Origin of the sequence: Oceanobacillus profundus, assembly GCF_003515705.1 — a bacterium.
Classification (GTDB): Bacteria; Bacillota; Bacilli; order Bacillales; family Amphibacillaceae; genus Oceanobacillus; species Oceanobacillus profundus.
The window spans coordinates 288,357-346,027 of the sequence record NZ_QWEH01000003.1 but is presented as its reverse complement, the minus strand read 5'-3'; the positions used below and the strand labels follow the sequence as shown (position 1 = coordinate 346,027).

Sequence of the window (57,671 nt, the reverse complement as noted above, 5' to 3'; positions counted from 1 at the left end):
TCCAGACAGACGACATAGCAAAGGCAGTCATCTATGCGTTGACGCAACCTGATTATGTAAATGTAAATGAGATCACAGTTAGACCCGTGTGATTAAAAATAAAATAGATTTTTTAAGAAAAAGTTAAGGAATATTAGCCTATTCTAAAGAAATTTGGTATTATAGCAATGTATGAGACAAGTTATGCATGGCCTTAAGCGTCGGGAAATTTAGTAATGATAAATGATTGGAAGCGCTTGTGCCGCTTGTGTTTTATGAATAATTTTAAGGAAAGTAGAAGGGTGGAAAAGATGAATGAGTAAACCAAAAATCGTTGTACTTGGAGCTGGATATGCCGGTCTCGTTGCAACAAGACGTCTATCCCAAAAACTATCCGCAGAAGAAGCGGAGATAGTATTAATTAACAAACATAATTATCATTATGAAAGTACATGGCTTCATGAAGTTGCTGCAGGTACAATTAATCCAAACCAAGCACGCTTTATGCTGACTGATGTAGTAAATCCGAAAAAAGTTCGTTTAATTTACGATACTGTACAAGAAGTAAAGAAAGACGAAAAGCGTGTTGTATTGGAAAACAGTGAAGTTTCTTACGACTACTTAATTGTTGCACTTGGATTTGTTTCAAATACGTTTGGTATTCCAGGAATGGAAGAACATGCATATGCAATTGAAGATATTGATTCAAGTCGTCTAATTGCAGAGCATATTGAATATCAATTTGCTAAATATGCAACGAATGAAAATGCTAGTGAGGATAGCCTGACAATTTTAGTTGGTGGTGGCGGATTCACTGGAATTGAATTCGTTGGTGAATTAGCTGAAAAAGTACCACAGCTATGCAAAAAATATGATATTGATCGTAGTAAAGCTCGCATCATCAATGTAGAAGCAGCTCCATCTATTCTTCCTGTCTTTGACGAAGATCTTGTTACATATGCGAAAAAGTCGCTTGAAGATCGCGGTGTAGAATTTAGAATTGGTGCTCCAATTAAAGAATGTACAGAAGAAGGATTCATCGTTGGTGATGATAAAGAATTAATTAAAGCTGGAACTGTTGTGTGGACAGGCGGTGTCACTGGAAATCCTGTACTTGCAAAATCAGGTTTCGAAGTATTTAAAGGTAAAGTAAACGTTGATGCTGATTTAAGAGTTCCGGGTGTTGAGGACATCTTTATTCTGGGTGACTGCTCATGGACAATGGATAAAGAATCAGGTAGACCATACCCACCAACAGGTCAGTTAGCTACACAAGAAGGGGCAACGGCAGCTGATAATATTATTGCTTTATTACGTAACGAGCCATTGAAGGATTTTGTATTTTCTAATAAAGGTACAGTAGCATCTCTAGGTATTAGCGATGGTATCGGAAATATTCTTGATGGCACAAAATTAAGAGGTAAAGCAGCAGCAGCAATGAAAAAAGTTGTTGATGACCGTTCACTTTACATGGTAGGTGGACCAAAAACAGTTCTGAAAAAAGGTAAATTCCGTCTATTCTAGTGTGTGTTCAAAAAAGAGGCTGAAAAGGACCGAGAAGTTCGAGGCGGCGGAGTTTTGAGTACCGAACTGCCACAGGATGTGGTGACTTCGATGTTCGACACAGGACGTGTCGGTTTTTATTTAGTCGAAGTTCCTTTATTCTCGATGTGTCATTTACACCGGACTTTTTTAACATCCTCTTCTAAGCAATTTTATCAAAATAAGCACTAAATCTGGGAGGTAGTTTCAATGAAAAAGCCATTATGCGGGTTATTGCTTGTGTTGCTATCCATTGTCGGATATCGAATTGCGAGTGATTATTTAGAAGATAATCGAGACTTTAGATAAGCGATAAAGACCATCCAAACTCTAGTTTGGATGGTCTTTCTTTATGAAATCTATACAAGATAGAAACTTCGTACTAACTCCTCAGTTTCTATCTTCTATTAACTTCAATAATCGCCGTCTGGGATCGCTACGGGCGAATTTTCCCTGACAGTAGGTCACCTTGAACTCATCTCTGGCAAATAGAAAAAGAATAAGAAGAATCAACCAAGGGAAGGCTTATCAAGCAGATTAGAAAAAATAGTGAAAAATCTACTGAGATGGAAGTCAAGTTGACAACTCCATGCTTTGGAAATTAAGTTGACAGTGCATTCCCCCTTAATGGCACATTATGACGCACTTTCTTTCAAATGTAATGATTAGCAAGTTTCTTCTCAAAAATTCAATGTCTCCCACAGGAATGAATTCATTCGTTTGATTCATACTAACGGTGGGAGGTGTTGTTTTGCGCTTGTTTTTATGTGCTTTGTTATTACTAGTAGGTACTCCGCTTTATGTCCAAGCCAGCCCTATTCAACTGAAAAACAAGGTGATTACCTTAAAAAAAGTAGAAATTGAACAGTATGGATTAGATGTAATTGATGCTTCTTTTATAGACAATAATAAATTACACAAACTTATGGATAGTCTGGAAAGTGAAGTTTACCAAGAGCCTCAGGACGCCTTTTTTAAAAAAGATGGAAGAATTATTGCTGAAAAGCTGGGAGCGGCTTTAGACAGAGATAAATTCGAGTATTTATTTAGGGAATTATATTATAGTGATAAAAATGGAAAGCTTCATGTACCTGTATATCCAGTTTATCCTAAGGTTGACTCTGGTTTACTTAAGGAAATAAGCACAAAAGCACTTGGAAGTTATTCAACCTACTATAATCAACGTAATTCTGAGCGAACCGATAATATTGCTCTCGCTGCCGAAGCAATCAATAATACGGTTATTTTTCCTAGAGAGACATTTTCGTTTAACGAAGTAGTCGGAGAAAGAACTGTTGAAAGAGGCTATAAGAAAGCTCCCGTGATTGTAAAAGGCGAGTTGGCGGAAGATATTGGTGGCGGTATTTGTCAAGTATCATCAACGCTCTTTAATGCAGTGGATCTAAAAGGGATTCAAATTGTAGAAAGATATGCACATAGCAGACGTGTTCCATATGTACCGCTGGGAAGAGATGCAACTGTTAGTTGGTGGGGGCCAGATTTTGTGTTTAAAAATTTATATAATGAACCAGTCTTAATTCGAGCTAGTTCACAAAATGGAAGAATGCTTGTTACAATTTACTCCTCAGATACCGTAGAATATTTTAACGGAAATGCAGAATAATCTGTAAGCATTTGCTTTTTAGAGGCTAGGTTGAATATAGGTTAAAGTGAAAAGCACAAGTAACTTATGCAAGTCACTTGTGCTTTATGTGATTATCCTTGTTTGTGAAGTTCAAGTTCGAAGTGGATTTTAACATCTTCGCCAACGAGTACACCACCAGTTTCAACTGCTGCGTTCCACGTTAAACCAAATTCTTTACGGTTAATTGTTGTTGTACCACTGAAACCAGCTACAGTTGCTCCGCCCATTGGATCTTTACTTTGTCCTTCAAACGTTACGTCAAGTGTAGCAGGCTTTGTAGTTCCGCGAATTGTTAATTCACCAACAACATCATATTGATTAGAAGCTGTTTTCTTAATGTCTGTTGCAACAAATGTCATGTTCGGATGGTTCTCAGCATCAAAGAAATCTGCTGAACGTAAATGATTGTCACGATCCTCATTTCGTGTGTTAATACTATTTGTATCAATTGTTACTTCAATTTTTGCGTCTGTCATATCTTCAACATCTGCTTCAATTACTGCATCAAATTTATCAAACGTTCCTTTTGCTTTCGAAATCATCATATGCTTTACTGAGAAACCAACCTCACTATGAACTTGGTCAACGGTCCAAACTGTTTTTGCCATATTAAACTACCTCCATTTATTATAATTACTTTCTGTTACTAAGTATATATTCATAATCAACTGATGTCAACTGGTTTTAATTAAAAATAAATTAATTAAAACTAAATTAACATTTCATTATGGTATATTCCCGGAAGAACTGAAGGTAAAACATGCTTCATTCATTTTTTAGTTTTAAAGCACTTGATTTTCAGTGGGGTAAAAAAATAAGTATATAAATTTTTTCCAATTCCGTGATTATCATCTGAAATTTCGTTATAATATGAAGATAGGGTAAAAGATAAATTATCAAATTAAGGGGAGATTTCATGCAGTTGACTTTAAATCCAAGATGGGACTTGGATACACTATTTCCGGGTGGAAGCGAATCAGAACAATTTCAAGCGTACGTTGATAATATAAAAGATGAAATGAAGGGGCTTTCAGTGATGGTGGAGCAATTTAATCCACAGGAGGAAGGCTATGAATCTGAATTTGTGCAGATTATACATAAATTAGAAACGACAGTCAAAAAACTTCGTGAGGCCTCTGCTTTTGTAAGCTGTCTCAGCGCACAAAACGTAAAGGATGAGAAAGCCGATATATTAGTTGGGCAGCGAAGTGTTTTATCAGCGGAGATGGGGTCTATTACAACAAAATTAGATCAAAAGTTAATTATAATTCCAGATTCGAGTTGGGAAGCCTTATTGCAACTCCCTGAATTAGTGGATATTGCATTTGTTTTAGATGAAAACAGAACAGAAGCAAAAGAAAAACTTCCTGAAGAACAAGAAGTACTAATCAATGATTTAGCGGTAGATGGCTATCATGCTTGGAATCAAATGTATGGAGCAATCGTAGGAAACATGACCGTGGAAATTGAAGAGAAAGGAGAACACAAGAGCTATTCTGTAGGTCAAGCGTCCAATAAACTAACAAGTCCTGATCGTAAGGTACGTAAACATGTTTTCGATCAGCTGAGTAATGCTTGGGAAGAACAATCTGCATTATTTAGTCAGACTTTAAATCATTTAGCCGGCTTTCGTTTGGAAACATACAAACACCGTGGATGGGAACATGTTTTAAAGGAACCGTTAGCAATAAACCGGATGAAAAAAGAAACGTTGGATGCAATGTGGACAGCTATTATAAATAATAAAAAGCATTTTGTAACGTATTTAAATAAAAAAGCAGATTTACTCGGTTTGGAGAAATTAAGTATTTACGATATCAGTGCTCCAGTCAGTACGACGGTAAAAACATCAAGCTATACAGAAGGTGCGAAATTTATTGTTGATCAATTTCAAACGTTCAGCCCGAAGATGGCAGGATTTGCAAAAATGGCATTTGAAGAAAGGTGGATTGAAGCGGAAGATCGTGCAGGTAAACGACCTGGTGGATTTTGTACGAGTTTCCCAGATAGTGAACAGACACGCATATTTATGACGTATTCAGGTACATCATCAAATATTTCTACTCTTGCCCATGAATTAGGTCACGCATACCATCAGCATGTGATGAATGATGTTAATGGTTTAAATCAGCGTTACGCAATGAATGTAGCTGAAACTGCCTCCACTTTTGCGGAAATGATTGTAGCAGATGCTTCTGTAAGAAATGCCCAAACGAAAGAAGAAAAACTCGCGTTACTGGAAGACAAAATTCAACGTAGTGTCGCCTTTTTTATGAATATTCATGCAAGGTTTTTATTTGAAACGCGATTTTATGAAGCGCGTAAGCAAGGGATGGTTTCTTCACAGCGCTTAAATGAATTAATGGTCGAAGCACAAAAGGAAGCTTATTGTAATAGTTTAGAAGAATATGATCCAAACTTTTGGTCCTCTAAACTACATTTTCATATTACAGGTGTTCCGTTTTATAATTTTCCATATACATTTGGCTATTTATTTAGCCTTGGTATTTACGCGTATGCAAAGGAGAAAGGCGGCAGCTTCGAGGATGATTATATTGCCTTACTAAGAGATACTGGTCGAATGACAGTAGAAGAGCTCGCAAAAAAGCATTTAAATGCTGATCTCACGAAACCGGAATTTTGGGAAAGTGCTATTGGATTATGTGTAGAAGATGTAAAGGAGTTTCAACGTTTATAATCGTTTTTGTAATTAATTTGTTCAATTCAAATAAATAAGGTACAATACAGGTAACAAAAAAGTAAATAGAAAAAGCCTGCAGGGGGAGTCGTTTTGACTGAGAGTGAACATTATTGTTCAGACCCTTTGAACCTGTTAGTTAATTCTAGCGTAGGGATGGTAGTCTTTTTGATGGAATAAAAAAAGTAATGTGAGCGAAGCAGACTACTTAATTGTAGTCACCATCAGAAAGCTTCCCTTGACATTACTTTTTTGCGTCTAAAATGCGATAAAGGTATATGTTCAAAAGGAGGATAAAAAGGACCGAGGTCGGCTACAGTTGCAACGCCCTGGGGCTGTGTTTACTCGCCCCACAGAAAAGCTTTGTTGCAACACCGACACTAGCACGTCCTGTGCGTTGAAGTTCGAGGCGGCGTAACTCCCCCGGACCAGGCTTCCACAGGATCTGGTGACTTCTGTGTTGCTCACAGGACGTGGGCGATTTTAGCAGAAGATCCCCTGCGATGCGTCATTTTTACCGGACTTTTTGAACTGCCTCTAAAAGGGAGAGTACTTAACATTGAATTCAAAACGTACGTTATTTTTGGTAGAGGTAGCGATTTTTACTGCTTTAGCACTTCTCTTAGACATCCTTCCAATATCATTTAAAATTTGGGCGCAAGGCGGATCTGTTTCGTTTGCGATGATCCCGGTTTTTATTGTTGCGTTCCGTTGGGGGATTAAAGGGGGATTGCTCTCGGGATTCCTTTGGGGAGTTTTGCAAGTGGCAACAGGAACGGCTTACGTTCTAGAACCATTACAAGGATTTATTGATTATGCAATTGCCTTTACGGTACTTGGCTTTGCTGGTTTGTTTGCTAAGAAAATTCAGGAGGCTGTTAAATCCGGCGAATCGAAGACGTATTTAACCTATATTACGCTTGGTGTTTTCGTTGGCTCTGCATTACGCTTCGTCGCTCATTATGTGGCGGGTATTGTGTTCTTTGGTTCGGCCGTCGAAGGGCAGCCAGCTTGGTTATATTCATTAATTTATAATGCATCTTACATGGTTCCATCTTTTATTATCAGCACTGTAATTGTATTTTTCTTGTTCCACAAGCAGCCAAGAACATTATTAAATGCTGCGTAAAATGTTATACATTCGCTCACATAAGAATAACCTCTTTTAAGAAGAGGTTATTCTTTTTAGGAAGGAGATAAAGTAATGCAAGAGTTAATCGGTATATGTGTGGAATGTTTGGAAGAAATCTATTGTGAGAATGGTTTCTTTGATGGTGTACACAAAGAGGGAAAATTATTTTGTAATGATTGTGCAGATAGGGAGGAAGGGCATGGTATCACATAATAGAAGGAAAATCTCCCAAAAGTCTTAGGGAGAATGGGCAGTTGGGAAATGCCCCATGCTCCTAAGCCTTTGGGAGGTCAGATTTTCTGTATACGTATTTACACGAGCATTTCTTCTACGAAATCATGATTGGTAACGATCAGTAGAATCTTGCCGTCATCTAAATCCTCTTCGTAATTTTCTGCTTCTACAGTAGTGACACCAATCTCCTTCAGCTTCGTACGTAATTCATCACCTTGACTATTAAACATATTCCCTACGGCACTTGAAAAATCCATCTCTTTCATCCCAATTGTATTCGCATCCACACCTTCTGCTAGACGACCAGTTCTTTCATCATCATGTGTAAGAATATAAATATCGTCTCTTGCTACACCTTTTGTTTTTAATTTCGTAATGTCAAGTTTAATTTGTGTTTCATCTACATATTCTTTTACATATGGTTTCATGTATAAATTCCTCCTTTTGAAGTTATATATTATGTACCCGTTGTTTAATTAATAAAACATCCAGTGTTCGAATCTGTCGCATAACGCGATTTTTACGCATAGGTTATAGCACATCCAAAAGGGAGGAATACGTAATGGTTTTAACATTTTCCCATGTGCTTTATGGCTTATTTACACTTATTGTTATCTTAACAATGATATTTCGTAAAGGTGTTGTATTTCCGACACTATTAGGTACCTTTATTATTGGTTGTTTTTACACTGGGAGCATTGTAGATGGACTGACGACAATCTTTCGCGCTAATTTAGTAGCTGCGCAAGAGCTATTCAATATATTTCTAATTATCACCTTTATGCTTGCGTTATTACATGCACTTCGAGATTTAGAAGCAGACAGAAGGATGGTTGAACCGTTCGAGAAAATGATGGTGAATGGTCATGTTTCCTTTTTTGTCCTAGTAGGGGTTACTTATGTTATATCGCTATTCTTCTGGCCCACTCCTGCAGTTCCATTGATTTGCGCGTTGCTCGTTCCAGCTGCGGTACGTTCTGGATTACCAGCAATGACAGCAGCCGTTGCGATTGCTTTAGCGGGGCAAGGGATGGCACTTTCCTCGGATTATATTGTTCAGGTAGCACCTGGACTATCCGCTGCATCTGCTGGTGTTGATATTGCAACAGTTGCTGATAAAGCCATGATTTTATCGCTTGTTACTGGAGGAGTAGCCATTCTGTTTGCATATGCATTGCTGCGGAAAGGAATTCGAAAAAAGGGCGATGCACGAATTGAAAAAGATTTAAAAGGATTACAGTCTTCAACAACTTCAAATCATAAAGCTCAAACAAAACACGTTACATTTTGGAGTAAAACGTTTGCTTTTGTTGTTCCGTTAACATTATTGGCTGTTGTAGGTTTCATGATTTATGAGAAGCTTCTTTCTGGTAGGATGAGTGGTTTAGAAGGAGGGGATGGTGCAGCATTTATTGGGGGAGTAGCAGCTGTTCTATTACTGATTATTACATTTGCATACGGGAGACACCACGCGCTGGATTACATTAGTAATCATATTACAGATGGATTTGTATTTGCATTTAAGGCGATGGGACCTGTGATCCCGATTGCAGGATTCTTCTTTCTGGGAAGCCCTGAATTTTCGGGGAGTATTCTAGGAGTAGAGGAGAATGCGCCAGCACTTTTATTTGATCTTGTTCAGTCAATACAAGATTATCTCCCGCAGAGTGCGTTTCTTGCAGCATTTAGTCTATTAATAATTGGAATCATAACTGGTCTTGATGGATCTGGCTTCTCTGGCTTGCCATTAACAGGGGCATTAGCAGCATCTTTACAAAACAGTGCAATAGATGCATCTACTCTTGCTGCAATCGGACAAATGGGAGCTATTTGGACTGGGGGAGGAACAATTGTAGCTTGGTCTTCCTTAATTGCAATTGCTGGATTTTGTGGGGTATCTGTGATGGACCTCGTACGGAAGAACTTTATTCCAGTAATATGCGGTTTAATTATCGCTACTGTATTTGGAATTTTTCTGCTTTAGGTGCGTTCCGATTTTATAATAGGATATTATTGGTAGAGGAGGAAGCAATCATTTGTTACACTAGAGAAAAGTCGGGAAAGTTAAGTAAAAAGAAAGGGAGTATCGTCATGCCAATCAATACAGTTGATATGATCGAGAAGTCATTGGATACCTTGTTTAATGGAACAGAATTCTTAAATGATATTCAAGACCAGAACAGGGAAAAGACTTTTCGAGCGTTAAGATCAATCTTATCCACTCCGAATCATGTAGCAAAATCCTTTCTTCGGGTTACACTTGAAAATGAAGAGGTAGTTCGAATTCCTGCTTTTCGAGTACAGCATAATAATATATTAGGCCCGTACAAAGGTGGTATTCGTTTTCATGAATCGGTTCATGAAGATGAGGTGATTAATCTTGCTACTCTAATGACGCTAAAGAATGCACTGCACGAAGTCCCTTTTGGTGGAGGCAAGGGTGGTGTTGTGATTGATCCGAGAAAATATAATACACGTGAGTTAAATTTAATATCGCGAAAATATGTACAGTATTTCAGCGATATTATAGGACCGGATAAAGACATTCCAGCACCTGATGTAGGGACGAGTGAACGGGAAATGGATTGGATGATGGGGGAATACAAAAGTATTCATCCAGGTAATAGCTATCGTGGAAGCTTTACTGGTAAAAGTGTTGTCAATGGAGGGTCACTAGGACGCAAAGAGGCGACTGGAAAAGGTGTCTATTACTCGTTTCGTTATTTATTACATGACTTCATCGAAGAGAAGAAAGCGTGGCTAACCGAACGGGAAAACACAGCTGCTAAGAATTTACTCCGTCATCAGGATAAGCGGTTGGAAGTAGCAATACAAGGTTTTGGAAATGTAGGATCAGTTGCAGCGCTAGAAGCACATCAATGCAAATTATTAAATAATAAAGTCATTTCTGTAAGCGATCACAATGTTGCGCTCTATAATAAGGATGGGCTAGATATACCAACACTTGTTAAATATACAACGAAAAACCATGGGGATTTACCGAAAACTACGCATGAATTACAAACAGCAGGCATAAATGCTAGTATACGACCACGTGAAGAATTATTAACATTAGATATAGATGTTCTATTTCTGGCAGCTCTTGAAGATCAGATTCATGAAGGAAATATGGAACAGATAAAAGCAAAAATAATCGTTGAAGCAGCAAATGCACCAATTAACAATGCTGCAGATGATTATTTAAATAAAAATGACGTTATTATAATCCCGGATATTTTAGCAAATGCAGGTGGCGCAATTGTATCCTATTTTGAATGGCTGCAGGGAAGGGAAACGCAATTTTATTCAGAGAAAGAAGTTTATACTAAGTTATATGAAAAAATGAAAGAGACCTTTCATGTTGTATATCCAAATTATTTTTCGGATCAGTTAACATTAAGACAACATTGTTATCGGCATGCCGTGCTGAAATTATCGACTATATTGTATAGGCAGGGAAAACTTTATTGAAGGTTGAAAAGAGAAGGCTATTTCGGTCTTTTCTTTTTTTGCGTAACATGAATATAACATAATCTGATTACATAGCATGTACTGGGTAAGAATAAATAAAAGAGGGGGGAAATAATTGAATGCGATCCTAGTTGCTCTTATTGGCATGGTTATTTTTGCTTTAGGTTATCGCTATTATTCAAAGTTTATTGGAGAAAAGATTTTCAAGTTGGATCCAAACTATGTAACGCCAGCTCACCGGTATAAAGATGGTGTTGACTTTGTCCCGACTAATAAGTTTATCTTATGGGGACATCATTTTACCTCTGTAGCTGGGGCTGCACCAATTGTAGGTCCAGCGATTGCCCTGTATTGGGGATGGTTGCCTGCCTTTTTATGGGTCATTTTAGGAACAGTATTTGCAGCAGGAGTACATGATTTTGGAACATTAGCATTGTCGGTTCGAAATAAAGGGCAATCAGTTGGTACGATTGCTGAAAAGTTAATTGGTAAACGTGGGAAGATTTTATTTCTATTTATTATCTTAACACTTGTTCTGATGGTTAATGCTGTGTTTGCATGGGTAATTGCAAACCTGTTTATTACTTACCCGTCAAGTGTTTTTCCAGTCTTCATTCAAATTCCACTAGCTATTTGGATTGGTTACGCTGTATATAAAAGAAACGCCAAAATGCTTGTGCCATCCTTAATTGCACTTGCTATTATGTATCTAGCCGCCATTTTATCAGCTGATATTGCATTTTTACAAATTGATTTGGTTGCGTATATGGGTGGTGAAGATGGAACAGGATTATTCGGTCTGAGCACCGTTTCAACGGCTTTCTTAATTTGGATTGTGATATTAATGATCTATGTTTATATTGCTTCAACACTCCCAGTGTGGAAATTACTGCAGCCAAGAGATTTTATTAACTCCCATCAGCTTGTTGTTGGTCTTGGTATTTTATATCTCGGTTTATTATTTACAAACCCACAGATTACCGCACCAATAACAAATCCAAATACAGATATATCATGGTTGCCATTATTGTTTATTACAATAGCATGCGGTGCGATATCCGGTTTTCATGGACTTGTATCCTCAGGAACATCATCAAAACAATTAAACAAAGAAACAGACGCCCGTTTCGTTGGGTATTTTGGAGCGGTTGGAGAAGGTATATTGGCATTAATCTCGATTCTTGCTGTTGCAACATTATTTGCTAGTACAGCAGATTTTAATGCTGCTTATGCAAGCTTTACTCAGGCAAATGCTGGGGGCTTAGGCAATTTTGTTGAAGGCGCTGCCGTCTTGGCTGGTGGGTTAGGCATATCAACTAGCATCTCAACGACTATTGTTTCTATCATCGTTGTCAGCTTTGCTGCAACTACATTAGATACAGCAGTACGTTTAATGCGCTACATTATTGCTGAAATTGGTGCAGAATATAAGGTTAATGTCTTAACAAAACCACATGTTGCTACTTCTGTTGCAGTTTTATCAAGTGCAGCATTAGTACTAATACCAGAAGGGCCAAATGGATTTGGTTCGGGTGGATATTTAATCTGGCCATTATTCGGAACAGCTAACCAACTATTAGCCGGTATTAGTTTACTATTAATTTCAATTTGGTTAAAACGACTCGGAAGAAATTACGCTTACACATTAATTCCGATGATATTCCTAATGTTTATGACGCTATATGCACTGTTCCAGCAAGTGCTGTTTGAATGGTCATGGCTTGGCAACAATTCCAATACATTGTTATTTGTATTGGGAGCGATTATTTTCGTCTTTGCAGCTTGGATTGCGCTAACGTCCTTCCAGGCTTTGTCTGGAAAATTTGAGCAATCGATAAAAGATGATTAATAGAATGGGAGCGAAAGGGATCATATTTGGATCCCTTTTCTACATAATTTAAAGTAGGTGAATAGGATGCTAGATAAAGTAAAACAACTCATTGTGTTTTATGAAGAGGTATTAAGCATGCCACATCGACAGGAGATTGCACGCGAGCTAAGAAATGAAGACGATATGTTTTTATTACTGTTATATTCTGAAATGCTTGGCATCCCAAATCCAGTTTATTATTATACGTTAGAATTGTATCCTTATATGACGGAAAATTATCATGAATGGCATTTGCGCATGGGGATGGAAAAGTCCCCGATGGCAGGGTTTCGTTGCTGTTAAAATGCGGGTTAGGAGGGGAAGCGATGTCGATATTAAAGAAAAAAATTCTATTTGTAGGTGGCAAGGGTGGTGTCGGAAAGTCAACAACATCAGCCGCGATTGCCTTGAATTCTGCAAAACAGGGGAATAAAACACTGCTTATATCTACAGATCCAGCACATAACGTCGGAGATATTTTCAGTCAGTCAATTGGCGGAAAAACAAAGCGAGTAGCGGAGAATTTATTTGCACTGGAAATCGATCCAGCAATCGAGACGGAAAAATATATTAAAAGTGTCAAAGAAAATTTGAAAGGTACTGTGCAATCTTCGATGATAGAAGAAGTTAATCGGCAATTGGATACTGCTAAAGCTTCACCAGGTACAGAGGAAGCGGCATTATTTGATAAGTTAATCGCAATTATTTTAGAAGAAAGTGCACGCTTTGATCGGATTATATTTGATACAGCCCCTACTGGTCATACGATTAGGTTGCTTACTTTACCAGAGCTTATGGGAATATGGATAGAAGGTTTATTAAAAAAACGAAAAAAAACAAATGAGCATTACACCCAGCTGTTAAATGATGGTGAACCAATAGAGGATCCAATCTATGAGGTATTAAAGAGACGTCAGGAGCGTTTTTCTAAAGCGAGAAAAATACTACTTGATACAAGGCAAACAGGCTTTATTTTTGTATTAAACCCAGAGAACCTTCCGATTTTAGAAACCAAAAAAGCAATAGAACTCCTTCAAACCTATCAACTGCCTGTAAAAACATTACTCATCAATAAAGTATTGCCGAAAGATGCAGAAGGCAGTTTTTTTAATAAAAGAAAAGAACACGAGCGTAAATATATGAAGATGATTAAAACCACATTTCATGAACAGAAACTTATTTATATACCGTTGTTTTCGGAAGATATAACGAGTAAACATCAATTAGAAGAAGTGGGTAATTATTTAGTGCAAGGGCAATGACCGTTGGTTTGAATAAAGATATAATGGGATTCGAATGAGAGAAAGATAATGATAGTCGATTTAACTATACCTAGAAAAAGCTATCATGGCTAGGGGCAAAAAATGTAGAAAATCAACCTTGATGAAGCTTTATGCAAGAAAAAGTCCCTCATATAAATATGAAGGACTTACATAAACTAGTTACGTACAGGTTCTGTTTTATTTGCGATGATCTGTGATTTCTGTTGTGTTTTGCCCGGTCGTTTAACAAAGAACGAACATAGTAATGCTAAGACTGAAATCCCAGTAATAAAGAAGAACGCATATTTTACACCGGCAGCTAACACTTCTGGTTGAGTTGCATCAGGAAAATCGATAAGATAGCTGGTTTGGCCGCTTGTAAAGACCGTAATTGCAATTGCCGTACCTGCAGCACCAGCAACTTGATTTAACGTATTCATTGCAGCTGATCCATCTGCATATAACTGACGTGGTAATTGGTTTAGGGCATTTGTTTGGGATGGCATCATGACCATTGTTAGACCAAAGAATAGAACCATAAATGCTACAATAACTTGCCAAACTGGAGTTTGACTTGAAAGAACATTTACGAAAATAATGTTACCAATTACCAAAAAAATCGATCCTGTAATAACAAATACACGTGGCCCCCATTTATCAAATAGTGCTCCGACAATTGGTGACAAAATAAAGTTAACTGCATTACCAGGAAGTAATATTAAACCGGCCACAACAGCACTAAATAATAGGGCGCCTTTTAAGTAAAGCGGCAGTAATATTGCTGTTGATAAAATAACTAAAATACCGAGGAACATCATCAATGTTCCTAATGTGAACATTGGGTATTTAAAGACGCGTAAATTAACCATCGGTTGCTCCATCGTCATTTGCCGAACACTAAATAGAAGAAGTGCAAGTATTCCTGCAAGTAGTGTTCCCCATACCTTTGGAGATGAAAATGGCTCTTCAGCCATTGTACTTAAAGCAAAAATAAGTCCTCCAAATCCTGCCGTTGAAAAAAGAATCTAAGCAAAATCGATTTTAGGCTTCGTAATTTCAGATACGTTTGAAATCTTAGCTATTGCATATAACGTTAATAGTACGTATAAAAGTGAACTGATCCAGAAAATATACGGCCAATCTAATGCGCTTATAATCACGCCTGAAAGCGTTGGCCCTAATGCTGGAGCTAATGTAATTACGAGGCCCATCAGTCCCATTACTGTACCACGCTTGTGTACTGGGAAAATGATCAAGAGAACGGTTGTCATGACTGGAAGAATAAGCCCCGTTCCGATTGCTTGGATAATTCGGCCAAGTAATAGAACCATGAAGGTCGGTGATAATGCTGCTAAAATTCCTCCGAATAACGAAATGACTAAACCACCGATAACTAATTGTCTTGTCGTATACCATCTCATTAACAGTGCTGTGATTGGTACGAGAATTGCTAGTACTAATAAGTATCCAGTTGTTAGCCACTGAGCTGTACCAGCAGTAATGGAATACTCCTCCATGATATTTGTTAATGCCATATTTAATGCTGTTTCACCAAACAAACCAAGAAAAGCACCTAACATTAAAATAAATGCCATTGTCTTCGGATTTTTAACTTGAAGTTGCTTATTCATTGTAATCTCCTTTTACCTTATCGGTCATCTTATAAAATAATGTAACGAGATGAATTATTACATGTTTTAAAATATCACTAGAGCTGTTGCTTTTTTAGTGAAAGAGCAATTTAGACTATCAGTGAATTTTACCCCTTCCCGTGGCACACCTCCATAACGCCAATCGGTCTGTTTTTTACATTATCAAAAAAAATTTCTATAAGTCAACATATTTTTACATATGAAATTAATCGATTGTCTCAATTTATACATAATGAAAGCGTTCGTCCCATCTTCTTGTCTATCTAGCCCAAAAAATAGCGTTTAGCCTACTGGTTTAACGCTTAGAAAGATTTCTACTACTGTCTTTAGCAGTTGTTCCTTCTATGAGTTTTCTTACAAATTACTTGATTTTGACCGATCATTTGTTGAGCCTTTTTCATAATAGCTTCAAAAGAAGTATGCGATGCTACTGCCAATTCCTTAAATAAAATGTTCTGGATTGTAGATAGGAGTTTTTGATCTTGATCAGATAGTCCCCTGTTGCAACGCATTGCTTCATATTTTTTCGCATTAATGTAATGACGATGCTAGAGATATGTGTATGTCATCGATTTCACATAATCCATGTACAGAATAAACGAAACGATTGAATCTCCAATTCTAAAGATAATGTAAACTCCTAACACTTATTATTGTCAACTAAGTTTACGATAATAAGTTTAATGTCAGTGGATTAATTTGTCAACTTTGTTGACAAATTACGATGGTTTTTGTATAGTTAGGTCGATGATAAGGACAGGGGTGAAATTTATGGATAGGAAATTGCAAGGCTTGGACTTCATCGACAGTGTCAGTGAACGACATCAACAACTGCGAAAATTAACCGAGCAACTATGGAATGACAGCAGTAAGATTTATTTATCAAATTCAGAATGGTTTATTATGGCAAGAATTTATAAACGTAACCCTACTATCGCTTACGTTTCTAAGAACGTGGATATTTCAAGACAAGCAACCCATAAGTTTATTAAACAACTAGAGAATAAAGGACTATTGGAAATTAGCGATGCGGAGCATAACAAGAAGGATAAATGTCTACAGTTAACATCGTTAGGTGAAGCATGCTATGAAAAGAATGAAGCATTAAAGGCTGGCTTAGAGGAGCATATAGCTCACAAAATAGGCTCGGAAAATTTAATAGTATTAAAAGATATTTTAAAAATGGACTGGGGATTGTAGTCCGGAAATAAAACTCTTTATGCTATTTCATTGTTTTCAAGGAATATAACTAGTAAACTACAATTAGAGAAAATAAGATTTATATCTGGAGGGGATGAATAGAATGAAAGCGTTTGTTCTGGAACATGGAGAACTGAAGGTTAAAGAAATGAAAGAGCCTACTGCAGGTCCACATGAGGTTGTTGTTTCATTGCGTACGGCTGGATTGAATCGTCGAGATTTATATCTCCCAAATCGAATTGGAGCCGACAAAGATGCTTTAATTCTTGGCTCGGATGGAGCTGGGATTGTTGAATCTGTGGGTGAAGCAGTAACTCGGATTCGTGTCGGTGATGAAGTAATTATAAATCCATCCCTTCGTTGGTATGAGAATAGTGATGCGCCACCAACAGAATTTGATATCTTAGGGATGCCTGACCATGGTACGTTTGCTGAAAAAATAGCCTTGTCCGAGGAACAAGTTGAGAAGAAGCCGAGTCATCTATCATGGGAAGAAGCTGGTGTATTTGCACTTGCAGCATTGACTGGTTACAGGGCATTATTCACGCAAGGAAAAGTAAAAGAAGGGGAAACCGTATTTATTCCAGGGGCAGGAAGTGGTGTTGCAACCTATTTAATTGCGTTTGCTAAAAATGTTGGTGCAAGAGTAATTGTCACTTCTCGTAGTGAAGAAAAGCGAAACAAGGCGAAAGAGCTTGGAGCAGATATTGCACTTGATACAAATAGTGATTGGAAAAAGGAATTAGAAAACGAAACGATTGACTTGGTGATTGATAGTGTAGGCGCAGCAACGTTTAATCGCTCAATAGAAGTATTGAAAAAAGGCGGTCGAATAGTAATTTTTGGTGCCACCACAGATGATCATATTGATTTTAATTTACGTTCGTTTTTCTATGGTCAATATAAATTACTAGGATCAACAATGGGGAGCAGGCAGGAGTTACAAGCTGCATTAAAGCATATGGAAAACTTTCAAATGCACCCGGTTGTGGATCAGACATTTTTACTTGATAACGCTCAAACTGCTTTCGATACGCTAGAAAAGAGCAAGCAATTTGGCAAGATTGCCTTACAGATATAGCATTTTTATTATTTAGCGAGAAAACATTTTTGCAAGAAAACTTAATAGGTAATTAAAACAAGAGCGTTTAGAAGAATCCCAAACGCTCTTGTTTTAACTAATCTAATCTACTGCAGCTTCCATCCAATGCGGTCCTTCAACCTGTCTCGTAACAAGCATACTGGATACAGCGTCACCTGTGGAATTGACCATTGTTGCAGGTGGATCCACAACTACACCAATTGCCGATATAATTGGTAAAGCTTCGATCGGTAAACCGTATAATGTTACAATCATTAATTCTCCAATAAAGCCGCCGCCAGGTATACCACTCATGACGATTCCGGAAAGCAGGGAGACACCAATTGCAGTTAAGAATGTATCGAATCCTGTGAAATCCATATTAAATACACCGAAAACAAAAGCAATCTTTAACATAGCGGAAAGGCAGGAACCATCCATATGTATGGTAGCTCCGAGCGGTATTATAGTTTCTCGAATATCCTTTGGAACTCCCATCTGCTTGGTTGCTTGAAGATTTGCTGGTATAGCTGCAACACTACTCCCAGTTCCTAGTGCGGTTGCTGCTGGAGCAAGTATATTTTTCCAGAAACGCGTAATTCCTTTTTTTCCACCAGCAATAAATGCATAACATGTAAAACCGACAGCAAAATAGATAATCGAAACAGGATAATAAATAATAATTGCTTTTGCATAATCACCAATTAATGCTGTTCCAAATTCACCGATTAATGCAGCAAAGTAAGCACCTAAACCGATTGGTGCATAGTACATGACAAGCTGAATAATTTTCATAAATACTTCTGATCCACTTGTAAGAAACTTCGCGAACGGCCTTCCTTTTTCACCGGTTAAACCAGTAGCTATTCCAATTAAAACGGAGAAAATAATAAGTGCAAGCATATTCGACCTCGAGAATAAATCAACAAAGTCAGGGACAGTGAATGTTTCAACAAGTTGATCAGCTAGACTAATTTCTTCAACTTCTTCAGGTTCTATTAATGGTATATCCACACCAGAACCGGGCTGAAAAATAACTGTAGCTGCAAGCATGAAAAAAGAAGCAATAATCCCTGTAAGGATAAATACAGTCATCATGGAGCCCATAATTTTTCCGAGTCGTTTCATACTATCCATGCTTGCGATTGCAGATGAGATTGTAAAGAAGACAAGTGGAACAACAACCATAAACAAAAGGTTTATAAAGATATCCCCTAGCGGTTTGATCAATGTAGCTTGTTCTCCAAAAATAAGACCGATAATTGATCCGGTGACTATGGAGGACAACAAAATAATAGGGAAACGATATGCTTTGATTTTCTCTTTCACAGTATTCAATCCTTTTCGTGTATATTTTGGAAGATTTCTTCTTCCATCGTACACGAAAATGACTAAAGAAAATAGAGACTATTTTAAATAGGGGGAAATTAAATCAATTGCTTGTTGTATTTTTTTACTATTTCGATCATAAAGCGATTTTGATTCAGGATTTTCAGTTGCTAGTTTAAAGAGCTCTAAATCTGCTTGGCATTTCTTCATGGTTGCAAGTAATAGCGGCTTTTCAGTGGGTGCAGGAACAGCGATTTGGTCATCGAATAAGTCAATGAAAAGCTGCCCATCGTTATCTGCTTGAGCTAAAAATACATTTTCAATAGCAATATTACGTTTATCTAGCTCGGTTTCTAGCCAATTCGGATTTAGAGATAAATTTGCTAATGATTCAAGCAGAACCTTTCCATCCATAACTACGGTTTGTGGTTCTTTTGTGGGAGATAGTGTGATACCAAGATCTTTTGCTGTAAGTGGTAAATTTTCTCTTTTTGGTAATACATTTAACGATCCAGTAGGCTCCAAAACGGCGAATTCAACATCTGAGGCAAGGAATATATTTTTGTCTCGAAGCTTTTCCAATAAATCATCTGTAGAATAACCTTCTTTTTTAAGGTTGTCCTCCATGATTTTTCCGTCTTGAATGAATACAGTGCTTTTACCTTGTGTGAAATTTCTGAAAGATTTGCTTTTTAGCGCGATTTTTTCAACACCATAAGGAACGATAAACCAGATAATCATTGCGATGGCAGCGTGTGCGAAATTCGTATTTGGATCGATTGTATGAATAGCGGCAATCCCGCCAAGTACAATGCCCGAAATGGTTTCAAATATATTTAGCTGTGATAACTGCTTTGTCCCTAACCATTTCACCATGAAAAATAACAAAGCAATTAATGTTAGAGATCTCAAAATAATAATAATCCATTCTGGCATTTGCTTTCAATCCTTTCTGCTTGACAGATATTAAGGTATAGAACATTCTTTTCTGTATCAGTTTAACTAAGGCTTTCGTCCATAAGCTTTTACTCTCTAGGAAAGCAAGGATGCTTTTTATGAGAACCCCTTTAATGAACCTTCTCTAATATTGCGGTTCCTGCTTCGAAATTTCAATAACTTGATAATGCAAATCCTGTTTTACATCTGAAATGATGTGTTCGACCTGGTTAAAAGCTTGCTTTGCTTTTTCGTCTTGAACCTTGTTAGCAAGTATTTCAAGACTCGCTTCAATACTTTTAATGGATGAATAACAGCCTTTAACCTGTGAACCAACAGTCATATGATCACCTCCGACTATCCTTTTGGTTTAAAGATGAGAGCACCAATTACTCCGAAAATAATTGCTGCTGAAATACCAGCACTTGTTACTTCAAACATTCCGGTGACAACCCCAATAATTCCATGTTGTTCAGCTTCTTGCATAGCACCATGGACGAGTGAATTACCAAAACTGGTAATCGGAACAGTTACACCGGCTCCAGCAAAGTCGATTAAGGGTTCATACCATCCGAACCCGTCCAGGATTGCTCCACTAACAACGAGAATGGTTAATGTATGGGCTGGTGATAGCTTAAAAACATCAAACATAATTTGTCCGATAACACATATTAATCCACCTATAAGAAATGCCCAGAAAAAAATCATAAAATTTCACTTCTTTCAATTGATACTGCATGTGCGATACAAGGGATTGGGTCACTTTGCTGGACACTTAAAGGAGAGTGCAAGGAGCCAGTAGCAACAACTAAAATCCGGTTTAAATCCCCTTGGATCACTTGCTTTAAAAAATGCCCATAGGTTACAACTGCAGAACAGGCAGACCCACTACCGCCAGCAAGTACTGGTTGCCCCTCTCGATAAATTGTTAATCCACAATCAACATATTTCTCATCTTCAATTGGGATATTTCGCCCGTGCATATAATCAAGTGACACTTCTCTTCCGACATGACCAAGATCACCTGTAATGATTAAATCATAGAAAGATGGATCTACATTTCGTTCTTTTAAATGAACTTCGATTGTATCGGCAGCAGCTGCAGCCATTGCACCACCCATGTTGAATGGGTCTGTCATTCCCATATCAACTACCTTTCCAATTGTGGCTGAAGTGACAATGGGTCCGACACCTTCTTTAGCAATTAAGGCACACCCTGCACCTGTAACAGTCCATTGTGCTGTTGGTGGCTTTTGTCCCCCATATTCTGTTGGGTAACGAAATTGCTTTTCGGCCGCAGCATTATGACTAGATGAGCCACTTAGTATATAATTTGCACCATTCCCGTTGATAATTGCAGCAGATAATGCCAAGCTTTCCATGGAAGTCGCACAGGCACTAAATAATCCAAAATAAGGGAGTCCCATCGTGCTTGCGGCAAAGCTTGTTGGCGTAATCTGATTGATTAAATCACCACTAATAAAGAATTCTACCTGCTCCTTATCAATTGGGCTTTTTTTAATGGCGGTCTGACAAGCTTCCTCCATCATTGTTTGTTGTGCTTTTTCAAAGGAGTCTTGCTGTAACCATATATCGTCATGCAAAATATCAAATGCCTCGGGAATGTTGCCATTTGCTTCAAAAGGCCCGCCGATCGTTCCGGTTGTAAGAATAACTGGCTTGTTTTGGAATATCCATGTTCGATGTCCCGTAAGCATTATAAACCACCCCATTGTATGAGTATCGTCTTAATTAAAGCAATGACAAATGCGGCGAATACACCGTAAACAATGACTGGCCCAGCTAATTTCAGCATATTACCACCAACACCCAAAATAAAACCTTCCGTTCGATATTCGATGGCGGCTGAGATAACCGCATTACCAAACCCTGTAACAGGTACTGCCGATCCAGCACCAGAGAATTGACCAATCCGGTCATAAAAACCGAATCCGGTCAGTAACATGGTGATGAAAATTAATGTTGCAGTTGTAGGGTTTCCAGCGGTTTTTTCTGTAAAATGGAAAAAATAGATGTAAAAGGTAGTTATAATTTGCCCAATAAAACAAATGAAACCGCCGACGAGAAAGGCTTTAATGCAATTTTTTAGAATAGGCCTTTTTACTTCTCTTTTTGATTGGAAATCCTGATACTGCTGTGATTCAGGAGGGAGATTTTTCTTTTTCTCATCTGACATTGGTTATCACTCTTTCTGCTAGGTCTGTTCTTTCGATAATTTAACAATCTGTTTCAATTTCTTTTTTAATTCTTTATTTTGAATTTCAGCATTAATTATCTGCTTTTCGAGTTTATTCAGTTCGATAATTATTTTTTTGTCTGTAGATAATTCAACATCTAAATCCTTAAACTGTTTTTTCATTTCTTTCTGATATTGCTTTTGTATTTTTGCTAACTCCAAGCGTTTCATGTGTTCAATTTCAATGGCTATCAACATTGTCTCATCTGTATTGACTGCTTTCACCGTTATAATCTCATCATGCTTACGGAGAAGATCTTTGGCTTTATTGGATGGCTGTTGACTTATTAATGTCTCATTCGATATTTTAGTTAAATCAATTTTTTCATTGTTATCAGCGGGTTCCATGGATAGGTCATTCCCACATGCTGTAAGTAAAATTACGAAACCAACGTATAGAACAAAGCTTTTTTTATACATATTCACACTCAACTTTCATTAAAGATATGTAAGAGGCTGCCAGAAGACAACCTCTTTTATATCGGGAAATACACATCATACGAGCGTTGACGACTTTATATTACTGTTTATATTGTGGTTCTTCTTGCTCGATTTGAGCCATTCTTGGTTCAACGGTTTGCAGTATGTTCATTGTTTGTTGTGCAGCATTTTGATAGACCTGTTTTGCTTGTTTATTTTCTGTTTGAAGCGCAAATTGTTCAAAACTCGCTTGAGCACTTCGTAAGCCAGCTATTGTTTGTTTTACTTGGCTTGCTACTGTCACCTGGATCCCTCCTCGAGTATACTTACACTATTTATAGTGAATTAAAATGGAGTTAATATACTTTGTATTTATTTCCATTTACAGTTAAAATAAGTAAATAATACTATTTTTGAAACATTTTAGTAGGTTGATTCGTCATATATAGTGGGAGATATTTTGGTGGAGGAGGGGAAGTCATAAAAAGGGGTATTGCTTTTTTTACTATCTTGTTAATAAGCTTTGTTGCGATGGTTATGTTGATTGATGGAGAAGGGAAAGGGTCGGTTGTAACATCAACCTCCACGATTAAAGTTGAAGATAACCTGCTTATTCATATGAGGGTGGAAGACGTAGACGATGGAATTCAGATACAATGCTCCCTTCAATATGTTGGAAAAGAGGATATTTTACTCGAACATCAAACGCCATTAGTATCCGCTCGTTTTGATGAAACGATACATAATTTTACTGGAGATAAGTTAGCGAAGACACTTCGGCGGGGGAGTATTTATCACCAGCCAACAATTTTGCTTGATTATCCAGAAATTTCAGATTTAAATCTGGAAATTAGTGCTAAGTTTTGGGTGGATGGAGAACCAATAAATTTTCAACATATCGAAAAATTGGAGTTCGATTAAAAAACGATGCATTCTACTTGAATACATCGTTTTTATATTTAGCTTTTATTTTAAATTCAATCCTTTTTGTTTTACAAAAGGGGATACATCCATTCTTGTTGGCTGACTAAATTTGCGTACCATTTGATCAGACCACGTATCTATTTTTGTATTTGAGGAACGTGTTTGATAATACTGCTTCATCTCGTGATCATATGCTTCAATATGCTTTTGCTGCTCATAAAATGGCAAGTATTTATTTTGATGATAAACAGCTTCTAAAGGTAATCTTGGTTTAATATCTGGTTGATGGTCCGGGTAGCCGACGACAAGCCCAAATAGTGGGATAACATGATTCGGCAATTCTAGAAGTTCATTTACACGATTAATATCATTTCGAAGACTGCCGATATAGCAGATACCTAGTCCCATCGATTCAGCAGCTATTGTTGCATTTTGTGCTGCAAGTGAAGCATCAATCGTTGCTACAATGAATTGTTCTGTACTCTCTAAATTATCTTCAATGGAAACCGATTCATCTGCATTCGCAAGTTGGTTGATACGGTGCAGATCCCCACAAAATATCAATAGATGAGCATTGTTTTTTACATGTGAATGACCGGAAACCTTATATAGCTCTTCTTTTAATGCGTTATCGGAAATACCAATAATGGTATATGCCATTACATTACTGGACGTCGAAGCTTGCTGTGCAGCTTTGATAATTGTGTTGACTTGTTCGTCCGTTATAGCTTCAGCTTTGAACTTTCGAATGGAACGATGGTTCAGTATTGTTTCGATTGTTTGATTCATATGTAAAAGCCTCCTTATTTAGTTAATCTGAAGTGAAACTAAAAATTGTATGAATTGTAGGGCCATCCTCGATTTCATGCCACTCTGTGAGGAGTTCGGGAGTTGGTTCAATGATATCTGGAGTAGCTATTGTAATGCTATCATTATCTAACCAATCAATAGAAAGAAATGGCCACCTATAATTTAAAATAGTATCATTACTTTTTTCATTATTCAAAGAAAGCAGCTTCCAGTTATCTAGATCAACAACTACTATCGTATCTAAGTTGCTAATACTTGCATGGAATCGACTGAAATGGAGAACAACTTTTGATTCATTTGGTGAGAGAATGGAACCACTGAATTTTGCAATATCTGCAACAAGATAAGCTAATTTTTCATTCGTTGGATGAAAGAGTAGATAAGAGCATAAATCATGAACACAGGAAAACTCAAGTAAATAAATGTCATGGGATTCAGCAGATATTCTTTCTAAATGCATTTTGTTAATGACTTGTTTCCTGTTACTTACTCCTTTTAGGTATTCGTTTAAGATAGGCACCATCTTTAGGCTGATTAGAATTTGTTCATCCTCCAGAGAAAACTCAATAAATTCCTCGCTTTCTTCCTCTTCTTGCTGTTCAATAAGAACAGGTTCTTTTTCTGTTTCGTCCGGTACGGTATCTATCTTTTCGATAATAGCTGGAGCAGAACCGGAACAACCTGTTAACAGTAATAATATGACCAAAGGAATCCATTTCATCATACAAATCGCTCCATTTGTTTATTATATTCATCAAAGTGGTGATGGAGTCTTCGGTCGGGGAGATTAGAATATTCCACTAGATGAATATATTTAATTATACAATAATCACAACGATTTTATTAGCCTGAATAATTAAAAAGACACACGAACCAATCACACTCCTTAATAATTTATATAAACTGCGAACTAACTTACTGGCTGTTTTCTTCAAGTTCGTGCAATAATCGCCATCCGGGATCGCTTCGGGCGGATGCTTTCCGTGGGCACGGCTTCAGCCTCTTCGGAAGAAAATCGCTTCCGATGAGTCTTCAGACACGTGCTGTTCCCACTGGAGTCACCGCCCTACGCTCACCCGACTGGTTAGAGCAACGTTTCTGTTTCGATATACTATACTAGTAGTCAGCGAGCCGGTACTAGCGGAGGAAACACACGTAGACTTCTGCGGGATACGTGACCAGAGTGAGACTTCGTAGAACGATAGTTCAAGAATGCTCACGGGTCACCCGCGAAAAGCGGAGTGTGTTTCCGGAGCGGGTATACGCACAACCCATAATTGCACATTACTCCGCAGTTTCTTTCAAATATAAACTTACAATCCATATACTGTTCTATTCGTAATCCATTCGTTAAGTCAAGGTTTAATGGTTAGCTATGTTGTTTGTAGTAAGGTTTGACTATACTTTAGAAAAATTTCATGGATACATACTAATTTTTGTTTTTTTTTGATACACTCTATTTAATGAATTAGAAGCAGGAAGAAGGGGAGTAAGGTGAAGACATTTAAGTTGAAGCGTTTAGAAGTTGTTGACCATGATGATGAAGAGATCGAACAAACGAATATTAAGCTGCTTGATGGTCTTATTATCAACAGAGAAGATGATAAAGGACAGTGGTTGATTGAAGCTTACACGGATACATCATATCTTAATTACTTCAATAAGCTTCATGGGGAGCAGGGGGAAATAATGGTTCAAGCAACGATTACAAAAGAAAGCAATGAACCTGCTACGTTTATCACGACTATTCTTGGAATAAATGAGATTGGAGACAAGATCAATGTGTTGTTTATCGGTACCATTATCGACCGAAGAAAACACATAATTGAAGACTTGCTAACAGACCTTATTGAGCAAGGTTATCAGGGAAGGGAATTACTTGTAAAATTTAAAGAACTGGCTTAGTGTTCTTTGATTCTATTTTTTAGCAGCTAGGAGAAAAATTATGAAAATGCATCATTCGAAGTATCGGATATTAAATCGCTTATCACCGGTACAAATGTTATTATTGTTCTACTTTATTGCCGTATTGCTATCCACATTTACACTGGCATTACCGTTTACACATCAAGATGGAGTAGAAATAGCCTTTGTTGATTTGTTATTTACATCGGTAAGTGCAATTAGTGTTACTGGATTAAGTACAATATCGATTGTCGATTCGTTAAGTACACTCGGAGTTATTGTGCTTGCAATGATTATGCAATTAGGTGCAGTCGGTATTATGTCTATCGGCACATTGATTTGGCTCGTTCTAGGAAAACGAATCGGCCTTAAAGAGAGAAGTTTAATTATGACGGATCAGAACCAGTCAAGTTTTCAGGGTATGGTACGTTTAATCAAACAAATAATTTATGTATTACTTGTCATTGAATTTATTGGTTTTCTTATTTTGGGGACGTATTTTCTACGATATTTTCCAACAGCAAGTGAAGCATATTTGCATGGCTTTTTCGGCACAATTAGTGCTATTTCCAATGCGGGTTTTGATATTACTGGTCAATCATTGATTCCGTACGACCATGACTATTTCGTGCAATTTATTTATATGTTGTTAATTATCCTTGGAGCGATTGGTTTCCCGGTCTGGATAGAAGTAAAGGAATACGTATTTTTTAAAAAGGGCAGGCGAAATTTCTTTCGGTTCAGTTTGTTTACAAAGCTAACAACGTTCACATTTTTCACCTTAATTGGAGTAGGGGCATTAGGTATTTTTTTACTGGATATAAATCATTTCTTTGTGGGGAAATCATGGCATGAATCGTTATTCTACGCTTTATTCCAATCAGTAACAACTAGGAGTGGCGGTCTATCAACTATGGATGTAAGCTTACTTTCAGAATCAAACCATTTATTTCTTTCGTTCTTGATGTTTATCGGGGCCTCACCGAGCAGTGCGGGTGGAGGAATTCGAACAACAACATTTGCTTTAGCGTTAATTTTCATCATTACTTATATTCGTGGTGGAAGGAGTGTACGAATATTCAATCGGGAAATTTATGAGGGAGATATGTCTAAAGCCGTAACAGTTACATTAGTTGCATTTATTTTTGTGTTTAGCTCGATTTTACTCATGTCAATTGTTGAACCATTTTCATTAGATCAAATTCTTTTTGAGGTAACATCTGCCTTTGGAACAGTTGGATTGTCACTAGGAATTACAGGAGAATTGAGTACGTTTAGTAAAATAATTCTTATGTTGCTTATGTTTATTGGGAGAGTTGGAATTATAACCTTTCTACTCATGTTTACAAAAAAGAAAAAGAAAGAGAAATACAGTTATCCGAAAGAAAGAGTTATTATTGGATAAATAATGACAAAAAAATGTTGTCAATGAGGTTAAGGTATTCAGCATTCAACTTCTTCCATTTAAATAAAAATAAAAGTGGCTTGTGCTATATGTTGGTTAGCACAAGCCATTTTTTTAATGATTAGCAGTAAAACGCAGCTCCTACAATAATCAATAGTATAAAAAGCACAACGATTAGTGCGAAGTTGCTTCCGTAGCCACCACCGCAGCCGTAGTTGTAGCCTCCTCCACAGTCGTATCCGCCATATCCAAAGCCCATGCTTTTTCACCTCCCGATTGTACAGTATTACTTTATGCAATTAGGGAAATTGTGTATAGACGTTTGCACTAATTTTTAGAATTATAGTTCGCCATGTTTAAGGCCAAAATCTACAAAGTCCTTTACATATAACTATTCTATTCAGCTTGTTCCTTGTAACTGAGAATTTTTAATTGATCATTTTCATATCCTATAATAAACTCATATGGTTTCGTTTCTTTTTTGGTTTTCTGCTTATTCGGCACATTCCGTTCTATAGTTATATCGACCACTGTCTTGATTCGATTGTTCTCAATAATGGTGCTATCCACTTCAGAAAAATCAAGTGATACGATGTTAATATACCTGTTTCTGAATTCCTGATAGGAGGAATCCAATTGGAGTGAACTTCCAAGCAGAGTATATGCTCCAACATAGTCGCGGATAGATATATTCTCTAAAAAGTATTCGGTTAAGTACACTGCTCCATCAAGTACTTGCTCGGAATCAGAAGAACGAATAAGGTCTGTAATACTTGAGAATTCAAGCTGTTCGTTCTGTGCTTCATTTGACCATTGTGTGATCTGGTCCAGCACCTCGACAATTGGAATGCTAAAACCAATTGTACCGTCTTGTGTTCCTACAGAATTAATACCAATAATTTCACCAGTTTCTCGTTTGATTAATGGACCACCGCTATTCCCCTGAGAAATTTGTGCTGAAATTTGGTAAACATTTGAGTAATTATATCCGTCCACATTAAAATGACGATCACTACCAGAAATAATACCAAGTGTTACTGTATTTTGAAAGCCATGCGGGCTCCCAAGCGCAATTACTTCATCGCCAATTTCAGCTATGTGTTCTGTTGCAATAGAAAGGGGAGTCCGACTGGCTAACTGTGGTACTCGAATAACAGCAACATCAATATCTTCACCGATTCCTACGACAGCAGCAGGATATATTTGGGCGTTGGCGGTACGAACGTAAATTGCATCCGCATCTTTAATAACATGTGCATTGGTAATAATGTCACCTTTTTCATTATATAGAAAACCGGAACCAGTAAAGGTACTTTGCTCATTCTGACCTTCAATTTGTATGACCGTTTTTTCGGCTTCATGAATAATCGATTTTAAATCGATTGCCGCCAGATCCTGTGTAATTTTGGTTACCATTGGATTATTTATTGGAATTTCTTGTGCTTTCCAGTTACTATGAAAATTAAAGATTACAATCGTGCCGATGATTAATATGATGACCGATGTAATAATAGGCAGGTGTCGCCTGCTTCGCATAGATGTTCACCTCGTTGATGGTACTATTATAGAGCTTGTATTTAATCCTTTTTTTTGAACTCGTTTTTTGCTTCGAATTATTCTGTATACCATGTAATTTTACTTATCTTTATTTCAAGATTGCTCGGTTTTTTATCTAAATCATAATGTGTGAATTCAAATTTACCAGTTTCATCGGGATAGAGGACATCTGGAAATGTAACAACCTCGTTCGTCAGAATTTCCGAGCCATCTTTTTCTTTGATTGTGTATTCAATAACCACCGAGTGTACCGGCACAGTGGCAACGCTCTTTACCTTGCCTTGAACAAAGATGTTGTCTTGCTTATCCTTTTTTATACTTGCAGAAACGAGCTCAATCGCATCATTTTCATTTAACTCATTTTCCTGTGCAGCACTATTCATTGCTTGCTCAATACGTTGCTGAACAGCTGTTTCAAATGCAGTTTTCTCTTTTCCAATCGTTATTTGAAGACTATCAAGCTTTTCTGATTCTGGTGCATATTTTAATCCGTCTTCTACTAACAATAGTGCATCATTAAACTGTTTTTGGTTCAGTTGTTCACTTGCTTTTGTGAAGGAATAATCAATGATCTGGTTACGTATTGTCTGTGTAAGCTCGTCCGCCCCCTCGTGATTAATAGCTTCTGTATCCCAAAGCATAATCTTTAAGTCATCGATAGTAGGATCTTGCTCTAAGTAATGTGTGAGCTCTGCGATTTTTAAATGGCTGCGGACAGTTTCTATTTGGTTAATCATTTGGTCAACTGCTAAGCCATTATAATTATTTAAAAGCGCAGATGCATCATGTATGATGGTGTTGGCTTCTTGGAAACGTTTTTCCTCTTGTAAGTGTTTTGCATCATTTAACGATTCCTCAATCTGTATGGCAATATCAGAGAACTTAAGTGATGTTTCTGCTTGTTCAAAATTATGGTGAACATCGATCGATTTTGAGAAAAGCTTTTGTGCTTCTTCATAGTTCCCTTCTGTGAATTGCTGTTCCCCTTGTGCATATAGCTCTTTAGCATCAGCAGTTTGATTTTTTAAAATTAAGTGATATACCCCTGAAAAGGAGGTAATAAGAAAAGCAACGATTATTGGAACAAGCCAGAATTTATTGAATTTCTTTTTATTAAAAATTCGGCTTTCTATATCATTTGGTAACGGTCTACCACATTTAATACAATATTGTTCCTTTTCCTTTACGTTGGTGCCGCAATAAGGGCAGTGGAACATGATAAGCCACCTCCAGCTTTAACTGCACATATACCGTGCTTCGTGTTGTCTAAGAAATGACAAGCTTGGTAACCGTTAAAAACATTGCCTGACAAGGTTTTTGTTTTATAAAATAGTACCATTGAATGTTTTGTTTTAATATAAAGCTAATTAAATTGCTTGAGATTTCCTTATATGATTTTATCATATTTTGCTTTATTTAGGGTGAGGATATTGGTATGATAGAGGAAGTTTAAGATATATTATTGTAAAGTTAGCAGTTAGGTAAAATGAAAGGGGTGCCACATCGATGGAAATTTTATTTGGTGTAGTTTGTTTTGGAATTCTCGCGCTTAACATAGGATACTGTTTGCTGGATAATGAAAAGTAATAGGAAAAGGGGCAGCGAAGAGCCGCCCCTTTAAAAAAGGATACGTATGATTTTTTATTTCGTTAATGCCCATTCACTGAATGGATATATAATTAATTCGGATCTCCCAATTATTTCCTCAGCTTGAATAAATCCGAGCCCATTTCGACTATCCTTACTAATTGCCCGATTATCACCCATAACAAAATAGCTGTTCTGTGGGATGGTAAGTGGTCCGATATTTCCGGTTTTATAAAGTGCATCATCCGTTAAAAAGGTTTGGACATATTTCTTACCGTCGATAATAAGATCGCTTCCGTTTATTTCAATGGTCTCACCAGGCAACCCAATAATTCTTTTTACATAATTTTTAGTCGGCCTTTGAATGATGACAACATCTCCGCGGTCTGGTTCACCTAAAATATAAATTATCTTATTAAAAATTACTCTTTCTCCATCTTCTAAGGTTGGATCCATACTTTCCCCCTCTACAATAGAGGTCGCAAAGATAAAGGTTCTAAGGAAAAGAGCGATTAAAATGGCTATAATGATAGCTTTCGTCCATTCGAGCCATTCGTTTTTCTTTTTGACTTCCGACATAGAAGTCACCCCTCCTGTACAAGTTTCAATATTAATAGTACCACAGACATAGGAAGTAATCGAACTTTAACTTATGTAAGGGTTTTACTGTACAAAGAAATAATCGGAGTTTTGTTCTAATTATTTGGTAATTTTGATTATAAATAGTATACTAAATTATAATAAGAACGTTTGTTTTGTTTTCGGGAGAGGAAAATTTTTTGGGTTGTTATCTTATTGCTGAAAATGATTGAAAATTAGATTTAGTTAAGAATGGAGAATGTTATTTTAAATGGAATCTACTGAAAATATTCTTAGTCGTATTGAATTTTTGCGTAAAAAAATGACTGATGTAGCTTTAAAAAAGGGATTTACGGATAATGAATCTGTCTACATCAGTCAAGAACTTGATCGGTTATTAAACCTTTATGAAAAAGTAAAACAAGAAACAACATCAACGAAAAGCTAATATCTATGTGGGTGGATATTTTATATAGCTTTTGCTATTTACAGTAACTGCTCGTGTTGTAAAAAGGATTCAATTCGGTTCAGTCCTTCTGTTAAGGTATCCAGATTATAAGCATATGATAATCGCATGTATCCTTCTCCCAATGAAGAGAAACTATCGCCGGGAACTAAAGCCACTTTCCCTTTTTGGACGAGAGCGATTCCGAGTTCAAACGAACTCATTTCTTTAATTGGGAATTTAGGGAAAAAGTAAAAGGCTCCATCGGGATTGCCTACGGTTAAACCCATTCGATTTAAACGTTCATATACATAGTCTCTTCTTTTTTTATATGCTTCCCGCATGAACTGAACACTGTTGGAATTACGTGTTAGAGCTTCTAATGCTGCGTACTGACTAATAGATGAGGCACATGAAACATTATATTGATGAACTTTTAAGATATGTTCACTTATCCAGGCAGGAGCTAAAACGTAGCCGATACGAAAACCTGTCATGGAATGTGATTTGGATAAACCATTAATAACGATTGTTTTATTTTTTACTGATGGAAAACTTGCAATCGAAATATGCTCTCTATCAAAAAGTAATTCACTGTATATCTCATCTGCAAGAATAAAGATGTCTTTATCCTTTAATGCATCGGTTAAGTCTCGTAATTCTGCTTTTGTAAAAGATGCCCCTGTAGGGTTTGAGGGATATGGCAGGACAACGCATTTAGTTTTTGGTGTAATCTTTTCGGCTAATGCTTGTTTGGTTAGTTTAAAATTAGAACCAGTTGTATCGACAAATACAGCTTTGGCTCCTGCCAGTGTAATTAATGGTTCGTAACCGGGATAGATTGGTCCAGGTAAAATGACTTCATCTCCCGGAGAAAGAATCGTGCGAAATGTAATATCAATTGCTTGTGAAGCACCGGTAGTTACAATAATCTCTGAAGCTGGATTATAACTGATTCCATAATTTGTTTCATTGAATGAAGCGATAGCCTTTCTTAATTCGATAATACCAGCATTATGTGTATACGTCGTTTTATTTTGGAATATTGCATCTGATGCTGCTGTTTTTACATAATCTGGTGTGTGGAAGTCGGGTTGACCAATTGTGAGTTGGACTACATCCTTTTCGTCGGCAACCATTTGAAAAAATCGTCGGATACCTGATATTTGGATATTTTTAACATTACTATTGATTAAAGATTGCATGGAAATTACCGCCTTTTCTTGTAAAATAATATAATATGACAAAATTTTGAAGAAGTGTGACAATTTTTTAATAAAATGTTCAAATAATTTCGATTTATAACGATTAATTTGAGGTATAATATAGTTAGAACATTATAAGGAGTGTAACAGATGAGACCTAGAGCATTAAATTTTGAACAACTAGTTAAGCAAAATAAGCAAGATCTATTAAATGACGAAGAGAGAATTACACAAATAGAGATGCGTTTAGAGAAAAGGCAAGAAGCAAATGTAAAAGCTCTCCGAAATAAGGATCTTGAAATGAATCGTTAAGGAGTTACATAGAGCAGGATGTGAAAACATTCCTGCTTTTGTGTATATATGAGGATGTTCAAAAAAGTCCGAGAAAAATGACACGGCGAGAGCAGAAGACATTCAACTAAGACCGACATGTATAAAATGTCAAAGTCACCACAATCTGTGTAAACTCGTTGTTTTGTTTTTCCATTCATCACATGTTAAAGGATGCAATGAACTTTTGTAAAAACGTCTATATCATGTAGAAGCCCGGTACTCAAAACTTCTTGAATTTTTGGTTCCTTTTATCCTCTTTTTTGAAAAGGTACTATATGATATTTTGAATAAAATTATTTCACTAACCGTTAAAGGATAGATTTGCTCTTTTGTTTATAGACTCGTTTGTTTCTCCCGTAGAGCTGGACGATCAGCACAGCTCCAATAATACAGCCCATACCTAGCATTTGTACAAATGTAAAGGTCTCTAGAAAAATAAATATACCAATTAGTGTTGCTACAACTGGTTCGATAGTTGATAAGATAGAAGCTTTTGAGGCTTCTGTATACTGTAAGCCATACGTATAGAGTATGTATGCCAATGCAGTTGGCAAAATGCCGAGCCCTATTGCATAGAATAAAGCTGTTGCATCGAGCAGCAATGAGAACTTTTCCTGATATGGAAAAAAGGGTAGAAGTGTCACTGCAGCAACAATAAATGTAAATGACGTTACTTGTAAACTGGAATACTTTTGTAAGGAATATTTGCTGAAAATACTGTATAGTGCATATCCCAAACCAGAACCAAGACCAAATAATATACTTGCGAAGTCAAGGTTATTCAAATTTCCTGGTGATAAGCCAACCACTAAACACGTTCCCAATAAAGTCATAAAAAGGGCAATAAATTTGATGCGTGTGAAAGGCTCTTTAAATAAGAAAAAGGAAATAATTGTTACAAAAGTTGGTCCAGTATATAACAGTGCTGTAGCTATCGGTATAGTAGACAATTCAATGGCAGTAAACATACAGTAATTAAAAAATATTATACTGCATACTCCAGTCCCGATGAAATATTTAACGTCGCTATAATGCTTTAACTTCAGATTGCTCGGTGAAAGGCTAAGCATGTATATAATTAATATAATAGCTGAAGACCATACTCGTAAAGTAACAACTTCCATTGGAGTGAAACCAAAAGCGTAAAGATGTTTCACAAACCAGCCAATTGTTCCCCAGAGTGCAGCACCCAAAATAATAAATAATATAGGTTTATTCAATCCATATTCCCTCCTTGTTCTCATCGTATTTATCTTAGAGTATAGCAAAAGAATGAAACGAATAAAGTATATGAAATAAAAACATTGGAAAGAATGGTTAAATAAACAGTTTCGGAGGGATGGGAGCGGATTGAAGCACATTGAACTAATGTCATTTATCCATATTGGTAATGTTGGTTTTGATGCGAATTATGTTTATTTATTTTGTGGCCTTGTAAGTATACTGATTCTATATTTTTGTGTGAAATCACTTATTATATGGGTAGTTCAAATGAAATTTGATAGACTTCTTATCTACACTATCAGTAGCTTATTTATCATAGCTATCGTTTCTGGAATAGACTTAATAGTCGGGAATGAGATGGAAGTGGCAAAAATTGCACTTCAAAGCATATCCTTATTTGGATTCCTCTTATCAATCGCGATATTGATTAAGCATTTTATTATAAATTAACATAGATAAGTTTAAATCCAACTAAATAGAAAAAGGTGAACAAAAGTGCAAGCGGTCTGATTGATGATATATCAATTTGAACGTGGCTGTTTAGTAAACGGTACGTAGAGAAACACCCTATATAATTTCCATAAAAAAAGCACATGCAGTTTAGACTGCAATGTGCTTTAACCATTTTATTCTCGTAATCGATGGATTGCTTCCAGCCACTCATATACGGGCTGGAAATATTCGTTAGGTGCTTTTAACCTTGGTGGGGCTACATTCATTACTAACTCTTTCTCTGTTTCGGAGAGCTTCTCAAACGCGTCCTTCAAGGTGTGTGTTTGATCCGCGTAGCGTTGCAATTCATAAACAAAATTTTGAAGCTCTTGCATGGTAAACTCCTCCTTTGATTGTGTGATACCCTTAAGTCAATAAGGAATAAACATACAGGAGTTGGAGTTACGAATTACGACGTGAACTAGTTGGAGGCCATTCCATTTTTCCTAGTGCGGAAGGAGTATAGTAGGATGAAGTGTAACGTTTTTGCCTATGCTGCTCTTTCTTTTCCGGTTTCCAATCAATAAATCGGTAGACAATCCGTTTCGCTTGAGATAATGACATCTTTGATTGGGGGTTCCGATAGTTTTGGTCAAGGGAACCAAGATGTTTTAGCTGTTTGAAGTCTTCCTTTGATGGAGGTACATGGAAAAAATAATCATCTACTTTCACAAGTAATGTTGAATGTTGATTACTGCGCTTTGGATGATCTGAAAAATGTAGACCTATTTTTTCAGCTCTATTTTCGTCCAATAATTTATTGATTGTTGCTTTTTTAATTTGATATAAATGCTTTGGTTCAGGTGCTGTTTTTGCATGGCGATTAATAGCGAAAAGCGCTTGAGCCAAGTCTTGCAGTGGTATGTCCTGCTTCATTATTTTTCTCCTTTCCATCGTTCAATCCTAAACCTATCGTACCCCAAAGCTTGTCCGGTGGCAAATAAATATTATTTTTTATATTTGGGTGAGATGCATTATTCACTTAGCTGCATAGCCAACAATTTCCTGTGGGAAAATTAAAAAAAGAAGAGTGGCAGGTCTACTTCCGCTCTTCAGATTTTGAAACGTAAACTATTGAACTTTCTTTAAATCATTAACAATTAAATCTATTTCATTTGATTCTGTACCGCTATAGTATTTGATTACTTCGCCTTCAGGACTTACAAGGAAAAATCGGGTTCCGTGATATACTTGATCAGATCCTTCAGGGGGAGCTTCTACAAGGTTTCGAAAAGAATTGACAGAAAGTTCTTTGATTGTATTGAAATCATATCCAGTAAGAAAGTACCAATTAGTGAAATCCGCATCATAGCTCTTACCATATGCCTTCAGCACATCAGGTGAATCAAAATCAGGATCAACGCTAAACGACACAAGCTTCGCATCAATTCCTTCATCTTCAAGTTTTGTTTGTAATGCAGCCATGTTTGCGGTCATTGGCAGGCATACTGTTGTGCAATTTGTAAAAATGAAATCAGCAATCCACCATTCACCTTTTAGATTCTCAAGGCTTAATGTTTCATTGTCTTGGGTTGTAAACTCAAAGTCTGTAACCATTTCGGAGATGTTTGAATCGATTGCATATCCTCCGCAAGCTGATAAAAGGATACTAAGTCCTAAAAGTATAAATAAATGCTTCATTAGAATCTCCTTTCCAAATCTAATCTATAATTGAAAGACCTTTTTTAAGATAACCCTTGCAATATTTAAAGTAAGTATAACATTGCCTGTTAAATTCGCTGCACATTCCGATGAATTCTTTATGACAATTTCAGGCATTATGGAATGTCACTCACACATCCATGGATGACGAAAAGAAGTACGTAAAGATGGGGGGCATTCCATAAAATTCTACTTCTGCTCAAAAACCAGGCGGTCATACCACTATATATTCAGCAGGGATATTAGGAACTTTCTTGAATGAAGTTCTTAGATTATATGTGCTGATTTTGAAGTGTGTAAACATGCAATTCCGGCTTGCAAAGGAAGCGATATGGTAATCTTGTTGTTCCAATTCCACTGTTTACGAATAGTTTAAATTTATCGTCGTTTAAGTAATATTTACCTTGAACATATTTTTCTGCAAGCAAGGGTGTATATAAATCTCCAATAAACGGAAATCGCACCTGACCACCGTGACTATGGCCAGAGAGTTGGACATCAATAGGGAATTCGGCTGCAGTATCCGCGTAATCAGGTTCATGTGCAAGCAGTAGAGTGAAAAGGTTGGGATTTGCTTCATTTAAAGCTTCAGTTAAATCGGGATTTCCGAGCATGACATCATCGACACCTGCAAGCGTGAAATGGGAGTTATCCTTTGTAATAATAGCATGAGAGTTTTGGAGTAAATTGAAACCTGATTGTTCCATCACTTCATAAACAATATCCGTCCCGTAGCCGCCATGATCATGATTTCCATATATCCAATACTTGCCGTAGGTTGCTTGCATCGATAAAAGAATGTTGTTTAGCTCTTGTCCCCAATGATAATTATTAGGTTCGTCAACTAGGTCACCAGTAAAAACAATCAAATCGGGGTTTAGTGCATTTATTTTCCTCGCAAGTTCTTTAAGCTGATTTAATGAGTAATGAAATCCAATATGTGTATCCGAAAACTGAATTACTTTGAAATTATTAAAAATGGGATCTATTTTAGGGGAAGAAATGGTTTCTTCGGTAACTTTTAATAAGTGTGTTTCAATTTCTTTAGAATAATAGTAGGTGCCACCGCTAAGACCAATGAAAGTAAGCAAGCTTCCAATGGATCTTTTAATAAAAGTACGTCGATTCATCTTTGTCATACCTTTCTTGAATCATTAAACAGATGGTAAAATTATAGCACGAATGTATGGTAGTATAAATATAAAAGAATCTTTAGTACTAATATCGTTTCAATTCGACTAATTGACATTATTCAGCCATTTACTTATAATTAATTTGTATGGAATTTTCTAAAAATGAAAGACGCATCAACTGTTTTTGGGTTAATGCGTTTAACTATTAGCTTATTTTTCCTCAAAACTTGGCGGATGCTTTCCGGATATATCATGAGCATAAAATTTAATTGAATTGTTAATTGTACCGAAACGGCTACGACCACGAAGCGCTAAAGCGGCAGCGAGACTTCCTTCAACTCATGACAATCTGAAGAAGACTTGCCGGCTGGCTAAAACTCATAAATACACCAATTCCATGGGTAATTGCATTTACAATTTCTTCATTTTTACTGAATTTGTGTATTTTCATTAGCTACCCCTTTATTGTTAGGCATATATATAGTAGTAAACATCCGTTATTCCGTTATTTATTACACAGTCAAACATAGGAATCACAGCTATTGTGGAAATGAGAACCTTTCCCTTCAATCTGGATCGTACTGTGATTAATATTAAATTGTGTTTTAATTTTCTCATTAGCGGTTTGTAATATTTGATCACGATCAACGGTCTTATTGACAATAAGATGGCAGCTCATGGATGGAAATTCAGATGCAATGGACCAAACGTGGATATCATGAACATCTCCAACCCCGTCTAATTCCATTAAATTATTTTTAATGATTCAACATCAATACTAGCTGGTTTACCTTCCGATAAAATATGCAAAGACTGTCACGTCACCCATAAAACTACAATTAAATAGCTGCGAGAACACTTGCAATCGGTTCTGCAATATTCCATCCAAATAGTATAATCAGTAACCCAGCAGTAAGTGCTCCAACGGATCCGAGTAAATCACCAAGTACGTGAAGCAAAGCACTGCGAATATTTAAGTTTCCTTTGATTCACCACGCATCAGTAGCCAAGCGACAAAAATGTTAACGCTCGCTCAACCCGATAAATGCAACAATCATTATGCTTCCGCTCATGTGATGGTATTCCGAAATATTATACCTCCAATGTTGTATGTACTTGACTAACCTCATTGTATATGAACATATGTTCATGTTGTGAAATAAGTGCACAATTTTTGCAACTAAACTTGTTATAAGATGTATCCAAATTTTAGTTATGTTAATATAGATGTGGTGGCAAGTCCGAAATTACAGGCATTCGAAATGAAGTTACAAATAAATAGTATAGATTTATAAAGGGGCGTATGTTTTATGAGTATTATTCAAGATAAGGAATTTGCTAATATCTCGGTGGATGAATTACTAATTCCATCAGAGAAAGTTGCCCATGTACAATTAAATAATCCGTTAGAGCATGCATTGTTAGTATTGGTGAAATCTGGTTATTCTGCTGTTCCAGTGCTTGATGCATCGTATAAATTTGTTGGAATCATTGGAAAAACAGTTATCTTAAATCAAATATTAGGCATGGAACGATTTGAAATTGAAAAGCTTAGCGAAATGCGTGTTAAAGAAGTGATGAGTAGTGATATACCAACTCTTACAAGGGAACATACACTCTTAGACGGATTAAATGCAGTTATTGATCACGCCTTTGTCTGCTTAGTGGACCAAGACGGTTATTTCGATGGTATTTTAACGAGAAGAGCTATTTTAAAACAGCTGAAAAAAGATATCTATACGAGCTCGTATAAAAAATAAACTTTTTTCCCAGCACCTCAAAAGTTAGTTTCTATATCTAACTTTTGAGGTTTTTTTGTCTAAAATTATTGCGATGAGAAAACCACTCTGTTAAAGTATAAAATAGCTTTTTATCAGGAGGAGAAAAAACATGAACATGATGGATGCAAATGAAATAATCAGTTTTATCTCAAATAGTAAGAAAAGTACACCAGTTAAGGTTTACATCAAAGGAAATTTAAGTGACCTCGATATGGATGATTCAATTCAAGCATTTTTAGAGAATCAAACTGGAGTTTTATTCGGGGAATGGAGCAGCATTCAGATGTTCTTGGAACAGAATAAATCCTCAATTGCAGATTATGTCATTGAAAATGATCGCAGAAATTCAGCGATTCCATTATTAGATCTTAAAGGAATTAATGCGCGTATTGAACCGGGTGCAATTATACGTGACCAAGTTGATATTGGTGACGGTGTGGTTATTATGATGGGAGCTTCCATTAATATAGGAGCTGTTATTGGTGAGGGCACAATGATTGATATGAACGCTGTACTTGGTGGACGAGCTACTGTAGGCAAAAACTGTCATATCGGTGCTGGGACAGTACTTGCTGGAGTTATTGAACCCCCTTCAGCTAAACCAGTTATTGTGGAAGATGATGTTGTAATAGGAGCAAATGTTGTCGTATTAGAAGGAGTTTCAATTGGAAAGGGTGCTATCGTAGCTGCTGGAGCAATTGTAACAAAGGATGTTGCTCCATATATACTAGTCGGTGGTACTCCCGCTAAAGTATTAAAAGAAATTGATGAGCAAACGAAATCAAAAACAGAAATTAAACAGGAGCTTCGTAAACTAGATAATTAAGTAGGCGATGGTAATGAATTTACAGGAATTGCAAGAGATCAGAAGAGATCTGCATCAAATTCCAGAATTAGGTTTTCAAGAATTTAAAACACAGCAATATATATTGAAAAAAATCGAAGCAATGCACAATGAACGAGTTTTCGTTAAGACTTGGAAAACTGGAATACTTGTTAAAATAGCTGGTAATGCACCAAAGAAAATGATTGGTTTCCGTTGTGATATGGATGGTCTGCCAATTGTGGAGTCCACAGAGTTAGCATTCCAATCAACGCACACGGGAAAAATGCATGCTTGTGGTCACGATTTTCATATGACAATTGCACTTGGTGCAATGAAGCGCATTATCGATCAAAAAATCGACGACGATGTAGTGTTTATTTTTCAGCCGGCAGAGGAGGGGCCAGGAGGAGCGTTGCCAATGCTTCAATCTGTTGAGTTCCAGCAATGGAAGCCAGATGTTATCTTTGCATTACATATTGCTCCAGACCTTCCAGTTGGAACAGTGTCAACAAAATCCGGACTTCTTTTTGCTAATACAAGTGAATTGTTTATAGATTTTAAAGGCCTTGGTGGACATGCTGCATATCCACATCTGGCAAAAGACATGACAGTAGCTGCTAGCAATTTTGTAATCCAAATACAGCAAATTATTTCACGAGGATTAGATCCACTGGATCCTGCGGTTATTACGGTTGGGAAAATGGAAAGTGGCTTTGTTCAGAATGCGGTGGCGGAAACAGCGAGACTTGAAGGAACAATTCGAACATTAAATCCAAAATCACTTCTTATTATTAAGGAAAAGCTTGAAAAACTGAAACGAGGATTTGAAATTAGTTATGATTGTGAAATAACAATTGATTATGGAGCAAACTATTATCAAGTCTATAATGAAAAGAAGTATGTCGATGAATTTTATGAAACGATGAAACGAATTGGTATAACGTATCACGAGGCTGCTGAAGCGATGACTGGCGAGGATTTTGGAGATATGTTAAAAGTGATTCCAGGTTTTATGTTCTGGCTTGGGGTTAACTCTCCATATGGACTGCATCATGCAAAACTTAGCCCTGACGAAGCTGCATTAGAAGTTGGAGTGAAGGCAGTCGTACATACGGTTCAAACTCTCTCGAATTAATTGGTATATTGTTTACAACTTTGTAGATACTACAATTGTAAATGGATGCTTTAGGAGGGATTACGTATGGCAAGAATTGCTGTAGAAGAGAACTTAACCGATATTAAAACGGCATTAATGGAAATGGGACATGAAATTATTGACCTACGTACAGAAAGAGATGCGGCACATTGTGATTGCTGTGTAATTTCTGGTCAGGACAAAGATGTCATGGGTATGCAAACGACAAGTATAGCTGGACCAGTCATTAACGCGCAAGGTCAGACTTCTGAAGATGTTTGTCAAGCGGTCAATGAAAAGTTGAGCTAATAAATAAACGACTAATGATGTGAGTAATTAAGTGCGACAATCAACTATCATCTGGAAGGTGATAGTTGATTGTCGCTTTTTTATGTGAATGGCACAGTCGATTTATACTTATCATATATAAATTAAAGAGCTATAAAAAAGATTTTCAAACATATTTGTGCTTTTTCGGAAAGTCTGAAACTTTCCTATTTGCACAGTACAATTAAGGCATCCGTATAGGAGGTTTGTACGCTGAATTATAAAAGTTTCTAAGGAAGCAAAGAACACTTGCATAAGAAAGTCCTTTACCGTATGCCGATTTTTCTAAATTTAAGGAGGTTTCTCGATTGAGATTAAGAGATCATATGCCTGAATTAGGGGAGAGTATGTGGATTAATAGTAGTGGTGTAAGGAGGGAGGACATAATTGGTGAGATACCAACACTGATATATTTTTGGTCGATAAGCTGCGGATCTTGTAAAAAATCGATCCCTTCCATAAATCAAATCCGTGATGAGTTAAAAGGGAAGTTAAACGTAATAAGTGTCCATACACCACTTTCAGAGTCCGATAATGACCTTTCAAAAATAAGATCAGCAGTAGTGGAGAAGAATATTACAGATCCAGTGCTTGTGGATATGGATGAACGTCTATCAGATTCGTTTAATTTTCGTTATGTTCCTGCTTATTATGTGTTTGATAAAGCTGGAATGCTTCGGCACGCACAATCTGGATCGGGAGGAATTGCACTACTGCACAGAAGGTTGGAAAGAGTGTTAAAGGAGAATAGCTGATTCAGAGAAAAGTACACCTTGACAATTGCTCTGGTGTGCTTTTTCTTTTGGTGAAAAAAGTGAAATACTTCTATTGTAATAAGTCAACTAAGACATTCACTTAAAAGCTTTTCGAACGGTACGTTTTCTTGGAATAGAAAGCATAATAAAAATTTTAAAAATATTTAACAAAAAATGTAGCAATTTATTTCGGAAACCGTTATATTAGTAAATACGGTAAAACAACTTAGAGGGGAGTGGAAATATTATGGAGACATTTAAAAAACTGAAACGCTTTTATTGGCCATACAAGAAATACTTTTTCTGGTCTTTATTCTTTTTAATTTTTGTAACAGCTATCACTGTTGTTTATCCAATAATTTTGCAAATTACGATCGATGAAGTTGTTAGACAATCAAGATATGAATTAATACCAGTGATTGGCATTTCTTTTCTTGGCTTAATGATAGTAAAAGGGGTTTCTATATTTTTCTTTCAGTACTTAGGAGACCTTTTCGGAATGACATCGGTTTATAAACTAAGAGAAGCTTTATATGATAAGCTTCAACGATTAGCATTTAAATATTATGACAATGCTAAAACAGGTGACATTATGTCGAGATTAACGGCTGATGTGGAAGGATTTCGCTTCTTTCTTTCTGTGGGATTTGCAGAGCTTATTCGTGTTGTGTTGCTTATTCTGATTAGTTTGGGCATTATGTTCTATTACTCTGTTCCACTCGCGCTCGTCACGATGGCTGCTATTCCTTTTCTTGCTATCGTTGTATTTAAGTTTGATAAACGGGTACATCCGGCATTTCGAGAAATCAGAAAATCCTTTGGCAGGCTTAACACCCGTGTGCAGGAAAACATTAGTGGAATGAATACAGTTAAATCCTTATCAAGAGAGGACTTTGAGATTGGAAGGTTTTCAACGAATAATGATAACTATCGGCAAAACTATTTGAAAACCTCTTCGCTTTGGGCAAAGTATTTTCCCTTTATGGAATTCATCGGTAATGTTTGTGTCGTAGCATTATTGGCGTACGGTGGATATCTGGTGATGCAAGGAAGTTTAATGTTGGGTGAGCTCGTTGCGTTTTTTAGTTTAGTATGGTATATTCTCGGACCATTAATGAATCTAGGTTTTATCGTGAATCAGTTTTCACAGGCGAAAGCTTCCGGTGAAAGGCTTATTGAGATCCTGGATGCAAATGAAGATATTGTTGAAAAAGAAAATGCGGTTGTTGAGCCACTCAAAGGTCATGTTACGTTTCATGACGTTACATTAAATTACATTGAAGGTGATGATGCTGCCCTTTCTCATATCAGCTTCGATGCACCGCCTGGAAAGGTAATTGGACTAATTGGTGCAACTGGGTCCGGTAAAACAAGTATAACACAGCTTATTACTCGTTTTTATGAGCCGCAGCATGGTGAGGTATTAGTTGATGGAAGACCTGTAGCAGACTATAAATTGAAAAACCTCAGGAAACATATTGGTTTCGTATTACAAGAACCGTTTTTATTCTCTACCTCGATTCGCGAAAATATTGCATATGGAAATCCAGATGTAACAGGGGAGCAAATCATAGATGCTGCTAAACGTGCGCAGGCACATGATTTTATAATGGAAATGCCAGATGGCTATGAAACAATGCTTGGTGAACGAGGCATGGGGTTATCTGGTGGGCAAAAACAACGGATAGCAATTGCCAGAGCGATTTGTATCAATCCAAGTATTCTAGTTTTAGATGATGCCACATCCGCAGTAGATATGGAAACAGAATTTAAAATTCAGCAAGCATTGAGAGAGGTAATGAAAGGGCGAACAACGTTTATTATTGCTCACCGCATTTCTTCTTTAAAATATGCAGATGAAATTATAGTGTTGGAAGATGGTAAAGTTGTGGAGCGTGGTACACATGAATTTCTTGTGAAGAATCATGGTCCATATGAACGTATTTATAATATCCAATATCAGGACAGGGAAGAGATCATGAATGCTGTTCATTAACAGGGGGTGACGTTTTATGGGAAACACTCAAACAAAGAGAGAAAGCCGGCACTTAAAACGGTTTTATTATACCGTCGATCAGACAATTGAAAAACCATTTAACTGGCAGCAGATGGGAAGGTTACTGCAATTTTTAAAACCATATGCGAAAACCTACCTTCCCGCAGCAATCATCGCAATGCTTATTTCAACGATAATTAGGCTTGCGATACCTATTCTGATTGGGAAAGTAGCTATTGACATCGCACTTGAAGAAAATAATGTGTCTTTACTAATCCAGCTTGTTGTTGGTATAGCTATCATGTACTTGATTAGTTATGTAGCGAATACGCTGCGGATTAAATGGGTGAATATTCTTGGTCAAAATGTGATTTACGATCTAAGACACACATTATTTTCGCATGTACAGCGATTATCACATCGATTTTTTGATAGCCGATCAGCTGGATCTATTCTGGTTCGAATATTGAATGATATTAATTCCTTGCAAGAGTTGTTTACGAATGGAATTATCAATTTATTAATGGATGCTTTTATGTTGGTTGGAATCATTGTAATACTATTTGTACTAAGTCCTCCACTCGCATTTGCAGTAATTATTGTTATTCCATTAATGTTTTTTATCTCAACGAGGCTGCGAAGAAAGATTCGTCGTTCGTGGCAAGAAGTACGTCAGCATCAATCACGTATGAATTCGCATTTAAATGAAGGGCTACAGGGAATGCGAATTACACAATCATTCTCTCAGGAAAAAGAAAATGCAGAATTTTTTGATGGGGTAAATAAAGGCTATTTCAACAGTTTTAAAGATGCGGCGAAAAAAAGTGCAATGTTTCGACCGCTAGTAGAGATCTGTGATGCTATCGGAACGATTATATTAATCGCGTTTGGATCATATTTAATTTTGAGTGAGGTTATCGAGATTGGTACATTCGTTTCTTTCGCATTTTTCCTTGGAATGTTCTGGGAGCCTATTTCAAGGCTTGGTCAAATGTATAACCAGTTATTAATGGCGATGGCATCATCCGAGCGTATTTTTGAATTCTTAGATGAACAGCCCAACGTAGAAGAGAAACAAGATGCCTACGCCTTAAAAAAGATGAAAGGTCAAATTGAATTTGACCGTGTTGGTTTTTCTTATAATGAAGAACGAATAGCCTTGCATGAAATTTCACTAGAGATGAAGGCGGGGCAAACAGTTGCGCTGGTCGGCCATACAGGAAGCGGAAAATCAACAATAGCAAATTTGATTAGTCGATTTTATGATCCGACAACAGGTGCTGTTAAAGTTGATGGACATGATTTAAGAGAAGTAAAGCTAGATAGTTTAAGGCAGAAGATTAGTGTTGTATTACAGGATACTTTTATTTTTTCTGGAACGATTATGGAAAATATTCGCTTTGGGCGTCCAGCGGCATCGGATGAGGAGGTCATAGAAGCTGCAAAAGTTGTCGGTGCTGATGATTTTATACAGCGGCTCGCTTATGGCTACCAAACAGAGGTAGAAGAGCGCGGGAATATTCTTTCTGCAGGTGAAAGGCAGCTACTTTCCTTTGCGAGGGCATTACTGGCTGACCCAACTATTATTATTCTTGATGAAGCAACAGCTAGTATTGACACTGAATCCGAAGTGAAAATTCAACAAGCATTACGAAAGCTGCTAAAAGGAAGAACTTCGATAATTATTGCTCATCGCTTATCAACGATTCGAGAGGCAGACAATATTTTTGTATTGGAGCAAGGTCGAATATTAGAGCAGGGGAGCCACCAGGAATTAATGGATAAACAGGGAAAGTATTTTGAACTTGTGAAGTCACAATTTACCATGCTTGATGCTATATAAAACAGATTTAGGAGCAACTTTCAACATGAAAGTTGCTCCTAAACTTTTGCAGGCGTATATTAGATACAGAGAATTATTTTTGGAGGGTTAGAAATGGTAAAGGACTATGCTGTTATAGGGCTTGGTAGATTTGGTGGTAGTATTTGTCGGGAACTCTCTAAAGAGGGGAAGCAAGTTCTGGCAATTGATAACGATGAAAACCGAGTTAATGAATATAAAAAGATTGCTTATCATTCGGTTATTGCAGATACAACAGACGAAGATACGTTAAAGGATATTGGGATTCAAAACTTTGATCACGTTATAGTAGCGATTGGAGAGAACATTCAAGCGAGTATTTTGACCGCTGTTATTCTTGTTGACCTTGGAATAAAGAAAATAACCGTGAAAGCTAAAAATGATTATCACGAAAAGATCTTAGATAAAATAGGTGTGCATCATATTGTGCATCCTGAGCGTGATATGGGGCGGAAAATTGCGCACAGTATTATTTCACATAACATATTGGATTACCTTGAATTATCAGATGAACATAGTATTGTAGAGGTGAAGGCTGGAGAAAAAATGATTGGTAAATCCTTGATTGATCTAGATGTTCGGGCGAAATATGGCTGCAATATTGTAGCTATTAAACAAGGCAGATCAATTAATGTTTCGCCGAGTGCGGAAGATGCATTACAGGAAAATGATGTTTTAATCGTGATTGGGGCCGATGAAGATATTTCGAGGTTTGAAAGGAATCTTGTTATCGATGATTAAAAAAGACATGGAAGAAAATTCTTCCATGTCTTTTTAGAGGTTGTTCAAAAGTCCGGTGAAAATGACACATCGAATTTCTTCGTTGGCTTGCTTTTCTGTTCCTCACGTATTAAATCCATACGTTCCGGTACTCAAAGCTACGCCGCCTCGAACTTCTCGGTCCTTTTCATCCTCCTTTTGAACACGTACTTATACTTAAACTTCCATGATAATAGGTAAAATCATAGGTCGACGTTTTGTTTTTTCATAAAGGAATGGAGCAATTGTATCTGTAATCTCATTTTTAATTTCAGACCATTGCGTTGTTCTTCTTTCCATCACTTTATTTAAATGAGAAGATACAAGCTTTTGTGCTTCGTTAATCAAGTCTTCGGATTCTCTCATGTATACAAAGCCCCGAGAAATAATATCCGGACCTGAAGCGATTTTAAATTCTTTCATGTTGATACTTACGACTACTATTACGAGTCCTTCTTCAGAAAGAATTCTACGGTCTCGTAACACAATATTGCCAATATCACCAATACCACTACCATCAACATAAATCGAACCAGATGGGATCTTGCCGGATATGGAAGCCTGGTCTTTACTCAGTGCAAGAACATCCCCATTATCCATAATAAATGAATGATCAGGTTCTACGCCACAAGATTCGGCTAGTTTGATATGTTCTTTTAGCATACGGTATTCCCCGTGAATCGGCATAAAGAATTTTGGTTTAATCAAGCGAAGCATTAATTTTTGCTCTTCTTGACTCCCGTGACCAGATGTATGAATATTGCTTAGTTTACCGTGAATAACATCTGCACCGGCACGATACAATTTATTAATTGTTTTGCTAACACTAACGGTATTGCCAGGGATTGGTGAGGAAGAAAATACAACCGTGTCACCAGGTATAATTTGGATTTGTCTATGTGTACCATTAGCGATTCGAGATAGAGCTGCCATCGATTCGCCTTGAGAGCCTGTACAAAGAATCGTTACTTCATTTGCTGGGAATCGGTTAATTTGATTTCCTTCAATAAATGTCTCTTTAGGCGCTTGGATGTACCCTAACTCTAAACCGATGTTGATGGCGGACTCCATACTACGTCCAAACACAGCTACTTTACGGTTGTGCCTGACAGCTGCTTCTACTACTTGCTGTAAACGATAAATATTCGATGCAAATGTAGCGAATATCAGTCTTCCATCAACACGGCTGAAGATATCGTGAATGCTTTGACCAACAACTCGTTCTGACATTGTAAATCCTGGAACTTCACTATTTGTGCTATCGGATAAAAGGCAGAGTACACCTTCCTTGCCGATTTCAGCCATTTTTGTAAGATTAGCTGGTTCACCAACAGGAGTAAAGTCGAATTTGAAGTCACCAGTATGAACAATATTTCCTGGCGGGGTTTTTACGACAATTCCATATGAATCAGGGATACTGTGTGTTGTACGGAAAAAACTGACGGAAGTTTTACGGAATTTAATAACATCATCTTCTTGTATTGTAATTAATTTAGCACTTCTTAATAAGCCGTGCTCATCCAATTTATTGCGAATTAATCCGATTGCTAGTGGTCCTGCATAAATAGGCACATTTACTTCACGCAAGAGAAAAGGAATTCCACCAATATGGTCTTCGTGACCGTGAGTTACGAATAAACCTTTTATTTTATCCTGATTTTGTACGATGTACGTATAGTCAGGGATAACATAGTCGATTCCTAATAATTCATCCTCTGGGAATTTAATCCCAGCATCGATAAGAATGATTTCATCCTGGAATTGGACAGCGTACGTGTTTTTTCCGATTTCACCTAGTCCACCTAAGGCAAAAACGGCTGTTTGATCATTTTTGACAAATTTCATAACTTACACGTTCTCCAACTGAAGTTTTCCAGTTTCTTTCTCGTAATTCAGATGTGCCTCATCTAGTTCTTGGATATATTCGATGTTATATTTCCGATCTTTTAATTTCTTTCTTACCTCTCTAATTGAATCCGCTTCAACGTAGGTGCTTTCTGTGCGTTCGCGAACAGGAACTTCACTAGGATCCTTTTGATATAAAACTTTAAAAATCATTTCATCTCTCCTAACATATTTCTATATTTTTTTGTTCAACTAATAGGAGCTATGCCTGTAATAGGCGATAACCCATTTTAAATTGGATGTTATTACCTTTCCGTAAAAACTTTCGCCTGGCATGTTTCCGTCGCAATACCAGTTTATCGTTAAATATCATTCGTTGGTGTGATTGGTTGCATCCTTGGTAGTCTTATTTAAAAGTCGTAGGTACACGTCCTTCTTTGCCTAAAAAGTCTCTCCACCGTTTCTTCAGCTTATCTTTTAGGCGCTTTAGCATGAGGACACACGTCTCCTTTCAGATATCTAGAAAAAGCAACAAAACATTCTACCGTCCAATCCTCTTATATACAGTATAGTACGAAATGAGGAAGATTTAAATAAAAATACATCATTTTTAAAAAAATAATCAAAAAGTCTAGCAAGTTTTAGTTGTAATTTTATCTTTTACATGGAATGAAATCTTATACATTTTGGTAAAGTACTCATCTGCAGCAAAGCGTAAGTGCCCGGTTGAAGGCGAGTGGAGAGTAAGGTCTGGAGCTGAACGGGTCATGCTGTTTAATAGCTATCCACAGCAATCATCCCGGTGTAAGAAAAAAGGTGTCCATAAAAACAGACACCTTGCTAATTATTCGATTGCGGTGGAATTATCAGGTATTGAGAATGGATTATTTGGATTGATACGATCGTAAAACATAATTCCATTAAGATGGTCGATTTCATGTTGAAATACGACAGCAGGGTATCCTTTTAATCGTAGCTTTATTGGTTTTCCGTCCATGTCGGTTGCTTTCACTGTGATTCTTGCATGTCTTGGAACATAACCTTCAACAGCCCGATCCACCGAAAGGCAGCCTTCTCCACCAGCTAAATAGGATTGTTCAACGGAATGACTGATGATTTTGGGGTTTACTAAACCGTAGCTATATAATTTTCCGTTAAAATCTTCAAAATGAATGGCAATGAGTTTTTTTTCGATACCAAGTTGAGGAGCAGCAAGCCCAACTCCAGCTCTTAAATCGTATTTTTTCGCGATTTCCTCGTCTTGACTATTCTTTAAAAACTGCAACATATCTTTTAATAGTTGTTTTTCATCATCATTAATCGGCATGTCCACTTCAGCAGCAATTTTTTTTAGAGAGGGGTGACCTTCACGGACAATATCTTTCATTGTTAGCATAATCAATTCATTACTCCTTACTGGTTATATTTTATGTAATAGAGGGTATAAAAATATTGATCCTCTTTTTTAATCCAATACCATACCATTGTATTATACTAACATAACTTCAATGAATAAATCATAATTTTAAATTTATATCTGATCAAGTTAGTACGTATTAGAAAATTGGACGAGGTTGTAATCCGGCATCACATTAAATTATATGTTGCAAAAGGTTCGAGACGTCGTAGCCCCTTGTACCGGCTTGCTCAGGATGTGTTCGGTGTTCGACATAGGACGTGTCGGTACATAGTCGAAGATCTCATGCTCTCGAATCGTCATTGTTACTGGAATTTTTGAACAATCTCTTAAAAAAGTCACCACTGTATGTAAGATTAGATTATGTTATACTTTAAAAATACTTAATGATAACTAGAAAACATAGGAGGAAGAAACGTGCATTTTAAGAAATTATTATTACTGATCTTATCAATTAGCTTGATGGTGTTGTTCACTGCATGTAACAGTCAATCAACTGAGGAGCAGATACATAATCATCTTGAAGAAGCAGTTACACTTGAAGAAGAATTTGAAAAACAACAAAGTGAAATTACGGACTTAGAATTAAAAGAACAAGAAATTTATAATCAAATTATTGATTTAGGTATGGATGACTTCGAAACAATTAAGGAATTATCAAATCAAGCATTAGAAATAATTGAGCAACGAAAAGAAAAAATAGGACTAGAGAAAGATAGTATTGTAAGTTCAAAAGAAGAATTCAATGAGATTGAAGCGTTGCTTGATGACATTGAAAATCAAGAGCTAAAAGATATTACAGAGTCAATGTATGAAGTAATGAATAATCGTTATTCCGCTTATGAAGATCTTAATGGTGCTTACACGGAATCTTTAAAATTAGAACAAGAGCTATATGAGTTACTTCAGCAAGAAGATCTTGAGCAAGATAGATTAACAGATCAAATTAATTCAATTAATAAAAGCTATGAACAAGTGCTTCATTCCAATGAAGCATTTAATAACTACACAGTTGAATACAATGAATTTAAGAAAGAATTTTATGAAACGGCAGATATAGCAGTTTCATTTGAGGAATAAAATTTAAAAACAGACCTATAAACAAGCAGTTTGGGTCTGTTTTTTTATGCAAATTTTATGCTTATGGTAGCTGCACTTGAAAAAGTGACTGTTGGATAGTATATATAAACTGTGGATTAGTGTATTTAAATGGATTGCGCGTCTCCCCGCTCCGGAAATATACTTCGCACACCTTAGGGGAGCTGGTGAGCCTCCTTGTACTGTCGCTCTGCGTAGTCTCACCGGAAGTGGGTTTCTTCCGGAGAGGGTGAAGCCGTGCCCACGGAAAGCATCCGCCCAAAGCGATCCCGGACGGCGATTATTGCACATACTTGAAGAAAACAGCCGAGAAGTTAGTTCGTAGTTTCTTTCAACTTTACTATTGCAAAAAACATAACAAGGAATAGTGATTGAATTGTTCTAAGACAATTTTACGTTCGCGGAATCTTGATACTTGTGATTGCAAATATAGCTTTTCCCGATAAGTAAGGCTTTAGAGTTCGTAATGAACTGCTTCGACAAACTTAAACTTAATAATAGATACAGTTTAATAGTACAGTTCGAAAGCTATATTATAACAGTTAGATCTTGTTGTTCATCAAATACCCCCGCTTAAAATGTAAATCCTTTCATTTGCTTGAAATGTATAAGCAAACCTGTTGACCGAATATAAAAAATGGGTTACGATCTAGTAGCAAGCTGGATTGTATCAATAAACTTTACATAATTTATGTAACAGGTTATTATTTATTATGGGTTGTGATTATTTATGACCTTAATAGGGTACATCATTAATATATAATTTTTTGTAGAGATTTACCTTATTCTGGGTACGCTAGGAAAGACAATAATATTAAGGGTATAAAGAAAGGAAGAGGTGAACCATTTTGAAATATGTACTTGATAATGTTGAAAGTCAGTTCGAAATGTTCCAGATTCTAAATGAAGATGGGAAAATTGTGAATAAAAATAGTATGCCAGATCTATCGGATGAGGAATTGAAAGAGCTTATGCGTCGTATGGTTTATACACGTATCCTTGATCAGCGCTCAATTGCCCTAAACCGTCAAGGTCGCTTAGGTTTCTATGCTCCAACAGCAGGTCAGGAAGCTTCACAACTAGGAAGTCAATTTGCGCTGGAAAAAGAGGACTTTATTTTACCTGGTTATCGTGATGTTCCACAGTTAATTTGGCAAGGTCTACCATTATATCAAGCCTTTTTATTCTCGAAAGGACATTTTCACGGAAACCAATTCCCAGATGATTTACACGCACTAAGCCCACAAATTATTATTGGTGCACAATATGTTCAAGCGGCTGGTGTTGCTTTAGGAATCAAAAAGCGCGGCAAGAAAAATGTTGCGATCACATACACAGGTGATGGTGGTACTTCGCAGGGTGATTTCTATGAAGGAATTAACTTTGCAGGTGCATATAAAGCGCCAGCAATTTTCATTGTACAAAATAACCGCTTTGCTATTTCTGTTCCAGTAGAGAAACAAACAAATGCGAAGACATTAGCACAAAAGTCTGTTGCAGCTGGTATTGAAGGAATTCAAGTTGATGGTATGGACGTGTTAGCAGTTTACGCAGCAACGCAAGCAGCCCGCGAACGTGCAATCAATGGCGATGGACCTACTTTAATTGAGACACTAACATACCGCTTCGGTCCTCATACAATGTCTGGTGATGATCCAACTCGTTATCGTACAGAAGACATGGATAACGAATGGGAAAAAAGAGATCCACTTGTTCGCTTCCGCAAGTTCTTAGAAAGCAAAAAGCTATGGACGGAAGAAGATGAAAACAAAGTAATTGAAGAAGCAAAAGAAGATATTAAGCAGGCGATTAAACAAGCGGAACAACAACCAAAACAAAAGGTTACAGATTTAATCGGTAATATGTTTGAAGAACTTCCATCTAACCTACAGGAGCAAATGGAAATTTATAAAGAGAAGGAGTCGAAGTAAATCATGGCACAAATGACAATGATTCAAGCAATTACAGATGCAATGCGCGTTGAATTAAAAAATGATGAAAACGTGCTTGTGTTTGGTGAAGATGTTGGTCAAAACGGTGGAGTATTCCGCGCTACAGAAGGTTTGCAGGATGAATTCGGTGAAGACCGTGTATTCGACACTCCTCTTGCAGAATCAGGAATTGGTGGTCTGGCGATTGGGCTTGCATTACAAGGTTATCGCCCGGTTCCGGAGATTCAATTCTTTGGTTTCGTATATGAAGTAATTGATTCTATTAGTGGACAAATGGCTCGTATGCGTTACCGTTCTGGTGGACATCATACAGCACCAATTACAGTTCGTGCTCCATTTGGTGGAGGTGTGCACACACCTGAAATGCACGCTGATTCTCTCGAAGGATTAATGGCACAGCAACCAGGTCTTAAGGTTGTTATTCCATCAACTCCATATGAAGCAAAAGGATTGTTAATCTCAGCAATTCGCGATAATGATCCAGTTATTTTCTTAGAGCATATGAAGCTTTACCGTTCTTTCCGTGGTGAGGTTCCGGAAGGGGAATACACTGTAGAAATTGGAAAAGCAGATGTAAAAAAAGAAGGAAATGACGTTACATTAATTGCTTACGGTGCAATGGTACATGCATGTCTTAAAGCAGCAGAAGAACTTGAAAAAGACGGAATCAGCGCAGAAGTAATCGATTTACGTACTGTATCACCAATTGACTATGATACGGTTTTAGAATCTGTGAAGAAAACAAGCCGTGTTGTTGTTGTGCAAGAAGCACAACGTCAAGCGGGGGTAGCAGCGAATGTAGTTGCTGAAATTCAAGAAAGAGCAATTTTGCATCTTGAAGCACCTGTATTACGAGTAGCGGCAGCAGATACGGTTTATCCGTTCTCGGACGCTGAAGAGGTTTGGTTACCAAACCATCAAGATATTATTGAAAAAGTAAACACTGTAATTAATTTTTAAATAGAAGACAGGAGGTAAGATGTATGGCATTTGAATTTAAATTCCCAGATATCGGGGAAGGTATTGCTGAAGGCGAAATTGTAAAATGGTTCGTTAAAGATGGCGATGAAATAAAAGAGGACGACGTACTATGCGAAGTTCAAAATGATAAAGCTGTTGTTGAGATTCCTTCACCAGTAGAAGGAACAATCAAAAAGATACATGTTGCAGAAGGTGAGGTAGCAAATGTAGGAAACGTATTTGTTACCATTGATGCTGAAGGTTATGAGTCTGATGATAGTGGTCAGGAAGAAGCGGCAGCTGACAAACAAGCAACAGAGGAGCCTGCAAAGGAAGCTCCAAAAGATGCTAAAGAAGAACCTGCAGAAACGGAAGGTAAACGAGTTATTGCAATGCCTTCTGTAAGAAAATACGCTAGAGAAAACAACGTAACTATTGAAGCAGTTAGTGGTACTGGTAAAAATGGTCGTATCCTAAAAGCTGATATTGACAGCTTCCTAAGTGGTGACCAACCGGCAACACAAACGGAACAAACAACTGAAGAAGCAGTTGATACGCAAGCTGCAAAACCAGTTGCAGTTCCAACTGGCAGCTACCCAGAAACTCGCGAGAAGATGACAAATATCCGTAAATCAATCGCGAAAGCAATGGTTAACTCTAAATCAAAAGCACCACATGTAACGTTGATGGATGAAATCGATGTAACAGAGCTTGTTGCACACCGTAAGAAGTTTAAAGCAGTTGCAGCTGAACAAGAAATTAAATTAACGTACTTACCATATGTTGTGAAAGCACTTGTGTCGGCGTCTAAAAAATTCCCAATTCTAAACTCATGGATTGACGATTCAACAGACGAGATTGTTCAAAAGCATTACTATAATATCGGTATCGCTGCTGATACAGACAAAGGATTACTTGTACCTGTTGTAAAAGATGCTGATAAGAAATCCATCTTTGAAATTTCAGCTGAGATAAATGAATTGGCAGGAAAAGCTCGTGATGGTAAACTAAAACCAGATGAGATGAAAGGGGCTTCTAACACAATTTCAAACATTGGTTCAGCAGGTGGGCAATGGTTTACACCAGTATTGAATTACCCTGAAGCTGTAATTCTTGGAATTGGTCGTATTGCCGAGAAGCCAATTGTTCGTGATGGGGAGATTGTCGTTGCTCCAGTTCTTGCTTTATCTCTAAGCTTTGATCATCGTATCGTTGATGGTGCAACTGCACAGCTAGCTTTAAACCAAATTAAACGATTACTAAATGATCCACAATTAATTATGATGGAGGCGTAGGTAATGGTAGTAGGAGATTTTCCGGTAGAAGTAGATACACTGGTTGTTGGAGCAGGTCCTGGTGGTTATGTTGCTGCTATCCGTGCTGCACAATTAGGACAAAAAGTGACGATTGTTGATAAAGGTGCTTTAGGGGGAGTTTGTTTAAATGTTGGATGTATTCCATCAAAAGCATTGATTCAAGCGGGTCATTTGGCAGAAAGTGCAAAAGGCTCTGAAGAACTAGGAATCAAAACAGAAGGTGTGACAATTGACTTTTCCAAGGTTCAAGAGTGGAAAGGCAGCGTTGTTAACAAATTAACATCTGGTGTTGAAGGCCTTCTTAAAGGGAATAAAGTAGACATCGTAAAAGGGGAAGCATATTTCGTAGATAAAAACACTGCGAAAGTTATGGACGATAAGTCTTCTCAAACATATAAATTCAAACATTGTATCGTTGCAACTGGTTCATCACCAATTGAAATTCCAACATTCAAATTTTCAGATCGTGTACTCGATTCAACAGGAGCTTTGAACTTGAAAGAAGTTCCTAAGAAATTAGTGGTTATTGGTGCTGGATATGTTGGAAGTGAGCTAGGTTCTGCTTATGCAAACTTCGGAACAGAAGTTACTTTCCTTGAGGGTGCAAAAGATATCCTAAGTGGATTTGAAAAGCAAATGACACAGCTTGTTAAAAAGCGCTTGAAGAATAAAGGTGCTACAATCATCACTGAAGCGATGGCTAAAGGTGTTGAAGAGTCAGCTGACGGTGTGAAAGTTACGTATGAAGCTAAAGGAAAAGAAGAAACAATTGAAGCAGATTACGTACTTGTAACGGTTGGCCGTCGTCCGAACACAAGTGAAATCGGCTTAGAACAAGCTGGAATTGAGCTTGATGAAAAAGGACTTGTTAAAATCGATAAACAATGTCGTTCTTCTGTAGACAATATATTCGCCATCGGTGATATTGTTGCAGGTCCTCCGCTTGCTCATAAAGCATCCTATGAAGGAAAAATTGCTGCTGAAGTAATTGCTGGAGAAAAATCTGAAATCGATTATCTTGGTGTGCCAGCCGTAGCATTTACAGATCCAGAACTTGCAACTGTTGGAATGACAGAAAAAGACGCAAAAGATGCTGGTTATGATGTAAAAGTAGGGAAATTCCCATTTGCTGCAAATGGTCGTGCGTTGTCCTTAAACAATAGTGACGGATTCTTGAAATTAATCAGCCGTAAAGAAGATGGCTTAGTAATTGGTGGCCAAATTGCTGGTCCAAATGCGAGTGATATGATTTCGGAAATCGGACTTGCTATTGAAGCAGGAATGACTGTTGAAGATATCGCATTAACTATCCATGCTCATCCAACGTTAGGTGAGATTACAATGGAAGCTGCAGAAGTGGCACTTGGAACTCCAATTCATATGTTATAAGATATTGAATATGAACGTTATTAAAAAGGATGCCTTTTAGTTTAAGGCATCCTTTTTATCTTCTTCTAAAGTGACCTCTAGCTGCTCCATAATTTCATCTTTGGGCATGTTGCGAGATAGCTGTGCAACCGTCTGACCATTTTTTTGAATGATAAGAGTAGTACCTTTTGTGTCTAAGGGTATATCCATTTCTGTGGGATCGATTTCAACCATTTTTGCATCTGCAAATTCATAAGGGTATTCTGCTTTTAAATCAATAATGGCATCAATGTATATTTCATCAAT

Annotated in this window: 60 protein-coding genes, 1 pseudogene and 1 riboswitch (2 of these 62 cut by a window edge); of the genes and pseudogenes, 32 read left to right on the top strand and 29 right to left on the bottom strand. The window is 37.1% G+C overall.

Translation table 11 applies throughout. From position 1 onward, the window contains the following. From D1B32_RS07300 to D1B32_RS07290, 3 genes are all read left to right on the top strand, one after another. Nucleotides 1-92, top strand: partial view of an SDR family oxidoreductase gene (locus tag D1B32_RS07300; RefSeq protein ID WP_095308372.1) — the 3' portion only. Its footprint begins 613 nt before the window's first position; only the last 92 of its 705 coding nucleotides appear in the window; its start codon lies off the left edge, out of view; its stop codon occupies nt 90-92. 202 nt (nt 93-294) lie between these two features. After that, entirely contained in the window at nt 295-1,503 is a 1,209-nt protein-coding gene (locus D1B32_RS07295; RefSeq protein ID WP_118888998.1) for an NAD(P)/FAD-dependent oxidoreductase, read from the top strand. A gap of 769 nt (nt 1,504-2,272) precedes the next feature. Continuing rightward, nucleotides 2,273-3,145, top strand: coding sequence for a VanW family protein (locus D1B32_RS07290; RefSeq protein ID WP_240033751.1), 873 nt, complete (start codon nt 2,273-2,275; stop codon nt 3,143-3,145). A gap of 92 nt (nt 3,146-3,237) precedes the next feature. Here the strand turns inward: D1B32_RS07290 and D1B32_RS07285 are convergent, their stop codons facing one another. Continuing rightward, the gene (locus D1B32_RS07285; protein ID WP_118888997.1) at nt 3,238-3,774 is read right to left on the bottom strand and encodes a YceI family protein; all 537 of its coding nucleotides are present in this window, start codon (nt 3,772-3,774) and stop codon (nt 3,238-3,240) included. 308 nt (nt 3,775-4,082) lie between these two features. Between D1B32_RS07285 and D1B32_RS07280 the strand changes: the two genes are divergently transcribed. The 3 genes from D1B32_RS07280 (at nt 4,083) to D1B32_RS24000 (ending at nt 7,209) form a co-directional block, all read left to right on the top strand. After that, nucleotides 4,083-5,864 (top strand): M3 family oligoendopeptidase, encoded by a 1,782-nt coding sequence (locus D1B32_RS07280; protein WP_118888996.1) that lies wholly within the window; start codon nt 4,083-4,085, stop codon nt 5,862-5,864. A gap of 71 nt (nt 5,865-5,935) precedes the next feature. Beyond that, nucleotides 5,936-6,039, top strand: a riboswitch (TPP riboswitch). A gap of 384 nt (nt 6,040-6,423) precedes the next feature. Continuing rightward, complete coding sequence (gene thiT, locus D1B32_RS07275; protein WP_095308377.1) at nt 6,424-6,993, top strand: energy-coupled thiamine transporter ThiT; 570 nt, start codon at nt 6,424-6,426, stop codon at nt 6,991-6,993. 75 nt (nt 6,994-7,068) lie between these two features. Continuing rightward, nucleotides 7,069-7,209 carry a hypothetical protein gene (locus D1B32_RS24000; RefSeq protein ID WP_168927286.1) on the top strand — a complete coding sequence of 47 codons (141 nt, stop codon included), beginning with the start codon at nt 7,069-7,071 and terminating at the stop codon, nt 7,207-7,209. Nucleotides 7,210-7,307: 98 nt separating this feature from the next. On the opposite strand, the gene D1B32_RS07270 is transcribed toward D1B32_RS24000, so the two are convergent. Then, a complete protein-coding gene (locus D1B32_RS07270; protein ID WP_118888995.1) occupies nt 7,308-7,658 on the bottom strand; it encodes a YflT domain-containing protein in 351 nt (116 codons plus the stop codon). Nucleotides 7,659-7,792: 134 nt separating this feature from the next. On the opposite strand from D1B32_RS07270, the gene D1B32_RS07265 reads away from it, so the two are divergent. The 5 genes from D1B32_RS07265 to D1B32_RS07245 all read left to right on the top strand — a co-directional run bounded on the left by D1B32_RS07265 (nt 7,793) and on the right by D1B32_RS07245 (nt 13,833). Next, nucleotides 7,793-9,214 carry a hypothetical protein gene (locus D1B32_RS07265; RefSeq protein ID WP_095308379.1) on the top strand — a complete coding sequence of 474 codons (1,422 nt, stop codon included), beginning with the start codon at nt 7,793-7,795 and terminating at the stop codon, nt 9,212-9,214. Between the two features lie 107 nt (nt 9,215-9,321). Then, nucleotides 9,322-10,701 (top strand): Glu/Leu/Phe/Val family dehydrogenase, encoded by a 1,380-nt coding sequence (locus tag D1B32_RS07260; protein ID WP_095308381.1) that lies wholly within the window; start codon nt 9,322-9,324, stop codon nt 10,699-10,701. Between the two features lie 115 nt (nt 10,702-10,816). Further along, nucleotides 10,817-12,550, top strand: a complete 1,734-nt coding sequence (locus D1B32_RS07255) for a carbon starvation CstA family protein (RefSeq protein WP_118888994.1) — start codon at nt 10,817-10,819, stop codon at nt 12,548-12,550. Between the two features lie 66 nt (nt 12,551-12,616). Next, nucleotides 12,617-12,874, top strand: a complete 258-nt coding sequence (locus D1B32_RS07250; protein WP_118888993.1) for a cory-CC-star protein — start codon at nt 12,617-12,619, stop codon at nt 12,872-12,874. Nucleotides 12,875-12,897: 23 nt separating this feature from the next. Then, the gene (locus tag D1B32_RS07245; protein ID WP_095308384.1) at nt 12,898-13,833 is read left to right on the top strand and encodes an ArsA family ATPase; all 936 of its coding nucleotides are present in this window, start codon (nt 12,898-12,900) and stop codon (nt 13,831-13,833) included. Between the two features lie 176 nt (nt 13,834-14,009). Here D1B32_RS07245 and D1B32_RS07240 read toward each other — a convergent pair. Next, nucleotides 14,010-15,464: pseudogene (locus D1B32_RS07240) on the bottom strand (DHA2 family efflux MFS transporter permease subunit). A 792-nt stretch (nt 15,465-16,256) separates the two neighbouring features. On the opposite strand from D1B32_RS07240, the gene D1B32_RS07235 reads away from it, so the two are divergent. Together D1B32_RS07235 and D1B32_RS07230 are read left to right on the top strand one after the other, a co-directional pair. After that, a complete protein-coding gene (locus tag D1B32_RS07235; protein ID WP_095308387.1) occupies nt 16,257-16,685 on the top strand; it encodes a MarR family winged helix-turn-helix transcriptional regulator in 429 nt (142 codons plus the stop codon). A 103-nt stretch (nt 16,686-16,788) separates the two neighbouring features. Further along, on the top strand, nt 16,789-17,766 hold the full coding sequence (locus tag D1B32_RS07230; RefSeq protein WP_095308388.1) for a zinc-binding dehydrogenase: 978 nt from the start codon (nt 16,789-16,791) through the stop codon (nt 17,764-17,766). 102 nt (nt 17,767-17,868) lie between these two features. On the opposite strand, the gene D1B32_RS07225 is transcribed toward D1B32_RS07230, so the two are convergent. The 8 genes from D1B32_RS07225 to D1B32_RS07190 form a co-directional block, all read right to left on the bottom strand. Then, nucleotides 17,869-19,095, bottom strand: a complete 1,227-nt coding sequence (locus D1B32_RS07225) for a dicarboxylate/amino acid:cation symporter (protein ID WP_095308390.1) — start codon at nt 19,093-19,095, stop codon at nt 17,869-17,871. Between the two features lie 78 nt (nt 19,096-19,173). Further along, nucleotides 19,174-20,031 (bottom strand): DUF421 domain-containing protein, encoded by an 858-nt coding sequence (locus D1B32_RS07220; RefSeq protein WP_095308391.1) that lies wholly within the window; start codon nt 20,029-20,031, stop codon nt 19,174-19,176. A gap of 145 nt (nt 20,032-20,176) precedes the next feature. Next, nucleotides 20,177-20,374: a DUF1657 domain-containing protein gene (locus tag D1B32_RS07215; protein ID WP_095308392.1), complete on the bottom strand. Its 198-nt coding sequence runs from the start codon at nt 20,372-20,374 to the stop codon at nt 20,177-20,179. A gap of 14 nt (nt 20,375-20,388) precedes the next feature. Next, complete coding sequence (gene spoVAE, locus D1B32_RS07210; protein ID WP_095308393.1) at nt 20,389-20,739, bottom strand: stage V sporulation protein AE; 351 nt, start codon at nt 20,737-20,739, stop codon at nt 20,389-20,391. Beyond that, nucleotides 20,736-21,749: a stage V sporulation protein AD gene (gene spoVAD / locus D1B32_RS07205; protein ID WP_095308395.1), complete on the bottom strand. Its 1,014-nt coding sequence runs from the start codon at nt 21,747-21,749 to the stop codon at nt 20,736-20,738. Before spoVAD ends, spoVAE begins: the two co-directional genes overlap by 4 nt. Then, nucleotides 21,749-22,228: a stage V sporulation protein AC gene (gene spoVAC, locus D1B32_RS07200; protein ID WP_095308396.1), complete on the bottom strand. Its 480-nt coding sequence runs from the start codon at nt 22,226-22,228 to the stop codon at nt 21,749-21,751. The genes spoVAD and spoVAC overlap by 1 nt, the downstream gene beginning before the upstream one ends. Before the next feature lie 18 nt (nt 22,229-22,246). Continuing rightward, nucleotides 22,247-22,708: a hypothetical protein gene (locus tag D1B32_RS07195; RefSeq protein ID WP_095308397.1), complete on the bottom strand. Its 462-nt coding sequence runs from the start codon at nt 22,706-22,708 to the stop codon at nt 22,247-22,249. A 100-nt stretch (nt 22,709-22,808) separates the two neighbouring features. Continuing rightward, nucleotides 22,809-23,012 (bottom strand): DUF1657 domain-containing protein, encoded by a 204-nt coding sequence (locus tag D1B32_RS07190; RefSeq protein ID WP_095308398.1) that lies wholly within the window; start codon nt 23,010-23,012, stop codon nt 22,809-22,811. A 233-nt stretch (nt 23,013-23,245) separates the two neighbouring features. Between D1B32_RS07190 and D1B32_RS07185 the strand changes: the two genes are divergently transcribed. Continuing rightward, nucleotides 23,246-23,629, top strand: a complete 384-nt coding sequence (locus D1B32_RS07185; RefSeq protein ID WP_187393134.1) for a hypothetical protein — start codon at nt 23,246-23,248, stop codon at nt 23,627-23,629. Nucleotides 23,630-23,674: 45 nt separating this feature from the next. Here D1B32_RS07185 and nfsA read toward each other — a convergent pair whose 3' ends face one another. Next, nucleotides 23,675-24,421, bottom strand: coding sequence for an oxygen-insensitive NADPH nitroreductase (gene nfsA / locus D1B32_RS07180; protein WP_095308401.1), 747 nt, complete (start codon nt 24,419-24,421; stop codon nt 23,675-23,677). Between the two features lie 22 nt (nt 24,422-24,443). Next, on the bottom strand, nt 24,444-25,166 hold the full coding sequence (locus D1B32_RS07175) for a hypothetical protein (RefSeq protein WP_095308402.1): 723 nt from the start codon (nt 25,164-25,166) through the stop codon (nt 24,444-24,446). Nucleotides 25,167-25,936: 770 nt separating this feature from the next. On the opposite strand from D1B32_RS07175, the gene D1B32_RS07170 reads away from it, so the two are divergent. Both D1B32_RS07170 and D1B32_RS07165 read left to right on the top strand, forming a co-directional pair. Then, a complete protein-coding gene (locus D1B32_RS07170) occupies nt 25,937-26,347 on the top strand; it encodes a YwpF-like family protein (RefSeq protein WP_095308407.1) in 411 nt (136 codons plus the stop codon). Between the two features lie 40 nt (nt 26,348-26,387). Further along, a complete protein-coding gene (locus tag D1B32_RS07165; protein ID WP_158586217.1) occupies nt 26,388-27,752 on the top strand; it encodes a TrkH family potassium uptake protein in 1,365 nt (454 codons plus the stop codon). A 121-nt stretch (nt 27,753-27,873) separates the two neighbouring features. Here D1B32_RS07165 and D1B32_RS07160 read toward each other — a convergent pair whose 3' ends face one another. The 4 genes from D1B32_RS07160 to lepB form a co-directional block, all read right to left on the bottom strand. After that, nucleotides 27,874-28,011: a YjcZ family sporulation protein gene (locus D1B32_RS07160; protein ID WP_095308408.1), complete on the bottom strand. Its 138-nt coding sequence runs from the start codon at nt 28,009-28,011 to the stop codon at nt 27,874-27,876. Between the two features lie 137 nt (nt 28,012-28,148). Then, nucleotides 28,149-29,288 (bottom strand): S1C family serine protease, encoded by a 1,140-nt coding sequence (locus D1B32_RS07155; RefSeq protein WP_095308409.1) that lies wholly within the window; start codon nt 29,286-29,288, stop codon nt 28,149-28,151. 77 nt (nt 29,289-29,365) lie between these two features. Then, nucleotides 29,366-30,526, bottom strand: a complete 1,161-nt coding sequence (locus D1B32_RS07150; RefSeq protein WP_118888992.1) for a zinc-ribbon domain-containing protein — start codon at nt 30,524-30,526, stop codon at nt 29,366-29,368. A 424-nt stretch (nt 30,527-30,950) separates the two neighbouring features. Then, on the bottom strand, nt 30,951-31,475 hold the full coding sequence (lepB, locus tag D1B32_RS07145) for a signal peptidase I (RefSeq protein WP_095308412.1): 525 nt from the start codon (nt 31,473-31,475) through the stop codon (nt 30,951-30,953). A gap of 271 nt (nt 31,476-31,746) precedes the next feature. On the opposite strand from lepB, the gene D1B32_RS07140 reads away from it, so the two are divergent. Continuing rightward, nucleotides 31,747-31,923, top strand: a complete 177-nt coding sequence (locus tag D1B32_RS07140) for an aspartyl-phosphate phosphatase Spo0E family protein (protein ID WP_095308413.1) — start codon at nt 31,747-31,749, stop codon at nt 31,921-31,923. Between the two features lie 38 nt (nt 31,924-31,961). Here the strand turns inward: D1B32_RS07140 and D1B32_RS07135 are convergent, their stop codons facing one another. Then, nucleotides 31,962-33,125, bottom strand: a complete 1,164-nt coding sequence (locus D1B32_RS07135; RefSeq protein WP_118888991.1) for an aminotransferase A — start codon at nt 33,123-33,125, stop codon at nt 31,962-31,964. Nucleotides 33,126-33,275: 150 nt separating this feature from the next. Between D1B32_RS07135 and D1B32_RS07130 the strand changes: the two genes are divergently transcribed. Further along, a complete protein-coding gene (locus tag D1B32_RS07130; protein WP_095308415.1) occupies nt 33,276-33,437 on the top strand; it encodes an FbpB family small basic protein in 162 nt (53 codons plus the stop codon). 329 nt (nt 33,438-33,766) lie between these two features. Here the strand turns inward: D1B32_RS07130 and D1B32_RS07125 are convergent, their stop codons facing one another. Next, nucleotides 33,767-34,678, bottom strand: a complete 912-nt coding sequence (locus tag D1B32_RS07125; RefSeq protein WP_118888990.1) for a DMT family transporter — start codon at nt 34,676-34,678, stop codon at nt 33,767-33,769. Between the two features lie 130 nt (nt 34,679-34,808). Here D1B32_RS07125 and D1B32_RS07120 point away from each other — a divergent pair, with 130 nt between their 5' ends. Then, the gene (locus D1B32_RS07120; protein ID WP_118888989.1) at nt 34,809-35,132 is read left to right on the top strand and encodes a hypothetical protein; all 324 of its coding nucleotides are present in this window, start codon (nt 34,809-34,811) and stop codon (nt 35,130-35,132) included. 176 nt (nt 35,133-35,308) lie between these two features. Here the strand turns inward: D1B32_RS07120 and D1B32_RS07115 are convergent, their stop codons facing one another. The 6 genes from D1B32_RS07115 to D1B32_RS24230 all read right to left on the bottom strand — a co-directional run bounded on the left by D1B32_RS07115 (nt 35,309) and on the right by D1B32_RS24230 (nt 38,928). Next, nucleotides 35,309-35,509 (bottom strand): hypothetical protein, encoded by a 201-nt coding sequence (locus D1B32_RS07115; protein ID WP_095308419.1) that lies wholly within the window; start codon nt 35,507-35,509, stop codon nt 35,309-35,311. 67 nt (nt 35,510-35,576) lie between these two features. Next, on the bottom strand, nt 35,577-36,050 hold the full coding sequence (locus D1B32_RS07110) for a YkyB family protein (RefSeq protein WP_118888988.1): 474 nt from the start codon (nt 36,048-36,050) through the stop codon (nt 35,577-35,579). 195 nt (nt 36,051-36,245) lie between these two features. Next, nucleotides 36,246-36,815 (bottom strand): SCO family protein, encoded by a 570-nt coding sequence (locus tag D1B32_RS07105; RefSeq protein ID WP_095308422.1) that lies wholly within the window; start codon nt 36,813-36,815, stop codon nt 36,246-36,248. Nucleotides 36,816-37,108: 293 nt separating this feature from the next. Then, complete coding sequence (locus D1B32_RS07100) at nt 37,109-37,966, bottom strand: metallophosphoesterase (protein ID WP_095308423.1); 858 nt, start codon at nt 37,964-37,966, stop codon at nt 37,109-37,111. A 523-nt stretch (nt 37,967-38,489) separates the two neighbouring features. After that, the gene (locus tag D1B32_RS24670; RefSeq protein ID WP_251659084.1) at nt 38,490-38,717 is read right to left on the bottom strand and encodes a cation transporter dimerization domain-containing protein; all 228 of its coding nucleotides are present in this window, start codon (nt 38,715-38,717) and stop codon (nt 38,490-38,492) included. Nucleotides 38,718-38,808: 91 nt separating this feature from the next. Further along, nucleotides 38,809-38,928 carry a cation efflux transmembrane domain-containing protein gene (locus tag D1B32_RS24230; RefSeq protein WP_240033750.1) on the bottom strand — a complete coding sequence of 40 codons (120 nt, stop codon included), beginning with the start codon at nt 38,926-38,928 and terminating at the stop codon, nt 38,809-38,811. Between the two features lie 351 nt (nt 38,929-39,279). Here D1B32_RS24230 and cbpB point away from each other — a divergent pair, with 351 nt between their 5' ends. The 8 genes from cbpB to D1B32_RS07055 all read left to right on the top strand — a co-directional run bounded on the left by cbpB (nt 39,280) and on the right by D1B32_RS07055 (nt 47,391). Continuing rightward, entirely contained in the window at nt 39,280-39,729 is a 450-nt protein-coding gene (cbpB, locus tag D1B32_RS07090) for a cyclic-di-AMP-binding protein CbpB (protein ID WP_095308425.1), read from the top strand. A 130-nt stretch (nt 39,730-39,859) separates the two neighbouring features. Beyond that, a complete protein-coding gene (dapD, locus tag D1B32_RS07085; protein WP_118888987.1) occupies nt 39,860-40,576 on the top strand; it encodes a 2,3,4,5-tetrahydropyridine-2,6-dicarboxylate N-acetyltransferase in 717 nt (238 codons plus the stop codon). A 13-nt stretch (nt 40,577-40,589) separates the two neighbouring features. Further along, the gene (locus D1B32_RS07080) at nt 40,590-41,711 is read left to right on the top strand and encodes an N-acetyldiaminopimelate deacetylase (RefSeq protein WP_118889014.1); all 1,122 of its coding nucleotides are present in this window, start codon (nt 40,590-40,592) and stop codon (nt 41,709-41,711) included. A gap of 66 nt (nt 41,712-41,777) precedes the next feature. Beyond that, entirely contained in the window at nt 41,778-42,020 is a 243-nt protein-coding gene (locus D1B32_RS07075) for a YkuS family protein (RefSeq protein ID WP_118888986.1), read from the top strand. 326 nt (nt 42,021-42,346) lie between these two features. Next, nucleotides 42,347-42,793 carry a TlpA family protein disulfide reductase gene (locus D1B32_RS07070; RefSeq protein WP_118888985.1) on the top strand — a complete coding sequence of 149 codons (447 nt, stop codon included), beginning with the start codon at nt 42,347-42,349 and terminating at the stop codon, nt 42,791-42,793. Between the two features lie 247 nt (nt 42,794-43,040). Then, entirely contained in the window at nt 43,041-44,789 is a 1,749-nt protein-coding gene (locus tag D1B32_RS07065) for an ABC transporter ATP-binding protein (RefSeq protein WP_118888984.1), read from the top strand. Between the two features lie 16 nt (nt 44,790-44,805). Beyond that, nucleotides 44,806-46,632: an ABC transporter ATP-binding protein gene (locus D1B32_RS07060; RefSeq protein WP_118888983.1), complete on the top strand. Its 1,827-nt coding sequence runs from the start codon at nt 44,806-44,808 to the stop codon at nt 46,630-46,632. Nucleotides 46,633-46,725: 93 nt separating this feature from the next. Continuing rightward, nucleotides 46,726-47,391: a potassium channel family protein gene (locus D1B32_RS07055; protein WP_095308432.1), complete on the top strand. Its 666-nt coding sequence runs from the start codon at nt 46,726-46,728 to the stop codon at nt 47,389-47,391. 195 nt (nt 47,392-47,586) lie between these two features. On the opposite strand, the gene rnjA is transcribed toward D1B32_RS07055, so the two are convergent. From rnjA to def, 3 genes are all read right to left on the bottom strand, one after another. Next, nucleotides 47,587-49,254, bottom strand: coding sequence for a ribonuclease J1 (rnjA, locus tag D1B32_RS07050; RefSeq protein ID WP_118888982.1), 1,668 nt, complete (start codon nt 49,252-49,254; stop codon nt 47,587-47,589). 3 nt (nt 49,255-49,257) lie between these two features. Beyond that, nucleotides 49,258-49,467: a DNA-directed RNA polymerase subunit epsilon gene (locus tag D1B32_RS07045; RefSeq protein WP_095308434.1), complete on the bottom strand. Its 210-nt coding sequence runs from the start codon at nt 49,465-49,467 to the stop codon at nt 49,258-49,260. A gap of 631 nt (nt 49,468-50,098) precedes the next feature. Further along, on the bottom strand, nt 50,099-50,650 hold the full coding sequence (def, locus tag D1B32_RS07040) for a peptide deformylase (protein ID WP_095308451.1): 552 nt from the start codon (nt 50,648-50,650) through the stop codon (nt 50,099-50,101). Nucleotides 50,651-51,088: 438 nt separating this feature from the next. Between def and D1B32_RS07035 the strand changes: the two genes are divergently transcribed. The 5 genes from D1B32_RS07035 to lpdA all read left to right on the top strand — a co-directional run bounded on the left by D1B32_RS07035 (nt 51,089) and on the right by lpdA (nt 57,386). Further along, nucleotides 51,089-51,751: a YkyA family protein gene (locus D1B32_RS07035; RefSeq protein WP_240033749.1), complete on the top strand. Its 663-nt coding sequence runs from the start codon at nt 51,089-51,091 to the stop codon at nt 51,749-51,751. 905 nt (nt 51,752-52,656) lie between these two features. Beyond that, nucleotides 52,657-53,700 (top strand): pyruvate dehydrogenase (acetyl-transferring) E1 component subunit alpha, encoded by a 1,044-nt coding sequence (gene pdhA / locus D1B32_RS07030; RefSeq protein WP_240033754.1) that lies wholly within the window; start codon nt 52,657-52,659, stop codon nt 53,698-53,700. 3 nt (nt 53,701-53,703) lie between these two features. Continuing rightward, nucleotides 53,704-54,681: an alpha-ketoacid dehydrogenase subunit beta gene (locus D1B32_RS07025; RefSeq protein ID WP_118888981.1), complete on the top strand. Its 978-nt coding sequence runs from the start codon at nt 53,704-53,706 to the stop codon at nt 54,679-54,681. Between the two features lie 23 nt (nt 54,682-54,704). After that, nucleotides 54,705-55,976, top strand: a complete 1,272-nt coding sequence (locus D1B32_RS07020; protein ID WP_118888980.1) for a dihydrolipoamide acetyltransferase family protein — start codon at nt 54,705-54,707, stop codon at nt 55,974-55,976. Between the two features lie 3 nt (nt 55,977-55,979). After that, nucleotides 55,980-57,386 (top strand): dihydrolipoyl dehydrogenase, encoded by a 1,407-nt coding sequence (lpdA, locus tag D1B32_RS07015; RefSeq protein ID WP_118888979.1) that lies wholly within the window; start codon nt 55,980-55,982, stop codon nt 57,384-57,386. Between the two features lie 36 nt (nt 57,387-57,422). Here the strand turns inward: lpdA and D1B32_RS07010 are convergent, their stop codons facing one another. Next, nucleotides 57,423-57,671: the 3' portion of a hypothetical protein gene (locus D1B32_RS07010; protein ID WP_118888978.1), read on the bottom strand. Its footprint extends 144 nt past the window's final position; the window shows 249 of its 393 coding nt (coding positions 145-393); its start codon lies off the right edge, out of view; it ends in the stop codon at nt 57,423-57,425.

What these genes read in the sequence shown, in the direction of transcription:
- D1B32_RS07135 (WP_118888991.1), bottom strand. Translation starts at nt 33,125, where the DNA reads ATGCAATCTTTAATCAATAGTAATGTTAAAAATATCCAAATATCAGGT.
- D1B32_RS07270 (WP_118888995.1), bottom strand. Translation starts at nt 7,658, where the DNA reads ATGAAACCATATGTAAAAGAATATGTAGATGAAACACAAATTAAACTT.
- D1B32_RS24000 (WP_168927286.1), top strand. Translation starts at nt 7,069, where the DNA reads ATGCAAGAGTTAATCGGTATATGTGTGGAATGTTTGGAAGAAATCTAT.
- D1B32_RS07160 (WP_095308408.1), bottom strand. Translation starts at nt 28,011, where the DNA reads ATGGGCTTTGGATATGGCGGATACGACTGTGGAGGAGGCTACAACTAC.
- D1B32_RS07155 (WP_095308409.1), bottom strand. Translation starts at nt 29,288, where the DNA reads ATGCGAAGCAGGCGACACCTGCCTATTATTACATCGGTCATCATATTA.
- D1B32_RS07110 (WP_118888988.1), bottom strand. Translation starts at nt 36,050, where the DNA reads ATGAAGCAGGACATACCACTGCAAGACTTGGCTCAAGCGCTTTTCGCT.
- D1B32_RS07020 (WP_118888980.1), top strand. Translation starts at nt 54,705, where the DNA reads ATGGCATTTGAATTTAAATTCCCAGATATCGGGGAAGGTATTGCTGAA.
- D1B32_RS07055 (WP_095308432.1), top strand. Translation starts at nt 46,726, where the DNA reads ATGGTAAAGGACTATGCTGTTATAGGGCTTGGTAGATTTGGTGGTAGT.
- D1B32_RS07185 (WP_187393134.1), top strand. Translation starts at nt 23,246, where the DNA reads ATGTTGATTGATGGAGAAGGGAAAGGGTCGGTTGTAACATCAACCTCC.
- nfsA (WP_095308401.1), bottom strand. Translation starts at nt 24,421, where the DNA reads ATGAATCAAACAATCGAAACAATACTGAACCATCGTTCCATTCGAAAG.
- D1B32_RS07165 (WP_158586217.1), top strand. Translation starts at nt 26,388, where the DNA reads ATGAAAATGCATCATTCGAAGTATCGGATATTAAATCGCTTATCACCG.
- D1B32_RS07245 (WP_095308384.1), top strand. Translation starts at nt 12,898, where the DNA reads ATGTCGATATTAAAGAAAAAAATTCTATTTGTAGGTGGCAAGGGTGGT.
- D1B32_RS07045 (WP_095308434.1), bottom strand. Translation starts at nt 49,467, where the DNA reads ATGATTTTTAAAGTTTTATATCAAAAGGATCCTAGTGAAGTTCCTGTT.
- D1B32_RS07295 (WP_118888998.1), top strand. Translation starts at nt 295, where the DNA reads ATGAGTAAACCAAAAATCGTTGTACTTGGAGCTGGATATGCCGGTCTC.
- D1B32_RS07280 (WP_118888996.1), top strand. Translation starts at nt 4,083, where the DNA reads ATGCAGTTGACTTTAAATCCAAGATGGGACTTGGATACACTATTTCCG.
- D1B32_RS07265 (WP_095308379.1), top strand. Translation starts at nt 7,793, where the DNA reads ATGGTTTTAACATTTTCCCATGTGCTTTATGGCTTATTTACACTTATT.
- D1B32_RS07025 (WP_118888981.1), top strand. Translation starts at nt 53,704, where the DNA reads ATGGCACAAATGACAATGATTCAAGCAATTACAGATGCAATGCGCGTT.
- lpdA (WP_118888979.1), top strand. Translation starts at nt 55,980, where the DNA reads ATGGTAGTAGGAGATTTTCCGGTAGAAGTAGATACACTGGTTGTTGGA.
- cbpB (WP_095308425.1), top strand. Translation starts at nt 39,280, where the DNA reads ATGAGTATTATTCAAGATAAGGAATTTGCTAATATCTCGGTGGATGAA.
- D1B32_RS07220 (WP_095308391.1), bottom strand. Translation starts at nt 20,031, where the DNA reads ATGCCAGAATGGATTATTATTATTTTGAGATCTCTAACATTAATTGCT.
- spoVAC (WP_095308396.1), bottom strand. Translation starts at nt 22,228, where the DNA reads ATGTCAGATGAGAAAAAGAAAAATCTCCCTCCTGAATCACAGCAGTAT.
- spoVAD (WP_095308395.1), bottom strand. Translation starts at nt 21,749, where the DNA reads ATGCTTACGGGACATCGAACATGGATATTCCAAAACAAGCCAGTTATT.
- D1B32_RS07150 (WP_118888992.1), bottom strand. Translation starts at nt 30,526, where the DNA reads ATGTTCCACTGCCCTTATTGCGGCACCAACGTAAAGGAAAAGGAACAA.
- D1B32_RS07250 (WP_118888993.1), top strand. Translation starts at nt 12,617, where the DNA reads ATGCTAGATAAAGTAAAACAACTCATTGTGTTTTATGAAGAGGTATTA.
- D1B32_RS07100 (WP_095308423.1), bottom strand. Translation starts at nt 37,966, where the DNA reads ATGAATCGACGTACTTTTATTAAAAGATCCATTGGAAGCTTGCTTACT.
- D1B32_RS07105 (WP_095308422.1), bottom strand. Translation starts at nt 36,815, where the DNA reads ATGAAGCATTTATTTATACTTTTAGGACTTAGTATCCTTTTATCAGCT.
- D1B32_RS07215 (WP_095308392.1), bottom strand. Translation starts at nt 20,374, where the DNA reads ATGACTGTTGGTTCACAGGTTAAAGGCTGTTATTCATCCATTAAAAGT.
- D1B32_RS07065 (WP_118888984.1), top strand. Translation starts at nt 43,041, where the DNA reads ATGGAGACATTTAAAAAACTGAAACGCTTTTATTGGCCATACAAGAAA.
- D1B32_RS07140 (WP_095308413.1), top strand. Translation starts at nt 31,747, where the DNA reads ATGGAATCTACTGAAAATATTCTTAGTCGTATTGAATTTTTGCGTAAA.
- D1B32_RS07080 (WP_118889014.1), top strand. Translation starts at nt 40,590, where the DNA reads ATGAATTTACAGGAATTGCAAGAGATCAGAAGAGATCTGCATCAAATT.
- pdhA (WP_240033754.1), top strand. Translation starts at nt 52,657, where the DNA reads ATGTTCCAGATTCTAAATGAAGATGGGAAAATTGTGAATAAAAATAGT.
- def (WP_095308451.1), bottom strand. Translation starts at nt 50,650, where the DNA reads ATGCTAACAATGAAAGATATTGTCCGTGAAGGTCACCCCTCTCTAAAA.
- spoVAE (WP_095308393.1), bottom strand. Translation starts at nt 20,739, where the DNA reads ATGATTTTTTTCTGGGCATTTCTTATAGGTGGATTAATATGTGTTATC.
- D1B32_RS07260 (WP_095308381.1), top strand. Translation starts at nt 9,322, where the DNA reads ATGCCAATCAATACAGTTGATATGATCGAGAAGTCATTGGATACCTTG.
- D1B32_RS07075 (WP_118888986.1), top strand. Translation starts at nt 41,778, where the DNA reads ATGGCAAGAATTGCTGTAGAAGAGAACTTAACCGATATTAAAACGGCA.
- D1B32_RS07115 (WP_095308419.1), bottom strand. Translation starts at nt 35,509, where the DNA reads ATGCAAGAGCTTCAAAATTTTGTTTATGAATTGCAACGCTACGCGGAT.
- D1B32_RS07175 (WP_095308402.1), bottom strand. Translation starts at nt 25,166, where the DNA reads ATGATGAAATGGATTCCTTTGGTCATATTATTACTGTTAACAGGTTGT.
- D1B32_RS24670 (WP_251659084.1), bottom strand. Translation starts at nt 38,717, where the DNA reads ATGGAATTAGACGGGGTTGGAGATGTTCATGATATCCACGTTTGGTCC.
- D1B32_RS07060 (WP_118888983.1), top strand. Translation starts at nt 44,806, where the DNA reads ATGGGAAACACTCAAACAAAGAGAGAAAGCCGGCACTTAAAACGGTTT.
- lepB (WP_095308412.1), bottom strand. Translation starts at nt 31,475, where the DNA reads ATGTCGGAAGTCAAAAAGAAAAACGAATGGCTCGAATGGACGAAAGCT.
- dapD (WP_118888987.1), top strand. Translation starts at nt 39,860, where the DNA reads ATGAACATGATGGATGCAAATGAAATAATCAGTTTTATCTCAAATAGT.
- D1B32_RS07235 (WP_095308387.1), top strand. Translation starts at nt 16,257, where the DNA reads ATGGATAGGAAATTGCAAGGCTTGGACTTCATCGACAGTGTCAGTGAA.
- D1B32_RS07130 (WP_095308415.1), top strand. Translation starts at nt 33,276, where the DNA reads ATGAGACCTAGAGCATTAAATTTTGAACAACTAGTTAAGCAAAATAAG.
- D1B32_RS07285 (WP_118888997.1), bottom strand. Translation starts at nt 3,774, where the DNA reads ATGGCAAAAACAGTTTGGACCGTTGACCAAGTTCATAGTGAGGTTGGT.
- rnjA (WP_118888982.1), bottom strand. Translation starts at nt 49,254, where the DNA reads ATGAAATTTGTCAAAAATGATCAAACAGCCGTTTTTGCCTTAGGTGGA.
- D1B32_RS07230 (WP_095308388.1), top strand. Translation starts at nt 16,789, where the DNA reads ATGAAAGCGTTTGTTCTGGAACATGGAGAACTGAAGGTTAAAGAAATG.
- D1B32_RS07195 (WP_095308397.1), bottom strand. Translation starts at nt 22,708, where the DNA reads ATGTATAAAAAAAGCTTTGTTCTATACGTTGGTTTCGTAATTTTACTT.